Origin of the sequence: Micromonospora sp. NPDC004540, assembly GCF_040610095.1 — a bacterium.
In the GTDB taxonomy this organism is placed as follows: domain Bacteria; phylum Actinomycetota; class Actinomycetes; order Mycobacteriales; family Micromonosporaceae; genus Micromonospora.
Map to the genome: position 1 here is coordinate 55,842 of NZ_JBEXLR010000014.1, position 40,937 is coordinate 96,778.

General features: G+C 72.6%; 41 protein-coding genes, 1 tRNA gene and 1 pseudogene (1 of these 43 only partly in view). 26 read left to right on the plus strand and 17 right to left on the minus strand.

The features are described from left to right. Positions 1–18, plus strand: partial view of a 23S rRNA (guanosine(2251)-2'-O)-methyltransferase RlmB gene (rlmB, locus tag ABZV78_RS07520; protein WP_355636261.1) — the 3' end only. 1,101 nt of this gene lie to the left of the window's left edge; the window shows 18 of its 1,119 coding nt (coding positions 1,102–1,119); the start codon falls outside the window, past its left edge; its stop codon occupies positions 16–18. 57 nt (positions 19–75) lie between these two features. Here the strand turns inward: rlmB and ugpC are convergent, their stop codons facing one another. Beyond that, positions 76–1,167 (minus strand): sn-glycerol-3-phosphate ABC transporter ATP-binding protein UgpC, encoded by a 1,092-nt coding sequence (gene ugpC, locus ABZV78_RS07525; protein WP_355636263.1) that lies wholly within the window; start codon positions 1,165–1,167, stop codon positions 76–78. 365 nt (positions 1,168–1,532) lie between these two features. Between ugpC and ABZV78_RS07530 the strand changes: the two genes are divergently transcribed. After that, positions 1,533–1,609 (plus strand) — tRNA-Thr (locus tag ABZV78_RS07530). Positions 1,610–1,686: 77 nt separating this feature from the next. Here ABZV78_RS07530 and ABZV78_RS07535 read toward each other — a convergent pair. The 4 genes from ABZV78_RS07535 to ABZV78_RS07550 form a co-directional block, all read right to left on the minus strand. Then, complete coding sequence (locus tag ABZV78_RS07535) at positions 1,687–2,085, minus strand: low temperature requirement protein A (protein ID WP_355636265.1); 399 nt, start codon at positions 2,083–2,085, stop codon at positions 1,687–1,689. A 32-nt stretch (positions 2,086–2,117) separates the two neighbouring features. Beyond that, complete coding sequence (locus ABZV78_RS07540) at positions 2,118–3,908, minus strand: carboxypeptidase-like regulatory domain-containing protein (protein WP_355636267.1); 1,791 nt, start codon at positions 3,906–3,908, stop codon at positions 2,118–2,120. A 161-nt stretch (positions 3,909–4,069) separates the two neighbouring features. Beyond that, complete coding sequence (locus ABZV78_RS07545; RefSeq protein WP_355636269.1) at positions 4,070–6,229, minus strand: glycogen debranching N-terminal domain-containing protein; 2,160 nt, start codon at positions 6,227–6,229, stop codon at positions 4,070–4,072. 400 nt (positions 6,230–6,629) lie between these two features. After that, on the minus strand, positions 6,630–7,094 hold the full coding sequence (locus ABZV78_RS07550) for a carboxymuconolactone decarboxylase family protein (RefSeq protein ID WP_355636270.1): 465 nt from the start codon (positions 7,092–7,094) through the stop codon (positions 6,630–6,632). Positions 7,095–7,239: 145 nt separating this feature from the next. On the opposite strand from ABZV78_RS07550, the gene ABZV78_RS07555 reads away from it, so the two are divergent. From ABZV78_RS07555 to ABZV78_RS07570, 4 genes are all read left to right on the plus strand, one after another. Beyond that, positions 7,240–8,106, plus strand: a complete 867-nt coding sequence (locus ABZV78_RS07555) for a sigma-70 family RNA polymerase sigma factor (protein ID WP_355636272.1) — start codon at positions 7,240–7,242, stop codon at positions 8,104–8,106. After that, complete coding sequence (locus ABZV78_RS07560; RefSeq protein ID WP_355636274.1) at positions 8,103–8,525, plus strand: AraC family transcriptional regulator; 423 nt, start codon at positions 8,103–8,105, stop codon at positions 8,523–8,525. The genes ABZV78_RS07555 and ABZV78_RS07560 overlap by 4 nt, the downstream gene beginning before the upstream one ends. Positions 8,526–8,560: 35 nt before the next feature. After that, positions 8,561–8,980, plus strand: coding sequence for a VOC family protein (locus tag ABZV78_RS07565; protein WP_355636275.1), 420 nt, complete (start codon positions 8,561–8,563; stop codon positions 8,978–8,980). A 67-nt stretch (positions 8,981–9,047) separates the two neighbouring features. Beyond that, a complete protein-coding gene (locus tag ABZV78_RS07570; RefSeq protein WP_355636277.1) occupies positions 9,048–9,659 on the plus strand; it encodes a histidine phosphatase family protein in 612 nt (203 codons plus the stop codon). A 94-nt stretch (positions 9,660–9,753) separates the two neighbouring features. On the opposite strand, the gene ABZV78_RS07575 is transcribed toward ABZV78_RS07570, so the two are convergent. Next, complete coding sequence (locus tag ABZV78_RS07575; protein WP_355636279.1) at positions 9,754–10,413, minus strand: type 1 glutamine amidotransferase domain-containing protein; 660 nt, start codon at positions 10,411–10,413, stop codon at positions 9,754–9,756. A gap of 72 nt (positions 10,414–10,485) precedes the next feature. Here ABZV78_RS07575 and ABZV78_RS07580 point away from each other — a divergent pair, with 72 nt between their 5' ends. Beyond that, entirely contained in the window at positions 10,486–11,370 is an 885-nt protein-coding gene (locus tag ABZV78_RS07580) for a LysR family transcriptional regulator (RefSeq protein ID WP_355636281.1), read from the plus strand. Between the two features lie 9 nt (positions 11,371–11,379). Here the strand turns inward: ABZV78_RS07580 and ABZV78_RS07585 are convergent, their stop codons facing one another. Next, positions 11,380–11,841: a protealysin inhibitor emfourin gene (locus ABZV78_RS07585; protein ID WP_355636282.1), complete on the minus strand. Its 462-nt coding sequence runs from the start codon at positions 11,839–11,841 to the stop codon at positions 11,380–11,382. Positions 11,842–12,013: 172 nt separating this feature from the next. Here ABZV78_RS07585 and ABZV78_RS07590 point away from each other — a divergent pair, with 172 nt between their 5' ends. Continuing rightward, entirely contained in the window at positions 12,014–14,413 is a 2,400-nt protein-coding gene (locus tag ABZV78_RS07590) for a M4 family metallopeptidase (RefSeq protein WP_355636284.1), read from the plus strand. 102 nt (positions 14,414–14,515) lie between these two features. Next, positions 14,516–15,283 carry an enoyl-CoA hydratase/isomerase family protein gene (locus ABZV78_RS07595; protein ID WP_355636286.1) on the plus strand — a complete coding sequence of 256 codons (768 nt, stop codon included), beginning with the start codon at positions 14,516–14,518 and terminating at the stop codon, positions 15,281–15,283. Positions 15,284–15,287: 4 nt separating this feature from the next. Here ABZV78_RS07595 and ABZV78_RS07600 read toward each other — a convergent pair whose 3' ends face one another. Continuing rightward, positions 15,288–15,857: a peroxiredoxin-like family protein gene (locus tag ABZV78_RS07600; RefSeq protein WP_355636288.1), complete on the minus strand. Its 570-nt coding sequence runs from the start codon at positions 15,855–15,857 to the stop codon at positions 15,288–15,290. Positions 15,858–15,927: 70 nt separating this feature from the next. On the opposite strand from ABZV78_RS07600, the gene ABZV78_RS07605 reads away from it, so the two are divergent. Continuing rightward, positions 15,928–16,548 (plus strand): TetR/AcrR family transcriptional regulator C-terminal domain-containing protein, encoded by a 621-nt coding sequence (locus ABZV78_RS07605; RefSeq protein ID WP_355636290.1) that lies wholly within the window; start codon positions 15,928–15,930, stop codon positions 16,546–16,548. A 73-nt stretch (positions 16,549–16,621) separates the two neighbouring features. On the opposite strand, the gene ABZV78_RS07610 is transcribed toward ABZV78_RS07605, so the two are convergent. The 3 genes from ABZV78_RS07610 to ABZV78_RS07620 all read right to left on the minus strand — a co-directional run bounded on the left by ABZV78_RS07610 (position 16,622) and on the right by ABZV78_RS07620 (position 19,398). Further along, the gene (locus ABZV78_RS07610; protein WP_355636292.1) at positions 16,622–17,062 is read right to left on the minus strand and encodes an HNH endonuclease; all 441 of its coding nucleotides are present in this window, start codon (positions 17,060–17,062) and stop codon (positions 16,622–16,624) included. A 276-nt stretch (positions 17,063–17,338) separates the two neighbouring features. Continuing rightward, positions 17,339–18,868 carry an FAD-dependent oxidoreductase gene (locus tag ABZV78_RS07615; RefSeq protein WP_355636294.1) on the minus strand — a complete coding sequence of 510 codons (1,530 nt, stop codon included), beginning with the start codon at positions 18,866–18,868 and terminating at the stop codon, positions 17,339–17,341. 38 nt (positions 18,869–18,906) lie between these two features. After that, the gene (locus ABZV78_RS07620; RefSeq protein WP_355636296.1) at positions 18,907–19,398 is read right to left on the minus strand and encodes an MSMEG_6728 family protein; all 492 of its coding nucleotides are present in this window, start codon (positions 19,396–19,398) and stop codon (positions 18,907–18,909) included. 87 nt (positions 19,399–19,485) lie between these two features. Here ABZV78_RS07620 and ABZV78_RS07625 point away from each other — a divergent pair, with 87 nt between their 5' ends. The 3 genes from ABZV78_RS07625 to ABZV78_RS07635 all read left to right on the plus strand — a co-directional run bounded on the left by ABZV78_RS07625 (position 19,486) and on the right by ABZV78_RS07635 (position 23,958). Further along, on the plus strand, positions 19,486–21,264 hold the full coding sequence (locus ABZV78_RS07625) for an NAD-binding protein (protein ID WP_355636298.1): 1,779 nt from the start codon (positions 19,486–19,488) through the stop codon (positions 21,262–21,264). Positions 21,265–21,311: 47 nt separating this feature from the next. Then, on the plus strand, positions 21,312–23,243 hold the full coding sequence (locus ABZV78_RS07630) for a hypothetical protein (RefSeq protein WP_355636300.1): 1,932 nt from the start codon (positions 21,312–21,314) through the stop codon (positions 23,241–23,243). A gap of 217 nt (positions 23,244–23,460) precedes the next feature. Next, positions 23,461–23,958 carry a hypothetical protein gene (locus ABZV78_RS07635; RefSeq protein ID WP_355636302.1) on the plus strand — a complete coding sequence of 166 codons (498 nt, stop codon included), beginning with the start codon at positions 23,461–23,463 and terminating at the stop codon, positions 23,956–23,958. A gap of 40 nt (positions 23,959–23,998) precedes the next feature. Here the strand turns inward: ABZV78_RS07635 and ABZV78_RS07640 are convergent, their stop codons facing one another. Continuing rightward, positions 23,999–25,240 carry an APC family permease gene (locus tag ABZV78_RS07640; RefSeq protein WP_355636304.1) on the minus strand — a complete coding sequence of 414 codons (1,242 nt, stop codon included), beginning with the start codon at positions 25,238–25,240 and terminating at the stop codon, positions 23,999–24,001. A gap of 10 nt (positions 25,241–25,250) precedes the next feature. Continuing rightward, the gene (locus tag ABZV78_RS07645) at positions 25,251–26,018 is read right to left on the minus strand and encodes a phosphatase PAP2 family protein (RefSeq protein ID WP_355636306.1); all 768 of its coding nucleotides are present in this window, start codon (positions 26,016–26,018) and stop codon (positions 25,251–25,253) included. Between the two features lie 110 nt (positions 26,019–26,128). On the opposite strand from ABZV78_RS07645, the gene ABZV78_RS07650 reads away from it, so the two are divergent. Then, the gene (locus ABZV78_RS07650) at positions 26,129–27,340 is read left to right on the plus strand and encodes a DUF4032 domain-containing protein (protein WP_355636308.1); all 1,212 of its coding nucleotides are present in this window, start codon (positions 26,129–26,131) and stop codon (positions 27,338–27,340) included. Between the two features lie 116 nt (positions 27,341–27,456). On the opposite strand, the gene ABZV78_RS07655 is transcribed toward ABZV78_RS07650, so the two are convergent. Beyond that, positions 27,457–27,972, minus strand: coding sequence for a hypothetical protein (locus tag ABZV78_RS07655; protein ID WP_355636310.1), 516 nt, complete (start codon positions 27,970–27,972; stop codon positions 27,457–27,459). A 147-nt stretch (positions 27,973–28,119) separates the two neighbouring features. Between ABZV78_RS07655 and ABZV78_RS07660 the strand changes: the two genes are divergently transcribed. After that, positions 28,120–29,106: a winged helix-turn-helix domain-containing protein gene (locus tag ABZV78_RS07660; RefSeq protein WP_355636312.1), complete on the plus strand. Its 987-nt coding sequence runs from the start codon at positions 28,120–28,122 to the stop codon at positions 29,104–29,106. A 44-nt stretch (positions 29,107–29,150) separates the two neighbouring features. Here the strand turns inward: ABZV78_RS07660 and nagA are convergent, their stop codons facing one another. From nagA to ABZV78_RS07675, 3 genes are read right to left on the minus strand one after another with little or no spacing between them, the layout of a single operon-like run. Continuing rightward, a complete protein-coding gene (gene nagA / locus ABZV78_RS07665; protein ID WP_355636314.1) occupies positions 29,151–30,260 on the minus strand; it encodes an N-acetylglucosamine-6-phosphate deacetylase in 1,110 nt (369 codons plus the stop codon). Then, positions 30,257–31,189 carry an ROK family protein gene (locus ABZV78_RS07670; RefSeq protein WP_355636316.1) on the minus strand — a complete coding sequence of 311 codons (933 nt, stop codon included), beginning with the start codon at positions 31,187–31,189 and terminating at the stop codon, positions 30,257–30,259. The genes nagA and ABZV78_RS07670 overlap by 4 nt, the downstream gene beginning before the upstream one ends. Beyond that, positions 31,186–32,115 carry a sugar isomerase gene (locus tag ABZV78_RS07675; protein WP_355636318.1) on the minus strand — a complete coding sequence of 310 codons (930 nt, stop codon included), beginning with the start codon at positions 32,113–32,115 and terminating at the stop codon, positions 31,186–31,188. The genes ABZV78_RS07670 and ABZV78_RS07675 overlap by 4 nt, the downstream gene beginning before the upstream one ends. 198 nt (positions 32,116–32,313) lie before the next feature. Here ABZV78_RS07675 and ABZV78_RS07680 point away from each other — a divergent pair, with 198 nt between their 5' ends. From ABZV78_RS07680 to ABZV78_RS07730, 11 genes and pseudogenes are all read left to right on the plus strand, one after another. After that, a complete protein-coding gene (locus tag ABZV78_RS07680) occupies positions 32,314–33,099 on the plus strand; it encodes a DeoR/GlpR family DNA-binding transcription regulator (protein ID WP_091267291.1) in 786 nt (261 codons plus the stop codon). Positions 33,100–33,242: 143 nt separating this feature from the next. After that, on the plus strand, positions 33,243–34,250 hold the full coding sequence (locus ABZV78_RS07685) for an ATP-binding cassette domain-containing protein (RefSeq protein ID WP_355636320.1): 1,008 nt from the start codon (positions 33,243–33,245) through the stop codon (positions 34,248–34,250). Next, on the plus strand, positions 34,247–35,263 hold the full coding sequence (locus ABZV78_RS07690; RefSeq protein WP_355636322.1) for an ABC transporter permease subunit: 1,017 nt from the start codon (positions 34,247–34,249) through the stop codon (positions 35,261–35,263). The genes ABZV78_RS07685 and ABZV78_RS07690 overlap by 4 nt, the downstream gene beginning before the upstream one ends. 133 nt (positions 35,264–35,396) lie before the next feature. Next, a complete protein-coding gene (locus tag ABZV78_RS07695; protein WP_355636324.1) occupies positions 35,397–35,807 on the plus strand; it encodes a DUF3263 domain-containing protein in 411 nt (136 codons plus the stop codon). A 91-nt stretch (positions 35,808–35,898) separates the two neighbouring features. Beyond that, positions 35,899–36,801, plus strand: a complete 903-nt coding sequence (locus tag ABZV78_RS07700; RefSeq protein WP_355636326.1) for a hypothetical protein — start codon at positions 35,899–35,901, stop codon at positions 36,799–36,801. Positions 36,802–36,952: 151 nt separating this feature from the next. Next, entirely contained in the window at positions 36,953–37,462 is a 510-nt protein-coding gene (locus tag ABZV78_RS07705) for a GNAT family N-acetyltransferase (protein WP_355636328.1), read from the plus strand. A gap of 290 nt (positions 37,463–37,752) precedes the next feature. Then, a complete protein-coding gene (locus ABZV78_RS07710) occupies positions 37,753–38,223 on the plus strand; it encodes a hypothetical protein (protein WP_355636330.1) in 471 nt (156 codons plus the stop codon). Between the two features lie 2 nt (positions 38,224–38,225). Further along, positions 38,226–39,452, plus strand: coding sequence for an SRPBCC family protein (locus tag ABZV78_RS07715; RefSeq protein ID WP_355636338.1), 1,227 nt, complete (start codon positions 38,226–38,228; stop codon positions 39,450–39,452). Next, positions 39,449–39,670, plus strand: a pseudogene (gene gvpJ / locus ABZV78_RS07720) (gas vesicle protein GvpJ); the annotation flags it as partial. The gene ABZV78_RS07715 and the pseudogene gvpJ, both read left to right, overlap by 4 nt. Before the next feature lie 208 nt (positions 39,671–39,878). Continuing rightward, positions 39,879–40,634, plus strand: a complete 756-nt coding sequence (locus tag ABZV78_RS07725; protein WP_355636332.1) for a GvpL/GvpF family gas vesicle protein — start codon at positions 39,879–39,881, stop codon at positions 40,632–40,634. 3 nt (positions 40,635–40,637) lie between these two features. Beyond that, on the plus strand, positions 40,638–40,937 hold a 300-nt coding region (locus ABZV78_RS07730), incomplete at its 3' end, for a gas vesicle protein GvpG (protein WP_355636334.1).

Genomic DNA, 40,937 nt, shown 5'->3' on the forward strand with positions numbered 1-40,937 from the left:
CGCTCCGTCGAGGCGTAACGACGACACGCAGAAGGGGCGGTCCGCCGTGGCGGGCCGCCCCTTTCTTCGCGTACGTCAGATCCGGTTGCCGGTGGCGGCGTGGAAGACGTGGCTGCGGCCCTGGCGGGGCTTGACGAACACGGTGTCGCCCATGTTCGGCATGGTGCGCCGGTCGGTGCGGACCACGAACCGCTCGTTGTGGCCCTCGAGCGCGGCGTGGCCGTAGACGTTGGCGTCGGAGCCCAGGTCCTCGACCAGCTCGACCACGACCGGCATGCCGCCCTCGGTCGGGCTGACCAGGTCGCAGTCCTCCGGACGGAAGCCGACGGTCACCTTGCCGTCGCCGCCCTCGGCGCGGGCCGCCTCGACCTGCTCGCGGGTCAGCGGCACGTTCAGCTCGGCGAACGCGGCGCCGTTGTCGGTCAGCGGCACCGTCTTGATGTTCATGGCCGGGGAGCCCATGAAGCCCGCGACGAAGACGTTGGCCGGGGTGTCGTAGAGCGCCCGCGGGGTGTCCACCTGCTGGAGGACGCCGTCGAGCATGACCGCGACCCGGTGGCCCATGGTCATGGCCTCGACCTGGTCGTGGGTGACGTAGACCGTGGTGACGCCGAGCTTGGCCTGGAGCGACGCGATCTGCGTACGGGTCTGTACGCGGAGCTTGGCGTCGAGGTTCGACAGCGGCTCGTCCATGAGGAAGACCTGCGGCTCGCGGACGATCGCGCGGCCCATGGCGACACGCTGGCGCTGACCGCCGGAGAGCGCCTTCGGCTTGCGGTTGAGGAACTCCTCCAACTGGAGCAGCCCGGCCGCCTCCTTGACCCGCCGGTCGATCTCCGACTTCGAGGTCTTGCGCAGCTTGAGGGCGAACGCCATGTTCTCGTACACCGTCATGTGCGGGTAGAGGGCGTAGTTCTGGAAGACCATCGCGATGTCGCGGGCCTTCGGCGGGAGGTGGGTGACGTCCCGGTCGTCGATGTAGATCGCGCCGTCGTCGACGTCCTCCAGGCCGGCGAGCATCCGGAGGCTGGTGGACTTGCCGCAACCCGACGGGCCGACCAGGACGAGGAACTCCCCGTCGCCGATCTGGAGGTCGAGCTGGTTGACCGCGGGGCGTTCGGTGCCCGGGTAGATCCGGGACGCCTTCGCGTAGGTGACCGTAGCCATGGTGGAGCGCTTCCTTTCACCGGCAGGAACGTGCCGGACGATCCGAGTGGAAGGAGCGACCGGCGCCCGAGGCGCCGGCCAACGGGCGGTCGACCGGGCAGCCGAGGCCAGCCGGAGTGTCGTCCGTGTCACTGCACCGTAAACGGCTTTGGCGAGCCTGCCAAGATGAGGCGCGAGCGGTGGGACCGACGGCATAACGCATAACGGTCAGGTGGGCACGCCGAGGTATCAATCCCCTCCGCCGCTGAAGCCCTGAGGCGTCGATCCGCTGGTGTCGAGGTCGGGAAATTGACGTTTTCCATGCTCGGGAGCCCTGCTGAACGGGATTTCCGGCACTCAGTCGCTATGCTGACCCCGGACCACGCGCCCCTGTAGCTCAGCTGGCCAGAGCACTCGCCTTGTAAGCGAGATGTCGCCGGTTCGATCCCGGCCGGGGGCTCCAAATCACATCAGGCGTTTCCACCGCCCGCTCGGTCTCCAGGACGTGGAGTTGCCCCGCGACCCGCTGGACCTTTCCGGCTAGCTGGGTGGTGACGGCGGCTCGGGTGGGCGTCCTCGGGCGCGGGCTGCGTCGGATACGGCGATTCCGGCCAGGACGAGGGCAGGTGCGATGGCGACCAGCAGTGGCGGCAGGAAGAACGCCGCCGGCGATGTGGCGGCGAGTAGGAGCACGCCGATCAGCCGGGAGCGGGAGACCCGGGCGAACACCCTGTACTCGAACATGCCCCGTCCGGCGATGAACAGTGCGGGTCCGCCGAGGATGACGGTGATCCAGGCCGGTGGTGTGTGTCCGAGCGGGTGCTCGATGACAAGCTCGTCGCCGACTGCGATGACGACGATGCCAGCGACCATGATCAGGTGGGCGAATACCGCCGGCGCTACAGACGGCGGAGTCCCGATGGCAGCGGGCCCGCCCACCGCGACGGTGGACGGGCCCGGGGCCGCCGGAGTTACGCGGCCGGCACGGTGATCGCGACGCCGCTGACGGCACCGCCCGCCGTGGTGTGGATCAGGTCGGGGTACGCCACCCGGCCGTCGCCCACGCTGTAGAGGAGTCGCACGTCCTGCGTGTTGAAACCCTTCATCGTGAAGGTGCCGTCGGCGCGGGGGGACGTCTCCACGCCCGCCCAGTCACCGGTGGTCGGGTCGACCGCGGTGATGGACACGCACCGCAGGCAGGTGCCTTCGGGCACGGTGACCGTGCCGCTGACCGTGCCCGTGGCCGGCAGCGCCACATCCAGGGTGGTGGTCTCGCCCGCCGTCACCTGCACCGGCGTCGCGGACGACCGGGTCGCCGCGTTGCCGGACCACGCCCACGCGTGCCTCCCGTCGAACGCCGGGAAGGCCAGCTTCCACTGGTACGGGCCGAGGTTGCGGATCTGGTACTGACCGCCGTCGTACGTGCAGGAGGAGTTCGGCCCGGCGTTGGCGTCGAAGGCCGGCCCGGTCGGGCTGGGGCAGACATCGGCCACGCCGGCTCCGGTCGCGGCGTCCCGGACGACCCCGGTCACGGTGCCGGCGCCGTCCAGCTTGACGGTCACCCGGATGCGCTCGCCCGGCGTCGGCGCGAAGACCTTGGCCAGGGCCGGGTCGCCGGTTCCGCCACCGGTCGTCGAGACCCACTGCGCGCCGTGCTCCCCGTCGTACGGAGCGACGAAGAGCCGGAAGTGGTCGGCGGCGAAGAGGTTCTTGTAGTCCACCTCGGAACCGCACTGGCCGTACTGCGAGACATCGGTGTGCACCGGGTCGGCCAGAGTGGCGCACGCCCCGCTGACCGGTTCGCCGGTAGTCGCGTCGACGAAGTCGACGTGCAGGCTGACCGACTTCTCCAGCTTGACAGTGGTCTTGGTGGTCTCCCCCTCGGTCACGGTCACCGGGCCGAAGAGGCCGTTGACGTAGCTCTCGTCGGGGTCGTAGCCGCCGCCCTTGTAGGTGCCGACCGGGATGTCCTGGAACCGGGCCCGGCCCTGGCTGTCGGTGCAGGTCGTCTGGAAGGAGAATCCGGGGCCGTCCTGCGGGTACCAGCAGTAGCCGGCGATGGCGGCGCCGGTCTCCTGGTCGACCGCCTTGACGACGAGATTTCCGACCGGGGGCCGGGTGAGGTTGACCGTCGTCGTCACGTCCGCCTTCACGGCGAAGTAGGGCGCCTCGTACTCGGAGCTGGCCCCGCCGTTGAAGAGCACCTGGCCGCTCGGGAAGGTGAACTGCGCCTGATAGTTGGTGTCGGTCTCGACCCGGCTGAACCGGTAGCGCCCGGCGTCGTCGGTCGCCGCGTTGCCGACCCAGTTGCCACCGCGCCGCAGCTCGACGTTGACGTGCGGGATGCCGCCACCCTTCCGGTCCACCACACGGCCGGCGACGTCGCCGTACTGGATGGGCATCAGCGGGATCTGGAGGGTGGCCGGGGCCGTGATCAGGTCCGCCTCCCAGCTGTTCCGGTGGCCCCAGAGCCATTCCTCGACGTAACCGTTCGCGTTCACCTGGACGGTGTACTGGCCGGCCGGGGCGTCCGGGAACGCGAAGTGGCCGGCGGTGTCGCTGTTGGTGAAGTTCCACTGGGAACCGTCCTGCTGCTGGATGACGATTCCCGCCCCGGCGACGGGCGCGCCGGTCAGCTTGTTGGTGATCGTGCCGTCCAGGCCGGCGGTTTCCGTCGCCTGGGCCGGGCCGGTGAGGCCCATGACGGCCAGCAGGCCGGCCGTCGCCGCCGCGCCCAGCGCGCGCAGCACCCTACCCTTCATTGTTTCCCCGTCTCTGAAAGTACACAGAGGTCATCCGGCCCGCAGCCGGAGACATCACCCTCCATGGATGGTGCCCGGACGGTACCAGTCGGTGGCCACGCCGCCTGTCCCTCCGGACGGCAGGGCGATCAGCGGTCACGGGTGCCGGCGTCGTCGGCGGGTCAGGTCGTCAGCCGTACGTGGCCGATGGTGCCGATGGCTTCGATGTTCCAGCGCTTGCCGAAGGCGTGCAGCCGGGTGATCAGTACCCGGCCGATCTCGTCGGGCAGGTGAGGATCTACGACGAGTTCACCGTTGCGCGCCTCGCCGGCGAGCATCGCCCGCATCATCAACATCGGCGCGCCGGTCGCCCACGCCTGCGGGCTGCACGGAGTCGGGTACGGCACCGGGAACCTGCCGTGGGTACGTGAATGGCCTGCGAACGTCTCGGGCAGTCGGAAGTCGAAGGCCGCGGCGGCGTCGAGCATCGCGAGCGCCAGCTGGTTCACCTCCGCGCGGAAGCCGTACCGGGTGAGCCCGGCGGCGATCAGCGAGGTTTCGTGCGGCCACACCGTGCCGGTGTGGTAGCCGATCGGGTTGTAGCCGCTGTCATCTGTGGACAGGGTGCGGATGCCCCAGCCGGAGAACATGGACTCGGACATGAGTTGCCGGGCCACGATCGGTGCGCGGTCCTCCGGCACGATGCCGCTCCAGAGCAGGTGGCCCATGCTCGAGGTCATCGAGTCGATCGGGCGTTTGTCGCCGTCGAGGCCGACGGCGTAGTAGCCGCCGCGCTCCTCGATCCAGAAGTCGCGGTTGAATCGCTCGAGCAGCTGCTGGGCCTCCGCCCGCAGCCGGGCTGCGAGCCCGGGGTCGGCGAGCGGGCCGTCGGCCAGCTCAGCCATCCGCAGCTTCGCGTCGTACGTGTAGCCCTGGATCTCGCAGGTCGCGATCGGCAGGACCGGCAGCTCCGCGTCGGCGAACTGGATCCCGTCCCAGGAGTCGCGCCAGCACTGGTTGCCGAGCCCTTCCGGCGAGCGGGTGCCGTACTCGACGTACCCGTCGCCGTCGCGGTCGCCGTACCGGTCGATCCAGTTCAGCGCGGCGAGGGCGTTGTCCCGCAGGGAACGGACGAACTCGTCGTCGCCGGTCCACCGCCAGTATTCCGACAGCAGGATGAGCCACAGCTGGGTGGCGTCGGCGGTGCCGTAGTACGGGCCGTACGGCTTTTCGCCCAGTCGGGTCAGTTCCCCGCCGCGGACCTCGTGGAGGATCTTGCCCGGTTCCTCGTCGGTGAAGTCGTTGCATGTGGTGCCCTGGAACCGGGCCAGCGCGGTCAGGGTGCCGCGGGCCAGGAAGGGATTCAGGACGATGGTCTGATACGCCATGATCAGCGCGTCCCGGCCGAAGAGGGTGAGAAACCACGGCACTCCGGCGCTCGGCAGCAGCACCTCCTCGCCACCGATCCTGGCCCTCGCCCGCAAGGCGAGGAGGTCGTCCGACGCCCTGTACAGCATCCGGGCGAGCAGCTGGGAGTCCGTTTCGATATTGGGCCGCTCGGCGAGCCACCGGCTCGTCGGGTCATCGCGCGGCTCGCCCTCATCGAAGCGGACGTGCACGGACGGCAGATCCATCGGCCCGAGCGCCAGTGGCACGTGCAGGTCGACCCGCTGCTGTTCACCGCGCTGCAGGTCGAGATCCCAGACGAGGTCGTCACCGTCAACCCGCGTTGCGGGCGGGCGGGCGTGCACGACCGTGTCCGCGTTGAACCCTTCATTGGCGTAGCAGAACTGGAGTCGGGATCCATCCGCCGCGTGCTCGCGGGTGATCTTCGCGGACCGGTCGCGTACGCCACTGCCCCTGATCTCCAGCAGGTCGGCGAAGTCGGTCCCGACCTGCAGTCGCAGCTCGACCCGGGCCGGCCTGGCGGCGAACGACGTGATGTCGATCCGTTCGTGCAGCCCGTTCCGACCGACGACACGCCGCCGCCGTACGTCTATCGCGTTAGCGGGAAGCTTCGGGTGGCCGGGGTTGGTCAGAAAGAAGTCGGCGGAGTAGTAGTCGGTCACCGCCGAGCCCAGTGCGATCAACCGCTGGCCGTTGATCGTGAGCAGCCACCGGTTGAGATGCCGGGTGTCCTCGACCAGCAGGCCGCCGATCGAACCCGGCGGGACGTCGCCCGACGCATCGGAGTACATGAACGTCCGGCCGTCGAGCACACCGATCGCGTCTGGGCCGAGCCCCGGTGGGAGCGTGGCCACTTCCTGGCCGGCCGTCCGTACGTCGACCGTGATCCCGGGCAACGGATCCGCGGGCGTCGCCCGCTTCGACGTGCTGTCCACGGCACCCTCCCCCAGGGCATTTCGGAGCCCACCAATCTTCACGGTACGAGACGTGCTGGCCCATCGAGCCGATTCCGGCGGTTCCGACGGGTGTTCGAGGAGACGCACGTGGAGGAACAACCGCGGACCAGGCGCACAGAGCCTGTAAGCGAGAGTTGCCGGGACTACGAACCCGTCGCCGGTGCCGCGGCCGTTCCTGAACGGCGCTGGGCCGTGAATCTATGCGCGCGGGTGGCAGTGGCTTTCGAGCAGGGCTCGCAGCGGCGCGGGATCGCCCGTCACCAGCCCGCGCTTGGGCAGCACGAGCACCGCCGCACCGATCCGCTCGGACGCGCGCGTCCCGTCCGCCTGGGAGCGCCGGGGGCGGGGGTGCACACCCCCGCCCCGGGCCGGTCGTCGGTCAGCCCCAGTTCTGCGGCGCCGGCTGCCGGGTGGTGGCGTTGATCCGGTTGAAGAAGTTGGTGGTGGCGATCCAGAGCACCAGCGCCGCCAGTTCCTTCTCCCCGAAGTGCTTGGCGGCCTCGTCCCACACCTCGTCCGGCACCGCGTCGCTCCGGTCGGCGAGCCGGGTCGCGTGCTCGGCCAGGGCGAGCGCGGCCCGCTCCGCGTCGGTGAAGTAGGGCGTCTCGCGCCAGGCGGCCACCGCGAAGAGCCGCTCCTCGGTCTCGCCGTTCTTCCGTGCGCCGCGCGCCCCGGAGTCGACGCAGGCGCTGCACCCGTTGATCTGGCTGGCCCGCAGGTGGACCAGCTCCAGGATGGTGCCCGGCACGCCGGCTGAGTACGCGGACTTGTAGAGGAGGTTGACCGCCTTCACGGCGTCGGGGAGGAGAGCGGCCGGGTTCTGGATGCGAGCCTCGAGAGACATTTTCAATCCGTCCTGTCCTGTTACGCTGGCCGGCGTTCGCCGCGCGGCCGCTGTCGTCGTCCGTCACCGTGTTGTCGAGAGCCGGGCCGGCGGCGTGACACATGTGACGGCGGTCACCCGGAAGGCCGTGGGGGATGGCGAGGCCGTGAGCGACACCGACCTGTTGGTCCGCAGCTTCGAGGAGCAGCGCCCCCGCCTGCGCGCGGTGGCCCACCGGATGCTCGGCTCCGCCGCCGAGGCCGACGACGCCGTGCAGGACACCTGGCTCCGGCTGAGCCGCGCCGACGCCGGCGCCATCGACAACCTGCCCGGGTGGCTGACCACCACGGTCGGCCGGGTCTGCCTGGACCGGCTGCGCTCCGCCAGCATGCGGCACGAGGAGGCCACCGACGAGGCGGGGGACGGGCCGGCGGGCGAGGCGGCCGGCGGGCGGGACCCGGAGCAGGAGGCCCTGCTCGCCGAGTCGGTCGGCCAGGCGCTGGAGGTGGTGCTGACCACCCTCGGTCCCACCGAGCGGCTGGTGTTCGTGCTGCACGACATGTTCGCCGTCTCCTTCGAGGAGATCGCGCCGGTGGTGGATCGCACCACCCCGGCGGTGCGGCAGATCGCCACCCGGGCCCGCCGCCGGGTGCAGACCCGGTCGGCCGATCCGGTCACCGACCCCGCCCGCCAGCGCCGGGTGGTCGAGGCGTTCCTCACCGCGTCCCGGGAGGGCCGCTTCGACGACCTGGTCAGCCTCCTCGACCCGTACGTGGTGCTGCGCGCCGACGCCGCCGCGGTGCGGATGGGCGGGACCGCGGAGTCGCGCGGCTCGTCCGTGGTGGCCGACTTCTTCAACGGCCGGGCCCAGGGCGCCGTCCCCGCGTTCGTGGACGGGCTGCCCGGTGCGGTGGTCGTCGTGGACGGCCGGAACCGCCTGGCGCTCAGCTTCACGGTCACCGACCGGATCATCGGCATCGAGGTGGTGGCCGACCCCGACCAGCTCCGCGAACTCGACCTGGTGGTGGGGTGAGCCGGGCCGTCGAGGAGTCGAACCGGGCGATGCTGCGCGCCCGGGACGCCATGGACCGGGCGTACGCGGAGCCGCTCGACGTGCCGGCGCTGGCCCGGATCGCACACGTCTCGGCGGCGCATTTCATCCGCACCTTCCGGGCCACCTTCGGCGAGACCCCGCACCGCTACCTGCAACGGCGCCGGGTCGAGCGGGCCATGTACCTGCTGGTGGAGACCGACCAGCCGGTCACCGAGATCTGCCACCTTGTCGGCTTCGGCAGCCTCGGCACGTTCAGCCGGACGTTCCGCGACATCGTCGGTGAGTCGCCGTCGGCCTACCGGCGGCGCAAGGCGCCCGCGGCGGGCGTGCCGAGCTGTTTCACCAAGGCGTGGATGCGACCGAGCGCGTCGGCCGGCGAACCCGTCACTTTTGGATAAGCGCCAGGTCAGCAGGCTGCTCTAGCGTTTCAGTCATGACGATGACCTCGATTTCCCGCTCCCAGATCTATGTGCTCGACCAGGACGAGGCGCTCGACTTCTACGTCGGCAAGCTCGGCCTCGAGGTGAACACCGACCAGGACCTCGGCTTCATGCGGTGGCTCACGGTCAACGTGCCGGGCGACCCGGAGCACGAGATCCTGCTGGAGAAGCCCGGCCCGCCGGCCCTCGACCCGGCCACCGCCGAGCGGGTCCGGGAACTGCTGACCAAGGGTGCGATGAGCGGCTGGCTCTGCCTCACCACCGACGACGCGCACAAGACCTACGAGAACCTGGTGGCCAAGGGCGTGGACATCACCGACGAGCCGACCGAGCGGCCGTACGGAATCGACTTCGGGATCCGCGACCCGTTCGGCAACCGGATCCGCATCGGCCAGATGCACGCCCGCGGCTGACCGGCGGGACCCCGCGGTCGGGAGGCGGCGGCTAGTCTCGCCTCTCCCGACCGTGGAGGTGACCCGAGTGCCCAGCCGACTGCTCTACCTGGTGCGGCATGCCGAGCAGGACCGACCGGAGGAGGGCGCGGACACCGGCTTGTCCGAGCGGGGGCGCCGGCAGGCGACCCTGCTGGCCGAGCGGCTGCGCGGCACGCCGTTCGCCGCCGTGCACCATGGACCGGCGCGACGGGCCGCGGAGACCGCGAAGCTGGTCTGCGCCGCGCTGCCGGGTGTGCCGGTGCACGAGGACGACCGTGCCGGGGACCACCTGCCGCACGACACCGACCCGGCCGGCCTGCCCGAGCGGTATGCGGCCTTTCTCGCCGGGTTCACCGAGCGGGAACGGCTCGACGGGCCGCGCGTGACGGCGGAGGCGGTGGCCCGCTTCGCGACCGCACCCGCCGAGGGCGACGTACGCGAGCTGGTCATCACCCACAACTTCCTGGTCGCCTGGCTGGTCCGGCACGCGCTGGAGGCCCCGGAGCGCCGCTGGATCGGGCCCGTTCACCTGAATTGCGGGCTGACCGTGATCCGCTACAGCTCCGATGTCCCTCCGACGCTGATCGCGCTGAACGACGTCGCCCACCTCCCTCCCGACCTCCGCGCCACCGGCCTCCCCCCGGCCTACCGGATCTGACCCGGTACCACGCCATCGATCATGAGGTTGGCGGGGTCGAAGCGGACATTCCGCACCGCCAACCTCATGATCGACGAGGCGGGGGCGGGCGGGGTCAGGCGGAGAGCAGCTTGACCACGGCTTCGGCCAGGGGGCGGGCGGACTGGGGGTTCTGGCCGGTGGCCAGGCGGCCGTCGACCACGACCTGCTCGGTGAAGTTGGGGGCCGGGACGTGGTGGGCGCCGGCCTCGGTCAGCTTGTCGGCGAGCAGGAAGGGGACCTCCCCGGTGAGGCCGACGGCCGCCTCCTCGTCGTTGGTGAAGCCGGCCACCCGCTTGCCGGCGACCAGGTGCGAGCCGTCGGAGAGCGTCAGGTTCACCAGCGCCGACGGGCCGTGGCAGACGGCGGCCACCACCCCGCTGCGCTCGTAGATGGAGCGGGCGATCCGGGCCAGGTCCGGGTCGTCGGGGAAGTCCCACATGGTGCCGTGGCCGCCGGCGAAGAGGACCACGTCGTACCCGGTCGGGTCGACGTCGGCGGCCTTCGGGGTGTCCGCCACTCCGGCGCTGGCGAGGAAGTCGTTCTGGGTCGGGTCGTTCTCGTCCCGGCCGTCGAGCGGCGGCTGCCCGCCGGCCACCGAGACGAGGTCGACCTGGTAGCCGGCGGCCCGGAAGACCTCCCACGGCTCCGCCGCCTCGCCCACGTAGAAGCCGGTCCGGCGGCCGGTCCGGCCCAGCTCGGAGTGACTGGTCAGCGCGATGAGTGCACGAGTCATGCCGACCATGCTGGCGCGTGGATCCATAGCTGACCAATAGGCGAAGCTGGCACCGGCGATAGGTTTGCTGATGTGAAGGTGTCCCTGGACCTGCTCCGCAGCTTCCTCGCCGTGCACCGGTCGGGATCGATCACCGGGGCCGCGGAGCTGCTCGGGCTGGCCCAGCCCACGGTGACCGCCCAGCTGCGCGCGCTGGAGGAGGCGGTCGGCCGGCCGCTCTTCGAGCGGCTGCCCCGGGGCGTCACCCCGACCGCGGCCGGCAACGAGTTGGCGCGCCGGGTCGCCGACCCGCTGGACCGGCTCGCCGCCGTGCTGGCCGAGGATCCGACCACGGCGTACCCCCGGACGGTGTTCCTCGGCGGGCCGGCCGAGTTCCTCGCCGAGCGGGTGCTGCCGGCGCTGGCCGGCCCGGTCGCCGACGGCCTGGAGCTGCGGGTCTCGGCCGGGCTGCCGGAGCGGCTGGTGGACGACCTGGTGGCCGGGCGGCTCGACCTGGCCGTGAGCAGCGTGCGCCCGCGCCGCCGGGGAGTGGCCGTGGAGCCGCTCTACGACGAGGAGTTCGTGCTGGTGGCCGCCCCGGCCTGGGCCGGGCGGCTGCCCGACCCGGTCACCGCCGCGGCGCTGCGCGACGTGCCGCTGGTGGCGTACGGCGAGGAGGCCCCGATCCTGCGCCGGTACTGGCGGACCGTCTTCGACACCCGGCTCACCCGGACACCCAGCCTGGTCGTGGCGGACCTGCGGGCGGTCCGGGCGGCCGTGGTGGCGGGTGCCGGGGTGAGCGTGCTGCCGACGTACCTCTGCCGGGGTGAGCTGGCGTCCGGCGCGCTGCGGGCGCTGCTCGCGCCGCCGGTGCCCCCGCTCAACACGCTCTTCCTGGCCGCCCGGCCCGGGGTGACCGGCCGGCGCGAGGTCCAGGCGGTGCGGCGGACGTTGCTGGCGGCGGCGGCCGGCTGGTGAGGGCCGGGGTCAGCCGGTGGCGCGGGTGAGCAGGTCGACCACGGCGGCGGTGGCGGGCGGCGGGGTCGCCTGGGGCGGGCAGTCCACGTAGCCGGTGGTGGTCGGGCCGACGGTGAGCCGGTAGCTGAACGCGTCCGCGCACATGGTCGCCGGGACCGTGGCGGTCGCCTCGGCCGCCAGCCGCGAGTCGGCGGCGAGTTGCCGCAACCGGTCGAGGTCCGCGTCGCTGAGTTGGCCGGTGCGGGAGGCGCCGGCCCGGTCGACGCGGGTCCACCGGCCGTCGGGCTGCACGGTCACGGTGTCCTGGAGCCCGGCGATGCCGCCGGACTTCGTCAGCACCACCGGCACGGCCGGCGTGGCGGTGGCCGGAGCCGGGCCGTCGGACGCGGGCCCGCCGCCGGTCTGGGCGCAGCCGGCGAGCGGGGTGAGGAGCGCGGCGAGGAGGGTCGCCGCGACGGGGGTGGCTCTCATGCCCGATCGGACGCACGGTGCAGCCACCCGGTTCCGACACGCTCCGTCGCATCGTCCGAACGGTCAGTGTCTCCGGCAGGAAAGCGCTCGCACCCTTTCACGTTCTTCGATGTATCGCTATATCTACATCAGTGACTACCCCCGTCACAACTTCCCCCCTTCAGGAGGGCCCGTGAAAAGATCCCTCGCCGCCGTCAGCGCAGCGCTGCTCACCAGCGGCGTGCTGGCCTGCGTCACCACCACGGCGCACGCGGCAACCCCGAGCGCCCCGTCCCCCGAGTCCGCCGCCGCAACCCGGGCGGACAGCCTGCTCCGCGCCAACCCCGGTGCCGTCCAGGGCGCCGGCGGAGAGGCCTACCAGGCCGTCCGCACCAAGGTGGACTCCTCCGGGGCCACCCACACCCGCTACACCCGGACCTACCACGGCCTGCGCGTCTACGGCGGTGACTTCGTCGTCCACACCGCCCCGAACGGCACGCTGGCCGGGACCTCGGTCGGCCTGGCCGCGCCGCTCACCCTGAGCACCACCGCCAAGGTCGGCTCGGCGGCGGCCAGGGCCAGTGCGCGCAAGGCGTTCTCCGGCTCGCTCACCTCGGTGGGCACCCCGGAACTCTTCGTCGACGCCAGTTCCGGCCGGGGCCGGCTGGCCTGGGAGACCGTCGCCAGCGGCTGGCAGGCGGACAAGCAGACGCCGTCCAGGCTGCACGTCGTCACGGACGCCACCACCGGCGCGGTGATCGGCTCCTACGACGAGATCGAGACGGTGGTCGGCAGCGGCCAGGGCATCTACACCGGCACGGTCAGCATCGACACGACGCTCTCCGGCAGCACCTACCAGATGGTGGACCCGTCGCACGGCAACGGCCGTACCTGCGACATGAACAACACCACCGGCGGCACCTGCACCACCTTCACCGACCCCGACAACAACTGGGGCAACGGCACCAACTCGAACCGGCAGTCCGCCGGCGTCGACGCCCACTTCGGCGCCGCGAAGACCTTCGACTACTTCAAGAACGTGCACGCCCGCAACGGCATCTTCGGCAATGGCGCCGGCGTGCCGAGCCGGGTGCACTACGGCAGCAACTACGTCAACGCCTTCTGGGACGGCTCCCAGATGACCTACGGCGACGGCTCGGGCAACTCCCGCCCGCTGGTCTCGCTCGACGTCGCCGGGCACGAGATGAGCCACGGCGTCACCGAGGCGCTGTCCGGCCTGGTCTACTCCGGTGAGCCCGGCGGCCTCAACGAGGCCACCAGCGACATCTTCGGCAACATGGTGGAGTTCTACGCCGCCGCGCCGAGCGACCCGGGCGACTACCAGGTCGGCGAGAAGATCAACATCAACGGCAACGGTACGCCGCTGCGCTACATGTACAACCCGTCGCTGGACGGCTCGTCCGACTCCTGCTGGTCGACCAGCACCAAGAACAAGGACGTGCACTACTCCTCCGGCGTGGCCAACCACTTCTACTTCAACCTGGCCGAGGGCACCGGCTCCACCGCGTACGGCACGTCGCCGGTCTGCGGCTCGGCGCCGGCGGTGACCGGCATCGGCCGGGCCAAGGCGGAGAAGATCTGGTATCGGGCGCTCGACGTGTACTTCACCTCGAACACCTCGTACGTCAACACCACCACCCCGTCGAACACCGCCCGGGCCTACACCCTCCGGGCGGCGACCGACCTGTACGGCAACTGCTCCACCGAGTACAAGACCGTCCAGGCGGCGTGGACCGCGGTGAACGTGGCCGGCAACGACGCGCCCTGCGGTTCCACCGGCAACGACTTCTCCGTCTCGCTCTCCCCGACCTCCGGCTCGGTGACCGCGGGCGGTTCGGTCTCCACCACCGTCGCCACCGCCACCACCAGCGGGACCGCGCAGACCGTGACGTTCTCCGCGAGCGGCCTGCCGAGCGGCGCCACCGCGTCGTTCAGCCCGTCCTCGGTGACCTCGGGCGGCTCGTCCACGCTCACCATCGCCACCACGGCGAGCACCCCGTCCGGCACCTACTCGGTCACCGTCACGGGCGCCGGCTCGGTGAGCCACTCGGCGACCTACACGCTGACCGTGAACGGCACCGGCGGCGGCTGCACCGGCGCCGGCCAGAAGCTCGGCAACCCGGGCTTCGAGTCGGGCAACACGGTCTGGTCGTCCACCTCCGGCGTGATCGGCCAGTACGCCTCCAGCGGCCAGCCGCCGCGTACCGGCACCTGGAACGCCTGGCTGGACGGCTACGGCAGCACCCACACCGACACGCTCTCCCAGTCGGTGAGCCTGCCGAGCGGCTGCACCTCGTACAACTTCACCTTCTGGCTGCACATCGACTCGGCCGAGACGACCAGCAGCATCCAGTACGACAAGCTGACCGTGCAGGTGCTCAACTCCTCCGGCAGCGTCCTGGCGACCCTGGCGACCTACTCGAACCTGAACAAGGCCACCGGCTACAGCCAGAAGTCCTTCTCCCTGGCCTCGTACGCCGGCCAGACCGTCACCCTGAAGTTCACCGGCACCGAGGACATCTCGCTCCAGACCTCCTTCGTGGTCGACGACACCGCGGTCAACGTCTCCTGACCTGACCGCCCGACCCCGGGGCCCGGCGGCCACCCCACACGGGTGGTCACCGGGCCCCGCCCGTTACGGTCGCCGGGAGGACCGGCGGCGCGAGGGGGAGAGATGTCGGACGCGGAGTTGACCGTCACGGTGAGCGGGCCGGTGGCGACCGTGGTGATCCGGAACCCGGCGCGCCGCAACGCCATGACGCCGGCCATGTGGCGGCAACTCCCGGTGCTGCTCGACGGCCTGGAGGCGGACCCGGCGGTGCGCGTGCTCGTGCTCACCGGGGCCGGCGGCACCTTCTGCGCCGGCGCCGATCTGGGCGACCTGGACGAGCTGCTGGAGGCCGGGGACGGCAGCATCGCGGTGGCCGCCGAGGAGCGGCTGGCCGCGTTCGGCCGGCCGACGGTGGCCGCGATCGAGGGCGCCTGCGTCGGCGGCGGCTGCCAACTCGCCGTCGCCTGCGACCTGCGCCTCGCCGCGGCGGACGCCCGGTTCGGTGTGCCCCCGGCGCGGCTCGGGCTGGTCTATCCCGCGCCGACCACCCGGCGGCTGGCCCGGCTGGTCGGGCCGTCCGCCGCCAAGCACCTGCTCTTCTCCAGCGAGCTGGTCGACGCCGAGCGGGCGCTGCGGATCGGGCTGGTCGACGAGGTGCTGCCGGTTGACGCGCTCGCGGCCCGGGTGGCGGCGCTGTCCGCCACCATCGCCGAGCGCTCCCGGCTCACCGTGGCGGCGGCCAAGGAGATCGTCGACGGGCGGGCCGACGCCGACCGGGTCGCCTGGTGGCACGGGCAGGTGCGGGAGAGCGGCGAGGCCCGCGAGGGGATCGCGGCGGTCACCGAACGCCGGCCGCCGCGCTTCGGCTGGACCCCGCCGGCCGCCGGCTGACGCCTCACGCCGTGACCCGGTGCTCCGGGCGGTTGGCCAGCGCGAGGAGTTCGTCCACCGACCACTGGTCGTAGACGTGTTCGCCGTGCTTCGCGGCGAGCACGCGCCCGTCGGGGGCGAGCAGGAAGTCGGCCGGCAGCCCGAGGCGCCCGCCGTGCGGCGTGGCCGACGGCGGCCGCTCCCGGCCCCGCAGGTAACCCCAGCCACTGCGGGCGACGGCGCGCAGGATCGGCCACCAGGCGCGCGGGTCGAGCAGCGACCGTTTCGCGGACTCGACGCCGAACTCCCGGTAGAGCCGGCGGTCCGGGTCGGCGACCACGGCGAACGGCAGGGCGGCGACGTGCTCGCGCAGCTCGTCGGCGGGGGAGTGGAAGAGCACCACCTCGCGCACCCCGGCGGCCTCGATCTCGGCGTGCCGCCGGACGATCGAGCGCAGGTGCAGGTTGCAGACCGGGCAGCCGGCGAAGCGGCGGAACTGGAGGTGGACCAGCCGCTCGGGATCCGGCACGGCGACCTCGGGGCCGGTGACGGTGGTCAGTTGACGGCGGGTGACGACGGTGCCCGTGGCGTACATGCGTGCTCCCGGTTGTAGGCGTACGGCGTACTCCTACAACCGTAGGCGTATCTTGTACGCTGTCAAGGCCATGCCGCGCCCCCGTTCCCTCACCCCCGACCAGCTCGCCGACGCGGCGCTCGCCGTGCTCGACCGGGGCGGCCTCGCCGGCCTCACCATGCGCGCGGTCGGCGCCCAGCTCGGCACCAGCACCATGGGCCTCTACCGGTACGTGGCCGACCGCGAGGAGCTGGAAGGGCTGGTGGTGGAGCGGGTCCTCGCCGGGGTGGACGTGACCCCGCCGGCCGGTGGCCCCTGGCAGCACCGGGTCCGGGTGCTGGTCGACCGGGTCCGGGCCGCGGTCGGTGCGCACCCGGCCGTGGTGCCCCTGCTGCCCGCCCACCGGCACCGCTCGCCGGGCGTGCTGCGCTGGGCGGAGGCCGTGCTCGTCGTGCTGACCGAGGCCGGCTTCGCCGGCACCCGGCGGGTGGTCGCGCTCCGCGCCCTGCTCAGCTATCTGATCGGCGCGATCCAGCTCGAACATCTCGGCCCGCTGGCCGGGGCGGGCACCGCCGCGATGGCGCAGCTGCCCCGGGATGCGTTCCCACACATGGCCGAGACCGCGCGGGACGCACGCGGCGTCGGACCCGACGAGGAGTTCGGCGGCGGGCTGGCCCTCCTGCTCGACGGGCTCGCCCGGCAGCTCGACTGAGGATCCCGGGACCGGCGGGCGCCGCGCCGGAGGCGTGCCTCCGACGCGACCCCCTGTGCCCGCCGGCCGTCGGTCACCGCGCCAGCGACGCCCAGCCCGGCGTCACCGGCTCCCGCCGCAGCGGCATGCCCGCCTCGGCCGGGGTCCGGTCGCCCTTGCGCTGGTTGCACTCGTAGCAGGCGGCGGTGGTGTTCCCCCAGGTGTTCCGGCCACCGCGCGAGCGGGGCAGGATGTGGTCGATCGTGCTGGCCGGGCCGTCGCAGTAGGCGCACCGCCGGCTGTCGCGGCGCAGCACCCCGCCCCGGGACCAGGCCGGGCCGGCGCTGAACCGCCAGCGGGTCACCACGTACCGGACGAGGCGGACCACCCGTGGCATCGGGAAGATCCCGATGACCTGGTCCGGCTCGGCCTCGTGTATCTCGGCGACCCGCCGGCAGAGCATCCGGATCGCGTGCTGGACGGTGACCCGGTGCAGCGGGCCGAGGTCGGCGTTGATGACGAGGACGGCGTCCACCGGGCTCTCCCTTCACGATCGGTGGGTACGGCAGCAAAAAGCCGCCCGGTCCACAGGACCGGGCGGCGACGACGTGGACGCGCAGACGCGTCAGTCGGGCCACCCGGCGCGGGGACCTTCGGCTCGGCAACCGTCGCTAGGCAGCCACGACGGCATCGTGGTGGCGTGTCGCAGCGACATCGACGGCTCCCGGAGCGGTGGTTGACCTTGCGCGCTCACGGTAGATCCATGCCGGAAAGGCGGGCAACGCATTTCGATTCCGTTGCCGCCCTCGGCTCAGCGCCGGGCGGCCAGCAGGCCGCGCGGGCGGACCGAGCGGACCGGCTCGGCCGCCGCCCCCTCCGCCCGCAGGATGTGGTTGGCGGCCAGGATCCCGGTCGCCGCCGACCGTTCCATCAGCGCGCTCGGGAACGCGGTGCGGATGCCGTCGCCGGCCAGGTAGAGGCCGGCCGCGTCGGTGCGCACCCCGGGCCGCCCCGCGTGGCTGCCCGGGGTGAACGCGGGGGCCTGCGCCTCGACCCGGGCGCGCAGCTCGCGCACCCGTAGGGCGGCCGCCTCGGGCCAGAGCGCGGCCAGCTCCACCCGCATCCGCTCGGCCAGCTCCTCGGCCGGCACGTCCGGCTCGCAGGCGTACGCGTGCAGCTCGACCACCGCGCCGCCGGTCCGCTGCGCCCAGCGCCGTGGCTCGTCCTCCAGCCGGTGGTAGAGGGTCACCGAGTCCAGGGTGGGCTGCCGGGACACCCCGCTGAACACCGCGCGGTCCGGGTGCACGTCGCCGGTCATCCAGTAGCGCGCCACCGCGTACGGGGGGCCGGGCCGGCCGAACGCGGGCATCCGCGCCACCAACTCGGGCGCCGCCGCGAGCAGGCCGGGGGAGGCGGCGACCAGCGCGGCGAGCGCGGGCGGGTCCACGGCGAGCACCACGTGCCCGGCCTCGTGGGCGTCGCCGGCGGCAGTGGTCACCCGCCAGCCGTCCGGCGTCCGGTCCAGCCGGGTGGCGGCCGTGCCGGTGCGCAGCCGGGCGCCGTGTCGCTCGACGTGCCGGGTGAGCGGCTCCCAGATCGCCGTGGCGTAGTCGCGGTCCGGGCAGTCGAAGGCCAGTCCCTCCGGGTTGCCGAGCAGATAGAAGTGGAACTGGGCGATCATCTCGGCGGCCGACATCTCAGCCTCGTGATTGAAGAACGAGTGCGAGAAGACCTCGAAGAGCATGGCCCGGGCCCGGTCCGGCAGCCGCAGCGAGGTGAGCAGCTCGTCGGCGGTCCGGGTGTCGAACTCCGCGTAGGTGCGCACCGGGTCGTAGGTGAGCAGCGGCAGCGCCGCGTCCCGGTCCATCGCCCGTAGGTCGGCCAGGCTCAGGCTGGGGCTGCGCAGCAGCAGCGCGAGCAGGTTGGCCGGTGGCGCGGGCGGCAGCCTGCCGAACTCCTCGGCCGGCCACTCGGCGGAGAGGATCGGATAGGCGGGGACCGGCTTGAGGAAGGCCAGGGTCGGGTCGGCCCGGCGCAGGATGTTCCGCCAGTTCCAGTACTGCCGGAAGAAGGCGTGGAAGCCGTGCTCGTTGCGCTGCACGCCGTCCGGCAGTTCCTCCGGCCAGGCCCCGAGCCGGCCGCCCAGGTGCGGCGCCGCCTCCAGCACGGTCACCTCGACGCCGCGTTCGACCAGCACCACGGCCGCCGACATGCCCGCGATGCCCCCGCCGACCACCACCGCCCGCACCGGCCGCGGCACGCGCGGGGCACCACCGCCGCCGGGGTCCACGAGGTGCTGGCGTACGCCGAGGAGCCGGCCGACCACTCGCGACAGTGCCACGCGCACCTCCGCCCGACGGGAGCCTCCAGTGTGCCGGCTCACGCCTCCGGCGGCAGCAGGCAGCGGCGCGGCCGGTCCGACGCCGGCCAGACGTACTCCAGGTCGGGCGGGACGCCGTCGAACTGCGGGCCGTAGTGCGCCGGGTCCTTGCGCAGGAGCGACGACCGGTGGCTGCGGTGCAGGTCCTCCCGGCCCAGCCAGGGCGGCAGCTCGCCGGCCTCGGCCAGCTCCGCCTGGCTGCGGATGAGGGTGATGCCGCAGGCCGAGGCGAGGTCGGTGGCCATGGTGGCCGCGCAGGTGTCGGCCCGCCCCGGCTCGCACCACACCGCGCACATGTCCAGGCCGTACCGGGTCAGCGCCTCCTCGTAGCCGGCCCACATCTTCACTGCCGGGTGGTTGCGCCAGCCGTAGTCCGGCCGGGTCAGCCCGCGCAGCACCTGGATGGTCTCCACCCGCTGCTTGCCCAGCCGCTTCTGGTCCAGCGTCCGGGCGCTGCCCAGGAAGTCCGGATACGGCAGGAACGTCTGCATGCGGGTGCTCTACCCGTACTGGCCGGCACCATGCGTTCATGATCGAGGGGGCTGCGCGCACCGCGAGCGACTGACTACGATCCGGGCATGGCCGAGCCCCTCCGCGATCGCGCGCGCCGGGCGACCGGATGGCGGCTGAAGATGAACGGCGACGTCCGCCCGCACTACGTGGTCTGCGGCTCGGACCCGCTGGCCTACTGGGTGGTCCGGGCGCTGCTCGCCACCGACCCGCCCGCCGGCCGGGTCCGGGTGACCCTGGTCGTGCCCGAGCGCCGCCGCTCGGAGGGGCCGGACGGGCGGGACATTCCAGGCGTCCAGGTCGTCCGGGCGGATCGGCTCGACGAGGCCACGTTCCGTCGGGCCGGGCTGTCCGGGGCGGACGGGCTGGCCCTGCTGCACCAGGACGACGTGGGCAACATGCACGCCGCGCTCTGCGCCCAGGAGGTCGAGCCCCGGCTGCGCCTGGTGGTCCGCATGTTCAACACCAGCCTGGCCAACGGCGTGCGGCAGCTCTTCCCCGACTCGGCGGTGCTTTCCGACGCCTCGATCTCCGCCCCCGCCTTCGTGGCCGCCGCCCTCGGCGAGCTGGCCCCCACCCACTTCCGGCACGCCGGCCGCACCCTCTACGTGGCCCGCCGCGGCGACGTGCAACCACAGGACGTGGTCAGCGGGCTGGCCGTCACCACCGACCCGGAGCTGGTCCGGGTGCTGCCGGCCGACGAGGCCTCCGCCGACGTGGTGCTGGCCGAGGCGACCGGACGGCCGCCCGGCACCGAGCTGGCCGCCCGCCGGCTGGTCCGGGCCCGCCGGCGCCGGCAGCCGGTGGCGGTGCTGCTCCGCGCGGTCCGCAGCTTCGCCACCCGCAAGATCGGCGTGGCCGTGCTGGTGCTGCTCGCGGTGATCGCCGTGCTCGGCTGGCTCAACGCCCGGGCCGCCGGGGTCAACTGGTCCGACGCGCTCTACCTCACCCTGGTCACCACGCTGAGCGGGGAGGATCCGGATCTCGGCAAGCCGGTTGCTGCCCAGATCATGCAGGTGGTGCTCAACCTGGCCGGGCTGGCGCTGATCCCGCTGATCACGGCCGCCGTGGTCGACGGCATCGTCAACGCCCGGCTCGCCCTGCACGCCGGCCGGATCCAGCCCGACCGGTCCGGGCACGTGGTGGTGGTCGGGCTGGGCAACATCGGCACCCGGGTGATGGCCCAGCTGCACGACTTCGGGGTCGAGGTGGTGGCCATCGACAAGAACCCGGACGCGCGCGGGGCACCGTTGGCGCACCGGCTCGGCGTGCCGTTGATCGTCGGTGACGCCGGCCAGGAGGAGACCCTGCGGGCCGCCTCCGTCGACACCAGCCAGGCGCTGGTGGTGGTCTCCACCGACGACGGGATCAACCTCCGCGCCGCGCTCAACGCCCGCTCGCTCGACCCCGACCTGCGGGTGGTGCTGCGCCTGTTCGACGGCGACTTCGCCGAGCGGATCCAGCAGGCGTTCGGCATCGGCATCTCGCGCAGCGTGTCCTACCTTGCCGCCCCGGCCTTCGCGGCGGCCATGCTGGACCGCGCGGTCATCGCCACCATCCCGGTCGACCGGCACGCGCTGCTGGTCACCGAGGTGCCGGTGGTGGCCGGCTCCCCGCTCGACGGGCGGCCGCTCGCCGCGGTGGCCCGCCCCGGCGAGGTGCGCCTGCTGGCCTACACCCGCGCCGGGCAGAAGACGGACTGGTCCACCGACCCCCGGATGGTGATCCATGCGGGCGACCGGCTGACCGTGGTGGCCCGGCGGGCCGGGCTCACCGCCCTGCTCCGGGAGACCACGCCCGTGCCGCCGGAGTCCGCCGGCGCGCCCCTGCAGAGGCAACCGGAGTGATCCACCGGCGAAAGTCGGTCCTTACGGAGCACGAATACACTGTGTACATGGCGGGCAGGGAAGAGTTAAGCGTCGAACGCATCCTCGCATCGTCTGACGTTCCGGAGGCGCCCAGCGGATGGGTGGTTCTGCAGCCGGCATTCTTCTCAGCTATGAGCCCCGACGAAGACCTTACAAACTTCTTCAATGGGGGCGAACCGTACTGGGAGGCGGTCGTCAACCCACGGCTCCCGCGCATCCAGATTGCCCAGTCGCTCCTGGATAGAACCCGCAGGAGGATGAGGGAGAAGAAGGCCGGCATAGAACTTCTCATGGGGCCGACCGGCGAAGGGAAGTCAACGGCGCTTCGGCAGGCCGCTGCGGTGCTCGCTCTCGAAGATTCCCGAACAATCCTGTGGCGCCAGCACCGTGATGCGGTGCTTGACCAGAAGGTCGTCGACATTGCACGCGCCTGCGGCCCTGGCACAGTCATTGCATCGGACAACGCGCATCTGATTCTCGACCAGCTGCACGAGCTGATCTCGGACGGTGGTGTTCCTTCGTCAAGCGAGCTGCAGCTGCTTCTGGCGACCCGTGACACTGACTGGACCCGGCGGACCCGGGAACTGGGCTTCAAGCTGAATCCGGCCGAGTCCTGGAAAACCATGGGCCCCATTGTTTGCACGAAACATCCCTTCGGGCGAGTGTCCGAAACGGACGCGAGGAAGATCGTTCAAAGCTGGCGCACCCTCGAATCGAGCTGCCCTGACGCGATCCAAGGCTTGAGCGACGGTGAAGCGGCCAAGTGGCTCAGCGATGCGAGCAGGAGCGCCGACTCTCAGCACGGTGCGCTCCTCGGCGGACTGCTCGCTATCCGCTACACGCCCGAGGAGTTGCGGGCTCATTTGGTGACCCTGTTGGAATCGCTGTCCCGGGACGACACACCTGGTGACATGACCCTCGCCGACGTGGTGATTGTTCTTGCCGTCGCGGACGTGGCCGGAGCGGATGGGATCCCTAGTGAGGTCATCGCGGGTTTTTGTGACGTCGACGAGCTCAACTTCCGCACTCAGGTAGCGAACAGGCTGGGCGAGGAGGCGGTCGCCAACTACAGCGATGACACTCTGAGATCCCGACACCCGATGGTTTCAGAAGCGATCTTCGAAGTCGCCATGTCCGCCAACAGTAGCTTCGCCGTCGAATCCGCCGCCTGCCACCTCCTCGCAGTGATCGCGAAGGGGGCGGAGGGTGCCAAGCTGCGAGACGGGTACGGTCAGGTCTTCGGACTCGGCCGTGAACTGTACAAGGCCAGGGTGCCCGAAGGTTTGGCCCCGAGGGCCCGGCGCCTCGGCATCGCTCTCGCGAGACACGCACGTGAACTGCGAGGAAGTACGCTGGCGAACCACATGTCGCTGTCGGAGTGTCTGCGCCTGGAGAAGCAGGCGACGAAGGCGGTGACAACTGTCTGGACGCCGATCGCAGGCCAGTTGCTCGACAAGGAGAAGTGGCAGGACTGGAACAAGAATTCCAGGACGGCGCTCAATGAATTTGCGATCACGGCCAGTCTGGCCGGCGATGAGCTGGAGGCCGCAGTGCTGCGGATTGCGGCCCTCTCGGACAACTATCGCGCGAACCGGCTCACCAGCGAGAAGATCACCTTCACCCTTCGAGGGCTCGCGTTGCATCTCTCGAGACTGCACCTCGAGCAGACGGAGTCATGGATGGCTGACACGCTGGCGGAGCTTCACGGTTGTGTTCACACGTGTTTTCCCGATGACGTGGATGCTGTGGCTGCGATCTCCCAGTGCCTGACCGACGCACGGGTCAAACCGGCTTCGTTCAAAACACCCGCCGCCTTCGTCCTGCGCCTCAGCGACGCGCTGGCGCGCATGTCCCGGTCCGGCAGCGGCTATTTGGACGTCGAATTGTGGTGTGCCCGGAGCGCCTTTTCCGATCTTGAGGATTTTCTCAGGCTGGCCCGCGGGCGAAGCAATGCCTGAGGCGGCCAGAAGGGTGATCCTCACCGGCCTGGCTGCGGGGGTGGCAAGTGGATATGTCGTTCTGGCCCTGGCCGGCTCCGCATCCGCTGTGACAGGCGCTCCGGCGCCCGCTCCCACGCCTGCACCGAGCGTTGCCTCCCCGGCCGGCGCTGTCCCCGTCCAGATAATCGTGCCGTCGCCGGTAACATCCGCCTCCACGGTCGGCGCCAAGGACGTCATGGCGCTGTTGGGGACGTTGCTCGGGGCGGCCGTGGGGTTCGGGGGAGCCGTAACGGGAGCCAGACTGGCGGCCAACGCCCAGGACAAGCGCTCCCGGGTCGAGGCGGAGATCAAGGGGCGGGAGGAGGACAAGGCCCGCGCAATCAGGAGGCTGGAAGCATTCGTGGACCAGGCGAACAGTCTGATGGGATTCGCGGTGACCCTCGCCATCTCAAAACCTGACGCCTGGACCGGCGGGACAACCGTCCAGAGGGAGGAACTCCGGCTGCGAGCCGCCCAGATGCTCGGTGTCAGTCGCCTTCTCGACGGTGACCTGGAGGAGAGCGTGAACGAGTTCGTCAGTTCGGCGTTGGAGATCTCCAACGCGCCCACCGCCGGGCAGGCGCGGCAGGCAGCGCCACGTTGCGGCGCGGCTTTCGATGCGCTCATGCAGGTCATCGGCGGCAAGCTGCAAGCGCCGAAGGCGCTGGTCGGCGAGTCCGAGGCGGGACATTGAGCTGAGGGCCGGCGAGCGTGCCCTCGGCCTCGACGATGGCTCAGGCGGCGGCGATCTTTTGGCGGAGGGCGTACCAGGCGGCGCCGAGGGCGAGCACGCCGAAGCCGGCGAGCACGCTGGCGACCGGCAGGTTGACCGCGAGCAGCAGGCAGCCGACCAGCCCCAGCGCGGCGAGCAGTTGCACCGGCAGCCTCCGGGCCGGATCCCGGCCCAGGGTGAGCGCCGAGGCGTTGGCGATCGCGTAGTAGACCAGCACCGTGCAGCTGGAGAAGCCGATCGCGCCCCGGACGTCGGCCAGGGACACCACGACGATCACCACGGCGGCCACGGCCAGCTCGGCGCGGTGCGGCACCCGGTAGCGCGGGTGCACGGCGGCCAGTGCGCCCGGCAGGTCCCGGCGGCGGGCCATCGCCAGCGTGGTCCGGCCGACCCCGGCCAGCAGGGAGAGCAGCACCCCGGCCACCGCCACGGTCGCCCCGGCCCGCACCAGCCAGGCCAGGCCGGGCAGCCCGGCGGCGGTCACCACCTCGGCCAGCGGCGCGCTCGAGCCGGCCAGCCGCGGCTCGCCCAGCACCCCGACCGCGACCACGGCCAGCACCAGGTAGATCGCCAGCACCACGCCGAGCGCCAGCGGCACCGCGCGGGGAATCGTGCGCTCCGGATCACGGACCTCCTCACCGAGGGTGGCGATCCGGGCGTAGCCGGCGAAGGCGAAGAAGAGCAGGCCGGCGGCGGTCAGCACGCCCCGGACCCCGGTGTCGGCGAAGCCGGCCAGCCGGTCGGGCGCGACGTGCGGCGCGCCGGTCACCGCCACCACGGCGAGCACGGTGAGCACCACGCCGACCAGCACCCGGGTGGCGGCCGCGGTCTTGCCGACACCGCGCAGGTTCACGGCGGTCACCGCCACCACCGCGAGGACCGCGACGAGCCGCGCCCGCCCCGGCCAGAGGTAGGCCCCGATGGTCAGCGCCATGGCCGCGCAGCTCGCGGTCTTGCCGATCACGAACCCCCAGCCGGCGAGGAACCCGGCGAACGGGTGCAGCCGCTCCCGGCCGTAGACGTAGGTGCCGCCGGACTCCGGGTAGCGGGCCGCGAGCCGGGCCGAGCTGGTCGCGTTGCAGAAGGCGATGAAGCCGGCGACGGCCAGCGCGACCAGCAGGCCGGCGCCGCCGGCCGCCGCCGCGGCGGGTGCGAAGACCACGAAGACGCCTGCGCCGAGCATCGACCCCAGCCCGATGACGACCGCGTCGGGTACGCCCAGCCGGCGCGCCAGTTGCTCCATCGCACGGACCCTAGGGGTACGAGGTGAACGGCCGGTCCCAGTTCCGCAACCGTCCCGGCAACGGCACGTCGTCCCAGGGCACCCGGTGCAGCAGCCGGTCCAGCAGCAGGCCGAGCAGCAGCCCGGCGACCGAGTCGGTCAGCCAGTGCCAGCCGAGGTAGCAGGTGGTGCTGAAGACCACCAGCGGCGGCACCACCCGGACCGCGGTGACCAGCCGGGGCGGGAGGGTCCGGCCGAAGGTCCGCAGCAGCGGGGCCAGCAGCAGGGCGAGCACGCCGTACCAGACGATCGCGTTGGCCACGTGCCCCGACGGGTACGACTGGGCGAAGCGCACCGGCAGGTCGTGCTGGAACAGCGGCAGGGTCTGCTCGGGCGCCAGGAACGGCTCCTTCAGGCTCGCGCTCGGCGCGGGCCGTGCCGTCCACACCTTCAACGGCCCGATGGTCAGGTAGGTGAGCACGAACGCGGTCACCGGCGGCAGCACCGGGCGGACCGAGCGGAGCCGGACCGCCAGCAGCACGCCGAGCCCGGCCGCGAGCAGGGTCAGCGGGGTGCCCTGGCCGAGCAGGTTGAGCGCCATGGCGGCCCACCGGGCGGCGGTCGGGCGGTGTGCGGCGGACCAGTCGGCGACGGCCCGGTCGAGCCCGAAGAGGTGCCCCTCGGCCAGCGCCACGGTGAGCGCCACGAGGGCGGCGAGCAGCAGCCCGTCCCACCACCAGCCGGCCGGCCGGACGGGCCGGAGCCGAGGCGTCCGGCGTACCCCTGTGGTCTCCCGCACGCGACCACGCTACCGGCCGCCCGCGGCGCGGGACCGGCGCGGGCGTCGGCGGCTGTGTGCCGGCCCACGAAGGGAAGCGTTCCGCCGGGTGAGCGGTCACACTTGTGGCCGTGCGGATCACCTCGGCCCTCGTCGACCCGGCGCTGCTCGACCTTCCCTGGTCGACCCCGCTGGAGGAGTGGCCTGCCGAACACCTGGTGGCGCTGCCGCAGGGCATCTCGCGGCACATCGTGCGTTTCGTCCGGCTCGGCGACTACGTCTACGCGGTCAAGGAGACCGGCGAGCGGGTCGCCGAACGGGAGTACGACCTGCTCCGGGCGCTGGAGCGGATCGACTTCCCCTCGGTCGAGGCGATCGCGATCGTGGCCGACCGGCAGACCGACGACGGCGAGCCGCTCGATCCGGTGCTGATCACCCGGCACCTCCAGTTCTCCCTGCCCTACCGGGCGCTGTTCTCCCGGACGCTGCGGCCGGAGACCATGAACCGGCTGCTCGACGCGCTGGCGGTGCTGCTGGTCCGGATGCACCTGACCGGCTTCTTCTGGGGCGACTGCTCGCTCTCCAACACGCTGTTCCGGCGGGACGCGGGCGCCTTCGCCGCCTACCTGGTCGACGCCGAGACCGGCGCGCTGCGCCCGTCGCTCTCCAACGGCCAGCGCGGCGAGGACCTGGAGATCGCCCGGGTCAACATCTTCGGCGAGGCCCTCGACCTCCAGGCGGCCGGCCTCCTGCACGAGTCGATCGACCCCGAGGTGGTCTGCGAGCAGGTCGTGCAGCGCTACGAGCGGCTCTGGCACGAGATCACCTACGAGCAGCAGATTGAGCGGGAGGCCCGGCACGACATCGAGGGCCGGATCCGCCGCCTCAACGAACTGGGCTTCGACGTCGCCGAGGTGGCCATGTCGACGGTCGACAACGGGCGCTACCTGGTGCGGCCCAAGGTGGTCGACGCCGGCTACCACACCCGGCGGCTGATCCGCCTCACCGGCCTGGACGCCGAGGAGAACCAGGCCCGCAAGCTCCTCAACGACCTGGACGCGTACCGGGTGGAGAGCGACCTGACCGACGAGCAGCAGGCCGCGCACCGCTGGTTGACCGAGGTGTTCGAGCCGGTGGTCCGGGCCGTGCCGGGGCACCTGCGCCGCAAGCTGGAGCCGCAGGAGCTGTTCGCCCAGATCATCGAGCACAAGTGGCTGCTCTCCGAGCGGGCCGGGCGGGACGTGGGGATGCGCCAGGCGGTGCAGTCCTACCTGGCGGACGTGCTGGTGCACCGCCCGGACGAGCAGGCGGTGCTCGGCGTCGAGGTGTCGACCGCCGGCTAGCCGTCCGGGCCGCCGGCGGGTGGGTCACCCCGTCCTTCGACGAGGTGACCCATCACCGCAGGCGCAACGTGGTCGACCATCGCTTCGACCGTTGCACCCCCCCCGTTCCGGTCGGCTCAGTCGAACGACGGCCACAGGTCGGTGGTGGGTGTCCAGAGGCCGAAGCGGTCGTAGTGTCCGGCGTACCGGTAGGGGGTGCCGGACCAGTCCTCGCCGTGGTCGACGTCGAGGGCCCAGATGTCGGAGGGCGCGGTGACCTGGACGCCGAAGTAGCAGTCGGCGCGGCCCTTGAAGTAGCCGAGATCCTTGCTGGAGTTGCTGCCGTACTTGACCATCAGCCGGAGCACGACGCCGCGGCCGTTGGCGAGCTCGTCGTGGACGCAGAGTTGGGTCATGCGCATGGTGCGCGGGGTGCCGACCTCGGCCCACAGCTCGTACGAGCCGAGGATCTGACCGCTGGAGTTCTTCACCCAGAGGCGGCCGGTTCCCGGCGGCTGGTTCTCCAGGAATCGCCGCTGAAGGTAGTCGCCCGTCTTCAGCGTGGGCAGCGCGGCGTAGGCGGTCGGCGCGAGCAGGGACAGGACGGCGAGGAACACGCCTCCGACCACTGTGGTACGCAGGAACGTCTTCATAGCCGTCGATCTTGCGGGCGGGCGGTCGTGGCCCGCAATGTCTTTGCCCCCAACGGAAAACACCCTGATCGGTGATCCGGTCGGCGGATCCGCGACGGCGGGCCGATCGTCAGACTGGACGCACGTCCAGCCGACCCGGGGACCGTCATGCTTCGGATCCACTTCACCGCTGCCGACCTGGCCCGCACCCGGATCGCCCGTGCGCCCGACCCGCTGTGGGAGAGCATGCTGAGCATGCACTGGCTGCGGGTCCGGTGCCCGGATCCGCTGCTGGCCGGCTGGCGGCATCGCACGTTCGGGTTGCTGCACCAGCGGCACGGTCACCGGGCCGAGGTGGCGTTGCCGCTGTCGATCAATCCGCCGGTGGGCTACTTCCCGGACTTCCTCACCCCCATCGAGGCGACCGGCGGGTTCGAGCCGGGACTGGACGCCCTGTTGCGCACACCCAGGGCCAGGCTCGCGGCCGACCTGGCGACGCTCCGGTCGACGGGGGGACGGCGGTCACCGGCCGTCGCGGATCTGGCGGCCGGCGAGGTGACCGCCCTGCGCCAGCTCGGGGCGGGTCTCCAGCTCTACCACCGGCTCGCCATCCTGCCCCTGTGGCACGCGATCCACTCCGCGTTCGACGCCGACCGGGCGGTGCGGTCGCGGCGGCTGCTGAACCAGGGCCTGTCGGCGCTGCTCAACGACCTGCACCCGACCGTCAGGTTCGACGGCCGCACGCTGACGATCAGCGGCTACATCGCCGAGCGGGACCTCCACCTGGACGGGCGGGGGTTGCTGCTCGTGCCGTGCTACTTCAAGCGGCAGGACAAGCCGATGGTGCTCGCCGATCCGCTGCTGCCGCCGGTGCTGGTCTACGCCATCCATCCGCACGCCCGGGTGGTGTCGACGGCGGTCGCGGCCGGCTCCCTGGCGGCCCTGCTGGGCGGTACCCGGGCCGCCGTCCTCCTGCTGGCCGCCGAGGGCGGGACCACGTCGGAGGTCGCCCACCGGCTCGACATCAGCGTCCCGTCGGCGAGCAGGCACCTGACCGTGCTGCGCTCCTCGGGCCTGGTCACCAGTGCCCGCGACCGCAACGCGGTGCACCACACGCTCACCCCGCTGGGCCGGGCGCTGCTCAACCGCGGCTGACCGGTGGTCCGCCCGGGCGATCTCGCGGCTGGGCGCCGGCGGCGTCACTCCACCCAGGCGCCGGCGCGCATCACCCGGACCACGTTGAGGTCGTCGTCGAGCACGACCAGGTCGGCCCGGAGGCCGGTCTGGAGCGCGCCGACCCGGTCGCCCAGGCCGATGGCCCGGGCCGGGGTGGTGGCGACCATCCGGCAGGCGTCCGACAGGGCGATCCCCGCGTCGACGGCGTGCCGCAGCGCGGCGTCCATGGTCAGCGTGCTGCCGGCGATCGCGCCGTCCCGGCTGAGCCGGGCCACCCCGTCGGCCACCGTGACGGCCTGGCCGCCCAGCTCGTACTCGCCGTCGGGCATGCCGGCGGCGGCCATCGCGTCGGTGATCAGGGCGGCCCGCTCCGGGCCGGCCACCGAGGTGGCGAAGCCGAGCATGCCGTCGTGCAGGTGCACCCCGTCGGCGACCAGCTCGCAGACCACGTTCGGGGCGTCCAGCAGGGCCACCACCGGCCCCGGCTCGCGGTGGTGCACCGGGCGCATCCCGTTGAACAGGTGGGTGCCGACGCTGGCACCGGCCGCCACGGCCGCCCGGGTCTGCGCCCAGGTGGCGTCGGTGTGCCCGACCGCCGCCACCACGCCCCGCCCGACCAGCAGCTTGATCGCCTCCAGCGCGCCGTCCCGCTCGGGGGCCAGGGTGACCATCCGGACCGCGCCCCCGCCCAGCTCGATCAGCTCGGCCAGCTCCTCGGTCGACGGATCGCGGAGGAACTCCGGGTTCTGCGCGCCGCACCGGGCCGCCGAAAGGTAGGGCCCCTCGAAGTGGACGCCGGCCAGCACACCGGACTCGACCAGCGGCCGGTAGGCCGCAGTGGCCTCGCGCATCAGCGCGAACGGCGAGCTGACCAGGCTGGCCAGCAGCGTGGTGGTGCCGTGCCCGAGGTGGAAGTCGGCGGCCTGCCGGGCCGACTCCGCGTCGCCGGTGGTGAAGGTGTGCCCGCCCCCGCCGTGGGTGTGCATGTCCACGAAGCCCGGCACGATCCAGTGCCCGTCGCGCACCGTCGGATACTCGGCGACGGCCCGGATCCGGTCGCCCACGATCTCGATGCAACCCTGCCGGATCACGCCGGCCGGGGTCACCACCTTGCCGGTCACGCGCAGGGTCATCGGCTCTCCTTCGCCAGGGTGTCCAGGGCCAGCAGGGCGGCGCCGAGGCAGCCGGCCTCGTCGCCGAGGGCCGCGGCGACCAGGCGCGGCTCCCGGTGGAAGGTCAGGCGCTCGCGCAGCGCCGTGCGCAGCGGGTCGAACAGCCGCGGGCCGGCCTGGGCCAGCCCGCCACCGATCACGATGGTCGCCACGTCGAAGAGCGCCTGCCCGGTGGCCAGACCGTCGGCGAGCGCCTCGACCGCCTCCCGCCAGACCCGGCCGGCCAGCGGCTCACCGGCCGCGGCCCGGTCGGCCACCTCGGCGGCGGTCGCCGGGGCGCCGGACAGTTCCGCGTACCGGCGGCCGATGGCCGAGGCCGAGGCGACCGTCTCCAGGCAGCCGGCGCGGCCGCAGCCGCAGCGCGGGCCGTCGGGGCGTACCAGGATGTGGCCGATCTCCCCGGCGGCGCCGTGCGCGCCGACGGCGGCCGACCCGTCGACCACGTGGGCAGCGGCGATGCCGGTGCCGATCGCGACGAAGAGCACGTGGCCGGCGTCCCGCCCGGCGCCGAGCCGGGCCTCGGCCAGGCCGCCCACCCGCACGTCGTGGCCGAGCGCCGTGGGCAGGCCGAGCCGCGCCCGGGCCAGCTCCCGCAGGGGTACGTCCCGGAAGCCCACGTTCGCCGACCAGACGGCGACGCCGCGGGCCTCGTCGACCACCCCGGGCACGGCGATGCCGCAGGCCACCGGGGTGAGGCCGTCGGCGCGGGCCTTGCCGGCCAGCCCCTCGGCCACGTCGAGGATCGTGCCGACCACCGCTTCCGGGCCGCGCGCCGCGTCGGTGGCGTGCCGCTCGGCGTGCACGGTGGCGCCGTCCGGGCGGACCAGGGCGCACTTCATCCCGGTGCCGCCCACGTCCAGCGCGACGACGACCTCGCCGCCTGGGGTCATGCGAGCACCACGGAGCGGGTCAGGTGCCGGGGCGCGTCGGGGTCGAGACCGCGGCTGGTGGCCAGCGCGACGGCGAAGCGCTGGGCGAGGATGAGGTCGGCCATCGGGTCGACCGGGTTGCGGCCGGCCGCCCAGCTCGTGAGCACCGTGTGGCAGCCGTGCGTGCGGCTGTGCACGAAGGCGGCGCCGGTGGCGGCCACGTCCTCCGGCAGCCCCTCCGGGATCCCGCCGAACGCCCAGACCAGCCGACCGGGCGCGGCGATCGAGATGGGGCCGTGCCGGTAGTCCATGGCCGGGTACGCCTCGGCCCAGAAGGTGGCCGCCTCGCGGCACTTCAGCGCGGCCTCCTGGGCCAGCCCGACGGTCCAGCCGCGGCCGAGGAAGGTGACCTGCTCGATGGTGGCCGGGTCGATCGGCAGCGGGGCCCGGACGGCGACCTCGGCGTCGGCGGCCAGCCGGCCCAGGTCCTCGCCGAGGTGGGCGCGGAGCAGCGCGAGCGCGGTGGTGGCGAAGCGGGTCTGCACCACCGAGCGCTCGTCGGCGAAGGGCAGGGGCACCGCAGCGTCGGCCAGCTCGACGGCCGGCGAGGCCGGGTCGCCGACCAGCGCCGTGGTGGGGACCTGGCCGCGCAGCGCGGCGAGCAGGTCCAGCACCTCGGTGGTGGTGCCGGAGCGGGTGATCGCGATGAGCCGGTCGTAGCGGCGGCCGGCGGGGAACTCGCTGGCCTGGAAGGCGTCGGTCTCGCCCTGGCCGGCGCGCTCGCGCAGCCCGGCGTACGCCGCCGCCATGAACCACGACGTCCCGCACCCGACGACGGCGACCCGTTCGCCGGGGCGCGGCAGGCGGTCGGCGACGGTCGGGGCGAGCCGGGCCGCCTCCCGCCAGCAGTCGGGCTGGCTCGCGATCTCCGCGTGCACGTACGCCATGACAACTCCTCGCCAAGGGTCGACCCTGCGCAATACGGCGCGATACGGCCGCTTTTCGCGCGTCATTCTGCGCGATTCGGGGTGGCCGTGGCAACCGGCTCCCAGATCGCGCAGGACAGGGTTTTGCGTCTCGCCAGTTTCGCGCACTACTGTGCACGCAATCAATCACCGTTCGTGCAGAGTCAGTGGAGGCCCCGCGTGGACCGCTACGCCCGATGGAACGCGCTGCTCGAGATGCTGACCGACAGCGGCCGGGTCAGCGTCGAGGAGGCGGCCGAGCGCCTGGACGTCTCCCAGGCCACCATCCGGCGTGACTTCGACCAGCTCGCCCAGCAGCAGATGATCACGCGGACCCGGGGCGGCGCGGTCGCCAACGGCGTTTCCTACGACCTGCCGCTGCGCTACAAGACGGCCAAGCACTCGGCCGAGAAGCAGCGGATCGGCGCGGCCGCCGCCGCACTGGTCTCCCCGGGCACCGTGGTCGGCCTGAACGGGGGCACCACCAGCACCGAGGTGGCCCGGGCGCTGGCCGTCCGCCCCGACCTGAACACCAGCGCCGAGGGCGCCCAGCTCACCGTGGTCACCAACGCCCTGAACATCGCAAACGAGCTGTTGGTGCGCTCGCGGATGAAGGTGGTGGTGGCCGGCGGCGTGGTCCGGCCCAAGTCGTTCGAGCTGGTCGGCCCGCTGGGCGGGGCGCTGCTGCGCGAGGTGACGCTGGACGTGGCCCTGCTCGGCGTGGACGCCATCGACCCGCAGCTCGGCGCCGCCGCCCACCACGAGGGCGAGGCGGCCATGAACAGCCTCATGGTGGCCCGGGCCAAGCGGGTCGTGGTCATCGCCGACTCGTCCAAGCTGGGCGGACACGCCTTCGCCCGGATCTGCCCGGTGGACCGGGTGGAGACGCTGGTGACCGACTCCGGCGCGTCCCCCGCCGTGGTGCAGGCGTTCCGCGACGCGGGCGTGCACGTCGTCTGCGCCTGACGCCGCCCTCCTCTGCGCCGGACGCTGCTCGCCGGCGCGTCTGATTCCGAATCCGGGAAAACCCCGATGCATACCGGGTATTGTCTCCGCCTGCATACCGCGTATGGTGTCGAGCTGTCACCTACTTATCGGGGGAGGTCAGCTTGTCGGCTGTCCTGGAGATCGAGGGTCTCCGCAAGACGTACCGGAGCCGGAAACGCGGGGTCCGCCACGCGCTCGACGGCTTCGACATGCGGGTCGAGGCCGGCCAGGTGCACGGCTTCCTCGGCCCGAACGGCTCGGGCAAGACCACCACCCTGCGGACGCTGCTCGGGCTGATCCGGCCCAACGGGGGCCGGATGGCCATCCTCGGCCAGGAGCTGCCGCAGGCGCTGCCCGCGGTCGCCGGTCAGGTCGGGGCCATCGTGGAGAGCCCGCAGTTCTTCCCGCACTTCTCCGCCCGGGACACCCTCGGGCTGCTCGCCCAGGCCGGCGAGCTGCCTCGGCAGCGGGTCGACGAGGTGTTGGAGCTGGTCGGGCTGCGCGACCGGGCCGGGGAGCGGGTGAAGACCTACTCGCTCGGCATGAAGCAGCGGCTCGCGGTCGCCTCCGCGCTGCTGAAGAACCCGAAGCTGCTGATCCTGGACGAGCCGGCCAACGGTCTCGACCCGGGCGGCATCCGGGAGATGCGCAGCCTCATGCGGGACCTCGCCGCCGCCGGGATGACCGTGGTGCTCTCCAGCCACATCCTCGGCGAGATCCAGCTCATCTGCGACTCGGTCACCATCATCTCGCTGGGCCGGCGGGTCGCGTTCGGGCCGGTCGACGAGGTGCTCGCCGCACACTCGCAGGGCGCCGTGCGGGTCCGCCTGGAGGCGGTCACCGACCTGCCGCAGGCCGCCGAGACGCTGACCCGGGCCGGGATCCGGGTCGCCGCCGAGCCCGACCACCTGATGCTGTCCGGCGTCGACAAGCCGGCCGCGGTGAGCCGCGTCCTCGCCGAGCAGGGCCTCTACGTCAGCGAGCTGACCCCCGTCGCGGTCGACCTGGAGAGTGTCTTCCTCGAACTGACCGCCACCGCGCCGGTCCCCGGCCAGCACCGGCAGGTCGACCAGTCCACGAAGGTCGGTGAGCCGGGCCCCGGCGTCACCGGAGGAGGTTGGGGCGCGTGAGCCTGTACGTCACCGAACTGCGCCGGCTCACCAAGCGCCGGGTCACCCGATGGCTGCTGGTCCTGCTGGTGCTCGGGCTGGCCACGGTGGCCACCGCGTTCAGCTTCTCCAGCCACCAGCTCTCCAAGGAGGTGGTGGCGGCCGCCCAGGTCGAGTCCGACGCCCAGTACCAGCGCGCGCTGGAGGACTGGAAGAAGACCGTCGCCGACTGCGACGCCGCCAAGGCCCGCGGCGACCAGAACACCGAGGACCGGTACGGCCCGAACTGCGGCCGGGACTGGCAGCCGCAGCCGGAGATGTTCGATCCGAAGTGGAACCTGCCCTACCAGTTCGACTTCCGGGCCGAGTTCCCCATGTTCATCGCGGTCTTCGCCGGGGCGCTGGCGCTCTTCGCGTTCATCGTCGGCGCCTCGTACGTGGGTGCCGAGTGGAGCACCGGCGGGATGATGAACCTGCTGCTCTGGCGGCCGAAACGGCTCGCCGTGCTGGGCACAAAGCTGGCCGCGCTGCTCACCACGGTGCTCGGGGTGAGCCTGGCGCTCGGCGCCTTCTGGACGCTGGCCTTCTGGCTCATCGGCCGCTACCGGGGGACCACCGCCAAGGTGACCGCCGGGGTGTGGCGCTCGATCGGCCTCGACGGGCTGCGGGCGGTCGGGCTCATCCTGCTCGTCGGCGCGGTCGCCTTCGCGCTCGCCTCGCTGGGCCGGCACACCGCGATGGCGCTCGGTGCGGCCGTGGCGGTCTTCGCGATCAGCGAGATCGGCATCCGGATCGCGGTGAGCGTGCTCTCCGTCCCGTTCGGCGACCGGTACGTCCTCTCCACCTACGCCCAGTCGTGGTTCATGAAGCAGGTGGAGCTCTTCGACTACGACACCTGCCAGTTCGCCAAGGGCGCGTGCGAGCCGGCCAAGCTCGTGGTCACCTGGCAGCAGTCGGCGCTGGTGCTCGGGGTGGGTGCCGCCGCGGCGCTGGTCGGCGCGTTCTGGTCGATGCGCCGGCGGGACATCTCCTGACCGCCGTCCGCGCCGCCGGCCTGAGCCGGCGGCGCGGACCTCGCGTCCGATGCGGGCTGGGCGGAGCCTGGTTACGCTGGGGTCCCCCCGGCCGGCGTCGTCGCGCCGGTCGCCCGTCCTCGTGAGGAGCGCCATGCCCGCCGACGCCACGGAGCGGGCCGCCACCGACCGGCCCGAGCCCTCCGGGACCGCCGACGTCGCGCGCGGAGAGTCCCGCGTCACCGTCCCGCCACCCCGCTCCGCCCCCGCGGTCGAGGCCACGCCGCCCGACGACGGGCCGGCGATGGCGGCTCCGGAGCCGTCCGAGGGCACCGACGGGCTGACCGAGCGGGAGCAGCGGATCCTCGCCTTCGAGCAGCAGTGGTGGAAGCACGCGGGCGCCAAGGAACAGGCCATCCGGGACACCTTCGGGCTCTCCGCGACCCGCTACTACCAGCTGCTCAACGCGCTGCTCGACCGGCCGGCCGCGCTCGCCGCCGAGCCGGTGCTGGTCGGCCGGCTGCGCCGGCTGCGCTCGTCCCGCGCCCGGAACTGGCGGCGCTGACCACGCCACGCGCTTTCCGCGAGTCCGCCCGTCCCGGCATGGGCTCCGGCGCTCCGGGTAGGCGGCGGACGGCGACGGAGGGAGCAGACGGATGGGGGCACCAGACCGCCGGTACCCGATCGGCAGCCAGCTGGCTCGGCCGGTCGGTACGGCGCCGATGATGCGGGTCCGTTCCGCCTCCGATCCGGCTCCGGGGCGGTTGGAGAACGAGGACGTGGTCTTCCGGTTCGGCCCGCTGGTCGGCGTCCTCGATGGGGCGACCGTGCCCGAGGGCTTCGACACCGGCTGCGTGCACGGGCCGGCGTGGTACGTCCGGCACCTGGCCGCCCGGATCGGCCTGGCCGTCGCGGCCCGTCCGGCGGCGACGCTGATGAGCAGCCTGGCGGCGGCGATCCTGGCGGTGCGGGCGGACCATGGCGACGAGTGCGACCTGGACCACCCCGGCACCCCGTCCTCCACGGTCTGCCTCCTCCGGGAGGGCGGCGACCAGGTGGACTACCTGGTGCTCTGCGACAGCCCGCTGGTGCTCGACACCGGGGACCGGGTCGACGTGGTCTCCGACGACCGGCTGGACGCGGCGCTGGCGGACCTGCGCCGCACCGCCGCCGCGCTGCCGGACGGGGACGCCGACCCGGCCACCCGCTTCCGCCGGGCGGTCACGGTGCAGCGGACCCGGATGAACCGGACCCACGGCTACTGGGCGGCCGCCACCGACCCGGACGCGGCGTACCACGCGGTGACCGGGACGCTGCCGCTGCGCGGGCCGGGGGCGTTGCGGCGGGCCGCGCTGCTCAGCGACGGCGCATCCTGCGCGGTCGACCAGTTCGGCCTCTTCGACTGGGCCGGCCTGCTCGACGTGACGGCGGCCGAGGGCCCGGAGGGGCTGATCGACCGGGTCCGGGCGGCCGAGCGGGACCACCCGGACCGGTTGCGCCGGCGCAAGCGCACGGACGACGCCTCGGCGGTCCTCTGCGAGTTCACCCCGGCGGAGTGAGCACCCTCACCCCCAGAACGGGCCGGTCGGCTGACAACGGAGCGTGAGGCGGAACACCCCGGGGGTACGACCGGCCGACCCCCTCCGCCGGACCGGCAGTCCGCGCCCAAAGGGGTGGACTTGGGCCGGTACGACCGGCAGACTGCGGCTCGTGACGGGTGCCGTACGACTGGAGCCGGTGGACGAGCGCAACCTGGAGCCGTTGCTCTCCGTAGCGGCTGCCGAGGCGGAGCCGGAGGATGTCATGCCCCCGGTGCAGGCCCCGGCCGGTTGGTCGCTGGCCCGCCGGGAGGCCTTCCGCGAGTTCCACCGGGCGAGCTTCGGCGGGCTGGACGGCCCCACCCGCACCCTGATGTACGCGATCGTGGCCGGCGGCGAGGTGGTCGGCATGGTCCGGATGACCCGCTGCGACGAGCCGGCAACGGTGGAGACCGGGATGTGGCTCGGCCGCTCGGCGCGCGGCCAGGGGCTCGGCGCGGCGGCTCTGCGGGAGCTGCTGCACGCCGCCGCGGCGGCCGGCATGCGCACCGTCGTGGCCGAGACGACACCGGACAACCAGGGCGCTGTCTCGGTTCTTCGTAAATGCGGCGCGGAATTGCGGGAGAAAGACGGAAAGCTGCGCGCGAAAATGTGTCTGGATTCGGCTCTTCCGACGCACTGAATTGCTTGTTGCCCTCGGGCAAGTGATTTGGCTTCTCCCTGCTCCCCTCGGGCTGTCTGACCGTTTTGCGAGTTCTGACCCGGGTCTCCGCCGGGTATCCAATTCTGCCGTGAGGCGCGTCTCCGCAGCTTTGCTGAAATGTTTTGCAGATGGGGTGACGGGTACTGCCCGCCGGGTCCGCTGATACGGAACGTCGGTCGCAGGCCCCTTTCCGCTGATCCCCGGTAGCTGTCTTTCCGGGCCTGCTCCAGACGAGGTGTCCGCTTCCGCCGGGGAGCGAAGGAGAACTGATGAAGAGCGGAGCACGGGTGGCGCTGGCGGTGGGCTTCGGCTACCTCCTCGGGCGCCGGAAGAAGATGCGTACGGCCCTCACCCTGGCGGCCGCCGTGGCCGCCGGGCGTGCGAGCCAGCGCCCGGGCGGGCTGAAGCAGCTCGGTACGGACCTGTTGAACGTGAACCCCCAGCTGGGCGGCCTCGGCAAGCTGAGCGGGCCGCTGGCCACGGCCGGCAAGGCCGCGGCGACCGCCGCCGCGGGCAGTGGCATCGACGCGCTCAGCGGCAAGCTGCGCGGCAGCGCCGACGCGTTGCGCCGGAAGAGCGGCGGCGGCCAGTCCGGCGGCGGCCGGCCGGACGAGGAGCCGGTCGACGAGGAGCGCTCCGCCGCCGACGAGGAGCAGGAGCTCGACGAGCAGCCGGCGGCGGGGGACGAGGAGGACCGGGGCGAGCGCCCGGTCGTCACGCGACGGAAGCGGGGGCGGTGACCATGGCGACCAGCAACCTCACGGACCGGGCCCGCGACCAGCTCGGCGGCGAGCTGCGCAACCTCGCCGCGGCCATCGGCGAGCGGGCCGTGCACGTGGTCACCGAGCGGCTCACCGGCGCCACCGGACGGCTCAGCGAGTACGCCAAGCAGGGCGGCGGCCCCGGCCTGATCGCCGCCGCCACCGGAGCGCAGAAGCTCGCCGAGGGCCAGTCCCCGATGAAGGCGATGTTCCATGCCGGCCTGGCCGGCGGTAAGGAGAAGTTGATGTCGGCGTTCGGCGGTGGCGGCGGCAAGGGCGGCAAGGGCGGCGGCAAGAAGCTCAAGGTCACCAACATCGTCGAGACGATCGAGGTCGGCGTGCCGGTCCGGGTCGCGTACAACCAGTGGACCCAGTTCGGCGACTTCCCGAGCTTCATGAAGAAGGTCGAGCAGGCGGACTGCGAGTCGGACGAGAAGATGACCTGGAAGGCGCAGGTCTTCTGGTCGCACCGGAGCTGGGAGTCGACCATCGTCCGGCAGATCCCGGACCGGCTCATCCACTGGCGGTCCAAGGGCGAGAAGGGCTCCGTCGACGGCACGGTCAGCTTCCACGAGGTCGGCCCCGAGCTGACGAAGATCCTGGTCGTGCTGGAGTACCACCCGCAGGGCCTCTTCGAGCACACCGGCAACCTGTGGCGTGCCCAGGGCCGCCGGGTCCGGCTGGAGCTGAAGCACTTCGTCCGGCACGTGATGACCCAGACCGTGCTCGACCCGGACTCGGTCGAGGGCTGGCGCGGCGAGATCGAGGACTCCCAGGTGGTCAAGGACCACGAGACCGCCCTCCGCGAGGAGCAGGAGTCCCGCGAGGAGCAGAAGGCCCGCGAGGAGCAGCGGGGCCGCGCCGGGGAGCGCGAGGAAGAGCCGGAGGAGGAGCCCGAGGAGGAGCCGGAGGAGGAGCGCCGGCCCGCCGGTCGCGGCCGTCGCCGGCCGCCGCCGCCGCGTCGCCGTCCCGCCCCCGAGGAGGAGGAGTACGCGGACTACGACGAGGGCGACGACTTCGACGACGACGAGTACGCCGAGGAGCCCGAGGAGGAGGCGCCGCGCCGCCGCGCGCCCGAGCGGGCCCGCCGCCCGCAGCCCCGCGAGGAGCGGGAGGCGCGCCCCGAGCGCCCGCGCCCGCCCCGCCGGGCTACCGAGACACCACGACGGCCGGTGGTCCGCCGCCGGCGGGAGGAGCGTGAGGAATGACCGTGGCCACCACGACAGGTCAACCGGGCAGCGCCCTGGAGCGCACCAGCGGCGGCGGTGGGGGCACCCTCGCCGACGTCGTGGAGACCGTGCTGGACAAGGGCGTGGTGATCGACGCCCAGGTCTCGGTCGCCGTGGTCGGCATCCAGCTCCTGGAGATCAATGCGCGGATCGTGATCGCCAGCGTCGAGACGTACCTGCGGTTCGCCGAGGCGGTCGACCGGCTGAGCATCGTGCCGAAGGACACGAAGGGCCTGCCGGACCTGGTCGGTGACGCGGCTGGCGCGGCCACCAAGGGCAAGGCGGTCTCCGGGCTCGGCAAGGCCGCACAGGAGATCACCGGGGCCGTGGCGGACTCGCTCCGCGACCGCGGCTCCGAGCAGGAGCGGGAGCGGCCGCGCCGGCGGCGGGACAGGGAGCTCTGAGATGGCCCAGGAGAACGGACTGTTCCTGTACGGCATCGTGCCGTCCGACGTGGAGCCGACCCCCGAGGCCGAAGGGGTCGGCTCCCCACCCGGCGAGGTGACTGCGATCCGGCACGGCGAGCTGGCCGCGCTGGTCAGCGAGGTCGGGCTGGAGGAGCCGCTGGGCCGGCCGGCCGACCTCACCGCGTACGAGCGGCTGCTGGACGGGACGGCGGTGGTCGCACCGGTCCTGCCGATCCGGTTCGGCACCGTGGTGACCGGCGCGGACGCGGTCGAGGACCTGCTCGCCGCGCACCACGACCGGTTCGCCGCCGCCCTCGACGAGCTCGAGGACCGGCTCCAGTACACCGTGCACGGGCGCTTCGACGAGCAGGAGTTCATCGCCGGGTTCCTGGCGGAGAACCGCGCCGCCGCGGCCCTCGCCGACGAGGTGCGTGGCCGCCCGGAGGTGGAGAGCCGGGAGCAGCGGATCCGGCTCGGCGAGATGATCAGCCAGGCGGTCGAGCTGCGCCGGGAGGCGGAGAACCGCGACCTGATCGACGCGGTGGGCCGGTACGCGGTGGCGGACGCGGCCCTCCCGCCCAGCCACGAACTGGACGCGGTGCGCGTCTCCTTCCTGGTCGTGGGCGACGAGGAGGACGAGTTCATCCAGGCGGTGGAGGACTTCGCCGAGCGGCGGCGGGACGTCATCCGGATGCGGCTGATCGGCCCGCTCGCCCCGTACGACTTCGTCAGCGCGCACCGGCTGGTGGGGTGAGGCGTGGACATCCTGTGGACGCTGCTGACCCTGCCGTACGCGCCGGTGCGGGGGCTCACCGCGCTGGTCAAGGTGGTGGCGCGGGAGGCGGAGTCCCAGCAGTACAACCCGGTCAACATCCGGCGCGAGCTGGAGGAGCTGGACCGGGCGGCGGCGGCCGGAGAGATCACGCCGGAGGAGCGGGACCGGGGGCAGCAGGCGGTGCTGATGCTGGTCCACCTCGATGGTGGTGGTGCCGCCCCGGGCACCCGGGTCGTAGGTCAGGCCGGCCAGCGCCGGCACCGGGAACGGCTCGCTGCCGCC

Excerpts from the sequence above, each read along its gene's own strand:
- ABZV78_RS07575 (WP_355636279.1), bottom strand. The coding sequence starts at position 10,413 with ATGACTCGTGCACTCATCGCGCTGACCAGTCACTCCGAGCTGGGCCGG.
- ABZV78_RS07710 (WP_355636330.1), top strand. The coding sequence starts at position 37,753 with ATGAAGAGCGGAGCACGGGTGGCGCTGGCGGTGGGCTTCGGCTACCTC.
- ABZV78_RS07675 (WP_355636318.1), bottom strand. The coding sequence starts at position 32,115 with ATGGCGTACGTGCACGCGGAGATCGCGAGCCAGCCCGACTGCTGGCGG.
- ABZV78_RS07725 (WP_355636332.1), top strand. The coding sequence starts at position 39,879 with ATGGCCCAGGAGAACGGACTGTTCCTGTACGGCATCGTGCCGTCCGAC.
- ABZV78_RS07620 (WP_355636296.1), bottom strand. The coding sequence starts at position 19,398 with ATGCAGACGTTCCTGCCGTATCCGGACTTCCTGGGCAGCGCCCGGACG.
- ugpC (WP_355636263.1), bottom strand. The coding sequence starts at position 1,167 with ATGGCTACGGTCACCTACGCGAAGGCGTCCCGGATCTACCCGGGCACC.
- ABZV78_RS07565 (WP_355636275.1), top strand. The coding sequence starts at position 8,561 with ATGACGATGACCTCGATTTCCCGCTCCCAGATCTATGTGCTCGACCAG.
- ABZV78_RS07550 (WP_355636270.1), bottom strand. The coding sequence starts at position 7,094 with ATGTCTCTCGAGGCTCGCATCCAGAACCCGGCCGCTCTCCTCCCCGAC.
- ABZV78_RS07700 (WP_355636326.1), top strand. The coding sequence starts at position 35,899 with ATGGGGGCACCAGACCGCCGGTACCCGATCGGCAGCCAGCTGGCTCGG.
- ABZV78_RS07635 (WP_355636302.1), top strand. The coding sequence starts at position 23,461 with ATGGCGCTGTTGGGGACGTTGCTCGGGGCGGCCGTGGGGTTCGGGGGA.
- ABZV78_RS07625 (WP_355636298.1), top strand. The coding sequence starts at position 19,486 with ATGGCCGAGCCCCTCCGCGATCGCGCGCGCCGGGCGACCGGATGGCGG.
- ABZV78_RS07540 (WP_355636267.1), bottom strand. The coding sequence starts at position 3,908 with ATGAAGGGTAGGGTGCTGCGCGCGCTGGGCGCGGCGGCGACGGCCGGC.
- ABZV78_RS07640 (WP_355636304.1), bottom strand. The coding sequence starts at position 25,240 with ATGGAGCAACTGGCGCGCCGGCTGGGCGTACCCGACGCGGTCGTCATC.
- ABZV78_RS07715 (WP_355636338.1), top strand. The coding sequence starts at position 38,226 with ATGGCGACCAGCAACCTCACGGACCGGGCCCGCGACCAGCTCGGCGGC.
- ABZV78_RS07695 (WP_355636324.1), top strand. The coding sequence starts at position 35,397 with ATGCCCGCCGACGCCACGGAGCGGGCCGCCACCGACCGGCCCGAGCCC.
- ABZV78_RS07670 (WP_355636316.1), bottom strand. The coding sequence starts at position 31,189 with ATGACCCCAGGCGGCGAGGTCGTCGTCGCGCTGGACGTGGGCGGCACC.
- ABZV78_RS07660 (WP_355636312.1), top strand. The coding sequence starts at position 28,120 with ATGCTTCGGATCCACTTCACCGCTGCCGACCTGGCCCGCACCCGGATC.
- ABZV78_RS07630 (WP_355636300.1), top strand. The coding sequence starts at position 21,312 with ATGGCGGGCAGGGAAGAGTTAAGCGTCGAACGCATCCTCGCATCGTCT.
- ABZV78_RS07655 (WP_355636310.1), bottom strand. The coding sequence starts at position 27,972 with ATGAAGACGTTCCTGCGTACCACAGTGGTCGGAGGCGTGTTCCTCGCC.
- ABZV78_RS07585 (WP_355636282.1), bottom strand. The coding sequence starts at position 11,841 with ATGAGAGCCACCCCCGTCGCGGCGACCCTCCTCGCCGCGCTCCTCACC.
- nagA (WP_355636314.1), bottom strand. The coding sequence starts at position 30,260 with ATGACCCTGCGCGTGACCGGCAAGGTGGTGACCCCGGCCGGCGTGATC.
- ABZV78_RS07605 (WP_355636290.1), top strand. The coding sequence starts at position 15,928 with ATGCCGCGCCCCCGTTCCCTCACCCCCGACCAGCTCGCCGACGCGGCG.
- ABZV78_RS07595 (WP_355636286.1), top strand. The coding sequence starts at position 14,516 with ATGTCGGACGCGGAGTTGACCGTCACGGTGAGCGGGCCGGTGGCGACC.
- ABZV78_RS07600 (WP_355636288.1), bottom strand. The coding sequence starts at position 15,857 with ATGTACGCCACGGGCACCGTCGTCACCCGCCGTCAACTGACCACCGTC.